Annotated in this window: 68 protein-coding genes, 2 tRNA genes and 3 pseudogenes (2 of these 73 only partly in view); 42 read left to right on the forward strand and 31 right to left on the reverse strand. The window is 60.4% G+C overall.

All coding sequences use genetic code 11. The annotated features are described in order from the left end of the window. The 4 genes from WMC41_RS11660 to WMC41_RS11675 form a co-directional block, all read right to left on the reverse strand. A protein-coding gene (locus tag WMC41_RS11660; RefSeq protein WP_244766665.1) for a cytochrome b crosses the window boundary here: on the reverse strand, positions 1-400 show its 5' portion. It extends 101 nt beyond the left edge of the window; the window shows 400 of its 501 coding nt (coding positions 1-400); the start codon lies at positions 398-400; the stop codon falls past the left edge of the window. Between the two features lie 46 nt (positions 401-446). Further along, entirely contained in the window at positions 447-872 is a 426-nt protein-coding gene (locus WMC41_RS11665; protein WP_432343302.1) for a sulfocyanin-like copper-binding protein, read from the reverse strand. A 126-nt stretch (positions 873-998) separates the two neighbouring features. Next, complete coding sequence (locus WMC41_RS11670; RefSeq protein ID WP_432343305.1) at positions 999-1,586, reverse strand: universal stress protein; 588 nt, start codon at positions 1,584-1,586, stop codon at positions 999-1,001. A gap of 74 nt (positions 1,587-1,660) precedes the next feature. Beyond that, the gene (locus WMC41_RS11675) at positions 1,661-1,828 is read right to left on the reverse strand and encodes a hypothetical protein (protein ID WP_432343307.1); all 168 of its coding nucleotides are present in this window, start codon (positions 1,826-1,828) and stop codon (positions 1,661-1,663) included. A 151-nt stretch (positions 1,829-1,979) separates the two neighbouring features. On the opposite strand from WMC41_RS11675, the gene WMC41_RS11680 reads away from it, so the two are divergent. Further along, entirely contained in the window at positions 1,980-2,342 is a 363-nt protein-coding gene (locus WMC41_RS11680; protein WP_432343309.1) for a transposase, read from the forward strand. After that, positions 2,339-3,136, forward strand: coding sequence for an IS3 family transposase (locus WMC41_RS11685; RefSeq protein WP_432343311.1), 798 nt, complete (start codon positions 2,339-2,341; stop codon positions 3,134-3,136). Before WMC41_RS11680 ends, WMC41_RS11685 begins: the two co-directional genes overlap by 4 nt. Positions 3,137-3,206: 70 nt before the next feature. Here the strand turns inward: WMC41_RS11685 and groL are convergent, their stop codons facing one another. Continuing rightward, positions 3,207-4,847, reverse strand: a complete 1,641-nt coding sequence (gene groL, locus WMC41_RS11690) for a chaperonin GroEL (protein ID WP_432343313.1) — start codon at positions 4,845-4,847, stop codon at positions 3,207-3,209. A gap of 350 nt (positions 4,848-5,197) precedes the next feature. On the opposite strand from groL, the gene WMC41_RS11695 reads away from it, so the two are divergent. Then, complete coding sequence (locus WMC41_RS11695; protein ID WP_432343316.1) at positions 5,198-6,760, forward strand: AAA family ATPase; 1,563 nt, start codon at positions 5,198-5,200, stop codon at positions 6,758-6,760. 34 nt (positions 6,761-6,794) lie between these two features. Here WMC41_RS11695 and WMC41_RS11700 read toward each other — a convergent pair whose 3' ends face one another. The 3 genes from WMC41_RS11700 to WMC41_RS11710 all read right to left on the reverse strand — a co-directional run bounded on the left by WMC41_RS11700 (position 6,795) and on the right by WMC41_RS11710 (position 8,821). Further along, on the reverse strand, positions 6,795-6,938 hold the full coding sequence (locus WMC41_RS11700) for a host attachment protein (protein WP_432343318.1): 144 nt from the start codon (positions 6,936-6,938) through the stop codon (positions 6,795-6,797). A 438-nt stretch (positions 6,939-7,376) separates the two neighbouring features. Further along, positions 7,377-8,288, reverse strand: a complete 912-nt coding sequence (locus WMC41_RS11705; protein ID WP_432343320.1) for a zinc metalloprotease HtpX — start codon at positions 8,286-8,288, stop codon at positions 7,377-7,379. Between the two features lie 308 nt (positions 8,289-8,596). Continuing rightward, complete coding sequence (locus tag WMC41_RS11710; RefSeq protein ID WP_432343322.1) at positions 8,597-8,821, reverse strand: helix-turn-helix domain-containing protein; 225 nt, start codon at positions 8,819-8,821, stop codon at positions 8,597-8,599. A 450-nt stretch (positions 8,822-9,271) separates the two neighbouring features. Here WMC41_RS11710 and WMC41_RS11715 point away from each other — a divergent pair. After that, positions 9,272-11,926 (forward strand): annotated as a pseudogene (locus WMC41_RS11715) (erythromycin esterase family protein). A 97-nt stretch (positions 11,927-12,023) separates the two neighbouring features. On the opposite strand, the gene WMC41_RS11720 reads toward WMC41_RS11715, so the two are convergent. From WMC41_RS11720 to tnpA (WMC41_RS11735), 4 genes are read right to left on the reverse strand one after another with little or no spacing between them, the layout of a single operon-like run. Next, positions 12,024-12,587 (reverse strand): YecA family protein, encoded by a 564-nt coding sequence (locus tag WMC41_RS11720; protein WP_432343324.1) that lies wholly within the window; start codon positions 12,585-12,587, stop codon positions 12,024-12,026. Next, the gene (tnpC, locus tag WMC41_RS11725; RefSeq protein ID WP_432343327.1) at positions 12,584-14,158 is read right to left on the reverse strand and encodes an IS66 family transposase; all 1,575 of its coding nucleotides are present in this window, start codon (positions 14,156-14,158) and stop codon (positions 12,584-12,586) included. The genes WMC41_RS11720 and tnpC (WMC41_RS11725) overlap by 4 nt, the downstream gene beginning before the upstream one ends. A 48-nt stretch (positions 14,159-14,206) precedes the next feature. Continuing rightward, on the reverse strand, positions 14,207-14,563 hold the full coding sequence (gene tnpB, locus WMC41_RS11730) for an IS66 family insertion sequence element accessory protein TnpB (RefSeq protein ID WP_160788235.1): 357 nt from the start codon (positions 14,561-14,563) through the stop codon (positions 14,207-14,209). Further along, on the reverse strand, positions 14,560-15,030 hold the full coding sequence (gene tnpA, locus WMC41_RS11735; protein ID WP_432343330.1) for an IS66-like element accessory protein TnpA: 471 nt from the start codon (positions 15,028-15,030) through the stop codon (positions 14,560-14,562). Before tnpA (WMC41_RS11735) ends, tnpB (WMC41_RS11730) begins: the two co-directional genes overlap by 4 nt. A 492-nt stretch (positions 15,031-15,522) precedes the next feature. On the opposite strand from tnpA (WMC41_RS11735), the gene WMC41_RS11740 reads away from it, so the two are divergent. The 7 genes from WMC41_RS11740 (at position 15,523) to arsC (ending at position 19,997) form a co-directional block, all read left to right on the forward strand. Continuing rightward, positions 15,523-16,053: a flavin reductase family protein gene (locus WMC41_RS11740; RefSeq protein WP_244766672.1), complete on the forward strand. Its 531-nt coding sequence runs from the start codon at positions 15,523-15,525 to the stop codon at positions 16,051-16,053. After that, the gene (locus WMC41_RS11745) at positions 16,050-16,931 is read left to right on the forward strand and encodes a DNA-binding protein (RefSeq protein ID WP_432343333.1); all 882 of its coding nucleotides are present in this window, start codon (positions 16,050-16,052) and stop codon (positions 16,929-16,931) included. The genes WMC41_RS11740 and WMC41_RS11745 overlap by 4 nt, the downstream gene beginning before the upstream one ends. 252 nt (positions 16,932-17,183) lie before the next feature. Continuing rightward, entirely contained in the window at positions 17,184-17,537 is a 354-nt protein-coding gene (locus WMC41_RS11750) for an ArsR/SmtB family transcription factor (protein WP_432343336.1), read from the forward strand. Continuing rightward, entirely contained in the window at positions 17,534-17,971 is a 438-nt protein-coding gene (gene arsN2, locus WMC41_RS11755; RefSeq protein WP_244766675.1) for an arsenic resistance N-acetyltransferase ArsN2, read from the forward strand. Before WMC41_RS11750 ends, arsN2 begins: the two co-directional genes overlap by 4 nt. A gap of 15 nt (positions 17,972-17,986) precedes the next feature. Next, on the forward strand, positions 17,987-18,514 hold the full coding sequence (locus WMC41_RS11760) for an arsenate reductase ArsC (protein WP_432343339.1): 528 nt from the start codon (positions 17,987-17,989) through the stop codon (positions 18,512-18,514). Beyond that, positions 18,514-19,572 (forward strand): ACR3 family arsenite efflux transporter, encoded by a 1,059-nt coding sequence (gene arsB, locus WMC41_RS11765; protein WP_432343341.1) that lies wholly within the window; start codon positions 18,514-18,516, stop codon positions 19,570-19,572. The genes WMC41_RS11760 and arsB overlap by 1 nt, the downstream gene beginning before the upstream one ends. Positions 19,573-19,574: 2 nt before the next feature. Beyond that, on the forward strand, positions 19,575-19,997 hold the full coding sequence (gene arsC / locus WMC41_RS11770) for an arsenate reductase (glutaredoxin) (protein ID WP_432343343.1): 423 nt from the start codon (positions 19,575-19,577) through the stop codon (positions 19,995-19,997). 57 nt (positions 19,998-20,054) lie between these two features. Here arsC and arsK read toward each other — a convergent pair whose 3' ends face one another. Beyond that, the gene (gene arsK / locus WMC41_RS11775; RefSeq protein ID WP_432343345.1) at positions 20,055-21,299 is read right to left on the reverse strand and encodes an arsenite efflux MFS transporter ArsK; all 1,245 of its coding nucleotides are present in this window, start codon (positions 21,297-21,299) and stop codon (positions 20,055-20,057) included. Continuing rightward, complete coding sequence (locus WMC41_RS11780) at positions 21,265-21,633, reverse strand: ArsR/SmtB family transcription factor (protein ID WP_432343348.1); 369 nt, start codon at positions 21,631-21,633, stop codon at positions 21,265-21,267. Before WMC41_RS11780 ends, arsK begins: the two co-directional genes overlap by 35 nt. Positions 21,634-21,676: 43 nt before the next feature. Between WMC41_RS11780 and WMC41_RS11785 the strand changes: the two genes are divergently transcribed. Beyond that, the gene (locus tag WMC41_RS11785; protein ID WP_432343351.1) at positions 21,677-22,195 is read left to right on the forward strand and encodes a DUF6428 family protein; all 519 of its coding nucleotides are present in this window, start codon (positions 21,677-21,679) and stop codon (positions 22,193-22,195) included. Positions 22,196-22,416: 221 nt separating this feature from the next. Here WMC41_RS11785 and WMC41_RS11790 read toward each other — a convergent pair. From WMC41_RS11790 to WMC41_RS11805, 4 genes and pseudogenes are all read right to left on the reverse strand, one after another. Further along, a pseudogene (locus WMC41_RS11790) lies at positions 22,417-22,848 on the reverse strand (Gfo/Idh/MocA family oxidoreductase); the annotation flags it as partial. Between the two features lie 179 nt (positions 22,849-23,027). Continuing rightward, a complete protein-coding gene (locus tag WMC41_RS11795; protein WP_244766682.1) occupies positions 23,028-23,897 on the reverse strand; it encodes a hypothetical protein in 870 nt (289 codons plus the stop codon). 9 nt (positions 23,898-23,906) lie between these two features. Then, complete coding sequence (locus WMC41_RS11800) at positions 23,907-24,095, reverse strand: hypothetical protein (protein ID WP_244766683.1); 189 nt, start codon at positions 24,093-24,095, stop codon at positions 23,907-23,909. Between the two features lie 400 nt (positions 24,096-24,495). Next, positions 24,496-24,627: pseudogene (locus tag WMC41_RS11805) on the reverse strand (transposase); the annotation flags it as partial. Positions 24,628-24,749: 122 nt separating this feature from the next. Here WMC41_RS11805 and WMC41_RS11810 point away from each other — a divergent pair. The 16 genes from WMC41_RS11810 to WMC41_RS11885 all read left to right on the forward strand — a co-directional run bounded on the left by WMC41_RS11810 (position 24,750) and on the right by WMC41_RS11885 (position 38,008). Further along, a complete protein-coding gene (locus WMC41_RS11810; protein ID WP_432343354.1) occupies positions 24,750-25,103 on the forward strand; it encodes a transposase in 354 nt (117 codons plus the stop codon). A 511-nt stretch (positions 25,104-25,614) separates the two neighbouring features. Next, on the forward strand, positions 25,615-26,865 hold the full coding sequence (locus WMC41_RS11815) for a tyrosine-type recombinase/integrase (protein ID WP_432343356.1): 1,251 nt from the start codon (positions 25,615-25,617) through the stop codon (positions 26,863-26,865). Further along, entirely contained in the window at positions 26,865-27,239 is a 375-nt protein-coding gene (locus WMC41_RS11820; protein ID WP_367831124.1) for a hypothetical protein, read from the forward strand. The genes WMC41_RS11815 and WMC41_RS11820 overlap by 1 nt, the downstream gene beginning before the upstream one ends. 78 nt (positions 27,240-27,317) lie before the next feature. Continuing rightward, complete coding sequence (locus WMC41_RS11825; RefSeq protein ID WP_432343359.1) at positions 27,318-27,536, forward strand: helix-turn-helix transcriptional regulator; 219 nt, start codon at positions 27,318-27,320, stop codon at positions 27,534-27,536. Then, positions 27,533-28,309 carry a hypothetical protein gene (locus WMC41_RS11830; RefSeq protein WP_432343361.1) on the forward strand — a complete coding sequence of 259 codons (777 nt, stop codon included), beginning with the start codon at positions 27,533-27,535 and terminating at the stop codon, positions 28,307-28,309. Before WMC41_RS11825 ends, WMC41_RS11830 begins: the two co-directional genes overlap by 4 nt. A gap of 55 nt (positions 28,310-28,364) precedes the next feature. Further along, on the forward strand, positions 28,365-28,742 hold the full coding sequence (locus tag WMC41_RS11835) for a hypothetical protein (RefSeq protein ID WP_432343363.1): 378 nt from the start codon (positions 28,365-28,367) through the stop codon (positions 28,740-28,742). Between the two features lie 93 nt (positions 28,743-28,835). Further along, positions 28,836-29,078: a hypothetical protein gene (locus WMC41_RS11840; RefSeq protein ID WP_432343366.1), complete on the forward strand. Its 243-nt coding sequence runs from the start codon at positions 28,836-28,838 to the stop codon at positions 29,076-29,078. After that, a complete protein-coding gene (locus WMC41_RS11845; protein WP_432343368.1) occupies positions 29,056-31,059 on the forward strand; it encodes an AAA family ATPase in 2,004 nt (667 codons plus the stop codon). Before WMC41_RS11840 ends, WMC41_RS11845 begins: the two co-directional genes overlap by 23 nt. Before the next feature lie 273 nt (positions 31,060-31,332). Then, the gene (locus WMC41_RS11850; RefSeq protein WP_432343370.1) at positions 31,333-31,569 is read left to right on the forward strand and encodes a hypothetical protein; all 237 of its coding nucleotides are present in this window, start codon (positions 31,333-31,335) and stop codon (positions 31,567-31,569) included. Beyond that, the gene (locus WMC41_RS11855) at positions 31,566-32,678 is read left to right on the forward strand and encodes a hypothetical protein (RefSeq protein ID WP_432343373.1); all 1,113 of its coding nucleotides are present in this window, start codon (positions 31,566-31,568) and stop codon (positions 32,676-32,678) included. Before WMC41_RS11850 ends, WMC41_RS11855 begins: the two co-directional genes overlap by 4 nt. A 176-nt stretch (positions 32,679-32,854) precedes the next feature. Then, on the forward strand, positions 32,855-33,208 hold the full coding sequence (locus WMC41_RS11860) for a hypothetical protein (protein ID WP_432343375.1): 354 nt from the start codon (positions 32,855-32,857) through the stop codon (positions 33,206-33,208). A gap of 10 nt (positions 33,209-33,218) precedes the next feature. Further along, entirely contained in the window at positions 33,219-34,148 is a 930-nt protein-coding gene (locus WMC41_RS11865) for a hypothetical protein (protein WP_432343377.1), read from the forward strand. Further along, a complete protein-coding gene (locus tag WMC41_RS11870) occupies positions 34,135-34,557 on the forward strand; it encodes a hypothetical protein (RefSeq protein WP_432343379.1) in 423 nt (140 codons plus the stop codon). Before WMC41_RS11865 ends, WMC41_RS11870 begins: the two co-directional genes overlap by 14 nt. A 99-nt stretch (positions 34,558-34,656) precedes the next feature. Next, positions 34,657-35,181 carry a hypothetical protein gene (locus tag WMC41_RS11875; protein WP_432343381.1) on the forward strand — a complete coding sequence of 175 codons (525 nt, stop codon included), beginning with the start codon at positions 34,657-34,659 and terminating at the stop codon, positions 35,179-35,181. Positions 35,182-35,352: 171 nt separating this feature from the next. Continuing rightward, the gene (locus WMC41_RS11880; RefSeq protein WP_432343383.1) at positions 35,353-37,563 is read left to right on the forward strand and encodes a hypothetical protein; all 2,211 of its coding nucleotides are present in this window, start codon (positions 35,353-35,355) and stop codon (positions 37,561-37,563) included. A 16-nt stretch (positions 37,564-37,579) separates the two neighbouring features. Next, positions 37,580-38,008, forward strand: coding sequence for a hypothetical protein (locus WMC41_RS11885; protein WP_432343385.1), 429 nt, complete (start codon positions 37,580-37,582; stop codon positions 38,006-38,008). A gap of 15 nt (positions 38,009-38,023) precedes the next feature. Here WMC41_RS11885 and WMC41_RS11890 read toward each other — a convergent pair whose 3' ends face one another. After that, on the reverse strand, positions 38,024-38,962 hold the full coding sequence (locus WMC41_RS11890; protein ID WP_432343387.1) for a hypothetical protein: 939 nt from the start codon (positions 38,960-38,962) through the stop codon (positions 38,024-38,026). Between the two features lie 374 nt (positions 38,963-39,336). Beyond that, positions 39,337-39,495 carry a hypothetical protein gene (locus WMC41_RS11895; RefSeq protein WP_432343389.1) on the reverse strand — a complete coding sequence of 53 codons (159 nt, stop codon included), beginning with the start codon at positions 39,493-39,495 and terminating at the stop codon, positions 39,337-39,339. Between the two features lie 212 nt (positions 39,496-39,707). Here WMC41_RS11895 and WMC41_RS11900 point away from each other — a divergent pair, with 212 nt between their 5' ends. Next, positions 39,708-39,899, forward strand: a complete 192-nt coding sequence (locus WMC41_RS11900) for a hypothetical protein (RefSeq protein ID WP_432343391.1) — start codon at positions 39,708-39,710, stop codon at positions 39,897-39,899. Positions 39,900-40,016: 117 nt separating this feature from the next. Here WMC41_RS11900 and WMC41_RS11905 read toward each other — a convergent pair whose 3' ends face one another. After that, positions 40,017-40,232, reverse strand: a complete 216-nt coding sequence (locus WMC41_RS11905; RefSeq protein WP_432343393.1) for a hypothetical protein — start codon at positions 40,230-40,232, stop codon at positions 40,017-40,019. A gap of 470 nt (positions 40,233-40,702) precedes the next feature. Between WMC41_RS11905 and WMC41_RS11910 the strand changes: the two genes are divergently transcribed. From WMC41_RS11910 to WMC41_RS11935, 6 genes are all read left to right on the forward strand, one after another. Beyond that, a complete protein-coding gene (locus tag WMC41_RS11910) occupies positions 40,703-41,185 on the forward strand; it encodes a Panacea domain-containing protein (RefSeq protein WP_432343395.1) in 483 nt (160 codons plus the stop codon). A gap of 86 nt (positions 41,186-41,271) precedes the next feature. Beyond that, positions 41,272-41,571: a hypothetical protein gene (locus WMC41_RS11915; RefSeq protein WP_432343397.1), complete on the forward strand. Its 300-nt coding sequence runs from the start codon at positions 41,272-41,274 to the stop codon at positions 41,569-41,571. Positions 41,572-41,606: 35 nt separating this feature from the next. Beyond that, positions 41,607-42,047 (forward strand): IS66-like element accessory protein TnpA, encoded by a 441-nt coding sequence (gene tnpA, locus WMC41_RS11920; RefSeq protein ID WP_332909300.1) that lies wholly within the window; start codon positions 41,607-41,609, stop codon positions 42,045-42,047. Beyond that, positions 42,031-42,384: an IS66 family insertion sequence element accessory protein TnpB gene (gene tnpB, locus WMC41_RS11925; RefSeq protein ID WP_269832258.1), complete on the forward strand. Its 354-nt coding sequence runs from the start codon at positions 42,031-42,033 to the stop codon at positions 42,382-42,384. Before tnpA (WMC41_RS11920) ends, tnpB (WMC41_RS11925) begins: the two co-directional genes overlap by 17 nt. A gap of 41 nt (positions 42,385-42,425) precedes the next feature. Then, complete coding sequence (tnpC, locus tag WMC41_RS11930; RefSeq protein WP_432343401.1) at positions 42,426-44,033, forward strand: IS66 family transposase; 1,608 nt, start codon at positions 42,426-42,428, stop codon at positions 44,031-44,033. A 938-nt stretch (positions 44,034-44,971) separates the two neighbouring features. After that, positions 44,972-45,148 carry a hypothetical protein gene (locus WMC41_RS11935; RefSeq protein WP_272805571.1) on the forward strand — a complete coding sequence of 59 codons (177 nt, stop codon included), beginning with the start codon at positions 44,972-44,974 and terminating at the stop codon, positions 45,146-45,148. A 108-nt stretch (positions 45,149-45,256) separates the two neighbouring features. Here the strand turns inward: WMC41_RS11935 and WMC41_RS11940 are convergent, their stop codons facing one another. The 7 genes from WMC41_RS11940 to WMC41_RS11970 all read right to left on the reverse strand — a co-directional run bounded on the left by WMC41_RS11940 (position 45,257) and on the right by WMC41_RS11970 (position 49,853). Next, positions 45,257-45,841 carry a plasmid pRiA4b ORF-3 family protein gene (locus tag WMC41_RS11940; RefSeq protein WP_432343405.1) on the reverse strand — a complete coding sequence of 195 codons (585 nt, stop codon included), beginning with the start codon at positions 45,839-45,841 and terminating at the stop codon, positions 45,257-45,259. A gap of 2 nt (positions 45,842-45,843) precedes the next feature. Further along, entirely contained in the window at positions 45,844-47,496 is a 1,653-nt protein-coding gene (gene tnpC / locus WMC41_RS11945; RefSeq protein ID WP_432348327.1) for an IS66 family transposase, read from the reverse strand. Positions 47,497-47,543: 47 nt separating this feature from the next. Beyond that, positions 47,544-47,888, reverse strand: coding sequence for an IS66 family insertion sequence element accessory protein TnpB (gene tnpB, locus WMC41_RS11950; RefSeq protein WP_050746938.1), 345 nt, complete (start codon positions 47,886-47,888; stop codon positions 47,544-47,546). Then, the gene (gene tnpA / locus WMC41_RS11955) at positions 47,885-48,307 is read right to left on the reverse strand and encodes an IS66-like element accessory protein TnpA (protein ID WP_432343407.1); all 423 of its coding nucleotides are present in this window, start codon (positions 48,305-48,307) and stop codon (positions 47,885-47,887) included. Before tnpA (WMC41_RS11955) ends, tnpB (WMC41_RS11950) begins: the two co-directional genes overlap by 4 nt. Before the next feature lie 339 nt (positions 48,308-48,646). After that, entirely contained in the window at positions 48,647-49,096 is a 450-nt protein-coding gene (locus tag WMC41_RS11960; RefSeq protein ID WP_272805570.1) for a hypothetical protein, read from the reverse strand. A 67-nt stretch (positions 49,097-49,163) separates the two neighbouring features. After that, complete coding sequence (locus WMC41_RS11965) at positions 49,164-49,559, reverse strand: hypothetical protein (protein WP_272805569.1); 396 nt, start codon at positions 49,557-49,559, stop codon at positions 49,164-49,166. 39 nt (positions 49,560-49,598) lie between these two features. Next, the gene (locus WMC41_RS11970; RefSeq protein ID WP_272805568.1) at positions 49,599-49,853 is read right to left on the reverse strand and encodes a helix-turn-helix domain-containing protein; all 255 of its coding nucleotides are present in this window, start codon (positions 49,851-49,853) and stop codon (positions 49,599-49,601) included. An 89-nt stretch (positions 49,854-49,942) separates the two neighbouring features. On the opposite strand from WMC41_RS11970, the gene WMC41_RS11975 reads away from it, so the two are divergent. The 6 genes from WMC41_RS11975 to WMC41_RS12000 all read left to right on the forward strand — a co-directional run bounded on the left by WMC41_RS11975 (position 49,943) and on the right by WMC41_RS12000 (position 51,324). After that, positions 49,943-50,284 carry a hypothetical protein gene (locus WMC41_RS11975; protein WP_272805567.1) on the forward strand — a complete coding sequence of 114 codons (342 nt, stop codon included), beginning with the start codon at positions 49,943-49,945 and terminating at the stop codon, positions 50,282-50,284. Next, positions 50,281-50,604 carry a hypothetical protein gene (locus tag WMC41_RS11980; RefSeq protein WP_432343410.1) on the forward strand — a complete coding sequence of 108 codons (324 nt, stop codon included), beginning with the start codon at positions 50,281-50,283 and terminating at the stop codon, positions 50,602-50,604. The genes WMC41_RS11975 and WMC41_RS11980 overlap by 4 nt, the downstream gene beginning before the upstream one ends. Further along, positions 50,601-50,879, forward strand: a complete 279-nt coding sequence (locus WMC41_RS11985) for an HNH endonuclease (protein WP_432343412.1) — start codon at positions 50,601-50,603, stop codon at positions 50,877-50,879. Before WMC41_RS11980 ends, WMC41_RS11985 begins: the two co-directional genes overlap by 4 nt. Beyond that, positions 50,876-51,064 (forward strand): hypothetical protein, encoded by a 189-nt coding sequence (locus tag WMC41_RS11990; RefSeq protein ID WP_432343414.1) that lies wholly within the window; start codon positions 50,876-50,878, stop codon positions 51,062-51,064. Before WMC41_RS11985 ends, WMC41_RS11990 begins: the two co-directional genes overlap by 4 nt. Next, positions 51,061-51,240 carry a hypothetical protein gene (locus WMC41_RS11995; RefSeq protein ID WP_432343416.1) on the forward strand — a complete coding sequence of 60 codons (180 nt, stop codon included), beginning with the start codon at positions 51,061-51,063 and terminating at the stop codon, positions 51,238-51,240. Before WMC41_RS11990 ends, WMC41_RS11995 begins: the two co-directional genes overlap by 4 nt. Positions 51,241-51,247: 7 nt before the next feature. Next, a tRNA-OTHER gene (locus WMC41_RS12000) sits at positions 51,248-51,324 on the forward strand. Positions 51,325-51,987: 663 nt separating this feature from the next. Here WMC41_RS12000 and WMC41_RS12005 read toward each other — a convergent pair. Continuing rightward, a complete protein-coding gene (locus WMC41_RS12005) occupies positions 51,988-52,173 on the reverse strand; it encodes a hypothetical protein (protein ID WP_432343417.1) in 186 nt (61 codons plus the stop codon). Positions 52,174-52,364: 191 nt separating this feature from the next. Between WMC41_RS12005 and WMC41_RS12010 the strand changes: the two genes are divergently transcribed. Further along, positions 52,365-52,553: a DUF2934 domain-containing protein gene (locus WMC41_RS12010; protein ID WP_432343419.1), complete on the forward strand. Its 189-nt coding sequence runs from the start codon at positions 52,365-52,367 to the stop codon at positions 52,551-52,553. Between the two features lie 137 nt (positions 52,554-52,690). Here WMC41_RS12010 and WMC41_RS12015 read toward each other — a convergent pair. Together WMC41_RS12015 and WMC41_RS12020 are read right to left on the reverse strand one after the other, a co-directional pair. Then, a tRNA-Lys gene (locus tag WMC41_RS12015) sits at positions 52,691-52,766 on the reverse strand. A gap of 116 nt (positions 52,767-52,882) precedes the next feature. Beyond that, positions 52,883-53,036 carry the final stretch of a PhzF family phenazine biosynthesis protein gene (locus WMC41_RS12020; protein ID WP_432343421.1) on the reverse strand. The gene runs 764 nt beyond the window's last position, so only the last 154 of its 918 coding nucleotides appear in the window; its start codon lies off the right edge, out of view; it ends in the stop codon at positions 52,883-52,885.

Genomic DNA, 53,036 nt, shown 5'->3' on the forward strand with positions numbered 1-53,036 from the left:
TGAGAACATCGGCATGGAGGTCGCCTGCACCCTCCATGCCGAAGTAGTAGGCAGCGGCGCCAGTAACCGGCATTGCGATAAGAAGAAGGTAAAGGGTCCATTCGGAAACCTTCGCAACCAACTTGAACATCGGCGGTTCCCCTGATGGCGCAGCCGGCACGCCCTGGACCTGCCGAAGCAAAAGGCGAACCGCCACGAGAACGAGGATCGCGATGCCGGCATAGGCGTGGATGTTGGCACTTGCCACCTGTTCGGCGCTCGCCGCACCGGTTTGCTTCATGCTTCTATTCCACGCATTCATGCCGTCCGGGAACAACAGGTTGAAGAAGACGAGCCCTGCGGTGAGCCAGTGCAAGACGCGCTGCGGGAGGGAAAACGAGAGCGATGGGGTCGTAGCCATGGACGTGGTTCGCCTTCTTTCGTGTGGCGGCTCTAGGAGGGTGCGGTCACTTCGTCACCGTCAGCACGGCGTGCATCCCCGCTTCGTAGTGGCCCTTGATGTTGCAGAGCAGGAGGTAGGAGCCCGGAGCTAGTTTCGCCTTCAGCTTGCCATCCGTGCCCGGTTTCAGATCCGATACTTCGCCGAGACTTTTCAAATGTTTCTCGTCCACCCGATGTTTGGAGGCGACGACACCGATCTTCTGATCGACCGACTTCAGCTTGACCAGGACCATTTCGTGCTCTTCCGTGAGCGCATCGTTGTGCACCACAAAGGTCGTCTCCCCGGCCTTTATCGTGGGATGGTCGAGCGTGAGAGTCATCGGGCCGCCGCCTTCCCCACTTTCGATGACCTTGACGGTGTTCGCTGCCCATGCCGGCGAGGTGATTGCGACGATAGCAAGCGCGGCGAAGATATTGCGACGGATGTTCATGTCGGCTTCCTCTTTGCTGGAACTGCGCTTGGGAATAAGTCGCCATGCTGACAGATGCCTGAACGATACCGAAAAGCACCGAGAACTCAGGCTGAGTACCCCGACGCAGGATATCCATCGGGGCATTTACCGCACCATGAAGACAGGCACGTCGCATTTCTCCAGGATCGAGGCGGTGACGCCGCCAAAAATACATTCTCGCAGGCGCGAATGACCGTAGGCCCCCATGACGATCATATCGCAGCCGAGTTCGAGCGCATGTTGGCGGATCACGTCTTCCGTCGGTCCTTGGCCGCTCGCGATCTGCTCAACCAGGACATTTGCATCATGACGGGACAGGAAGGTCGCCATGTCGGCGCCCGGCTCTCCACCATTCTCGAAGTAAGAAGCATCTGGATCGACGACGATGAGGCGGACAGTATCGGCGTCTTTCAGCATACCAATAGCCGCCTTTACGGCGCTGGCCGCTTGCGGGCGCGAGTTCCAGGCTAGAAGAACGCTTTTTGGCCTCAGGGTGACGCGGCCTGCCTTCGGCATCAAGAGTAGAGGTGTACCGACATTGAACGCTGCCGCCGCGATTGCAGCCTTGCGAAGCTCGACATCTGAACGAATCCCCTCCCCGGCAACGACCAAATCGGCGTACATCGCCCGCGTGCCGATATTGCTTTCGATGATGAAGCGATCATCGTAGATATGGTTGACTTCGAACGACACACCACCTTTCCTTCAGCTCTCGTCAGCGATGCGTCGAACGTCGACTACCTCGTCGATTTCCCTTTGGCGCTCATTCAGCCGGCGGCCGCGGCCGGGTAGTCGGCGCCGAACGGCGATATTGCGGCTCGCAACGCCATGACGGAGAGATGCCCCTCGACTTCTGCTGTCAGCGTTACGGCTTTGTCGATATCCGCCTCGGTGTTTGTCGTGCCGATGAGCGAGAGTATGGTCTTGAAAGACATTTCTGAGCTCCTTCACCAGAATGGTCAGGCAATGTAGGAAAGCCTAGCCCTCAACACCTTGGTGACGCGATGATTGGAGTGAACCCCTCGGACTGGACCACGGGACACGGAAAAACTGATACACTCTGCGGGCCTTAATCGGAGAAGGCTCATGAAGTCCCGAGGTCCATATCGCCGACATTCGACACCGTTCAAATTGCAGCTTTGCCAGGATATCCGAAACGGCGTCATCGGACGGCGCGATGCACAGCGCACCTATAGCGTTTCGGCCAACCTCATCCAGTTGTGGCTAACGCAGTTCGATCGTGGTGAGCTGAACGATGAAGAGGCGGAGGCGAGCGTCATTGCCGAGTACGAGGCCCACATTGCGGCGCTCGAACGTAAAGTCGGCCAACTCACGATGGAGCTGGACCTGGTGAAAAAAACTCCGCGCCAGCCGATCGCCGAAGGCAACGAGAAGTCCTCCATCATCAGCGGTCCCCGGCCTGCTCCGTCAGACGGGGGTGCAAAGTGATCGACCTCCCGAGAAGCACGTTTTACTACCGATCCACGGCAAGGGCTTTGAATCTCGGCGATGCCGAGCTCGTTGCGATCATCGAGGACATCCAGGATGAATTGCCCTGCTATGGGTATCGGCGCGTGACGCACGAGCTTCAGCGAAGAGGCCACTTGGTCAACCACAAGCGTGTCGCTCGCGTCATGCGGGCCAATGGCCTCGGGATCAAGCCTCGCAAGCGGTATGTTCGCACGACGGATAGCAACCACGATTCATCGATCTACCCGAACCTCTATCGCAATGTGATCCCGGCGCGGCCTGACATGGTCTGGGTGGCCGACTTCACGTACATCCGCATCGCCGTCGGCTTTTGCTATCTCGCCGTCATTCTCGACGCTTGCAGCCGGAAAGTCGTCGGCTATGGCCTGTCAAAACGCCTGGATACGCCGCTGGCATTGGCAGCGTTGCGTTCGGCGCTCGAGAACAGAAAGCCTCCACCCGGCTGCATCCACCACACGGACCGCGGATGCCAATACGCAAGTGAGACCTATCGACGAGCGCTCGATGCCGCCGATCTGCAGGGATCCATGAGCGCTGTCGGCAACCCTTATCACAATGCTCAGGCAGAGAGCTTCATGAAGACCCTGAAAGTCGAGGACATCTACATCGCCGGCTACGAGACATTCGCGGATGTGGCCGAACGCTTGCCCAGGTTCATTGAGGATATCTACAATGCCAAGCGGCTGCACTCGGCCCTTGGCTACAGATCGCCAGCAGAATTTGAAGCCCAACTCGCCCAGCAGGCGGCTTAGTTCGAAGCGCCTCGCTGGTCCAGTCCGAGGGGTTCACTCCAGATCTGCGTCAAAAATTCTGCCGAGCCGCTCAGGCTTGACGGCACTCCTCAGAGCCCATGTCCGGCACTCCGGATTGCGCCGGTTTCTCCTCGGGAATTTCCGTCATCGTCGCCTCGGTCAATAACAAGGTGCTCGCGACGGAAACCGCGTTCTCCAGGGCCACGCGCACGACTTTGGTCGGGTCGATGATGCCGGCCTCGACAAGATCGACATATTGCTTGCGCCCGGCGTCGAACCCGAAGTTCTTCTCGCCCTCGAGCATTTTCGCGACCACGACGCCGCCATCGGCGGCGGAATTTTCCGCGATCTGGCGAACGGGGGCCTCAAGCGCCCGCTTCAGGATTTGAGCGCCGGTGCGCTCGTCGCCGTCGACGCGCTTCTCCTCCTCCTCGATAGCCGCGATGCAGCGCAACAGCGCCAGGCCGCCGCCGGGCACGATGCCTTCCGCAACGGCCGCCTTGGTGGCGCTGATCGCATCGTCCAGCGCGTCCTTGCGCGATTTCATCTCCGACTCGGTCGGTGCGCCGACCTTGATGACCGCCACGCCTCCGGCCAGCTTCGCCAGCCGCTCCTGCAGCTTCTCGCGGTCGTAGTCGCTGGTCGTGTTGTCGATCTCCCGTCTTATCTGCTCGATCCGTGCCTTGATCGCCTTGCTGTCTCCGCTGCCGCCAACGATCGTCGTGGTCTCCTTGTCGCAGACGACACGGCGAGCGCGCCCGACCTGCCCGATGGTCACGTTCTCCAGCTTGAGCCCCAGGTCCTCGGAAATGACCTGCGCGCCCGTCAGGATGGCGATGTTCTGGAGCATGGCATTGCGCCGGTCGCCAAAGCCGGGGGCCTTGACCGCGCAGCTCTTCAAGGTGCCCCGGATGTGGTTGAGGATGAGGGTGGCAAGCGCGTCCCCCTCCACCTCCTCCGCCACCACGAGCAGCGGGGAACCCGATTTGGCAACCTCCTCGAGAAGCTTGACCAGGTCGTTGAGCGAACCGATCCTGCGGTCGACGACCAGCACGAGCGCATCCTCCAGCACCGCCTCCATCTTGTCCGGATCGCTGGCGAAATAGGGCGACAGGAAGCCTCGGTCGAATTGCATGCCTTCGACGACATCGAGCACCGTCTCGGTGGTCTTGGCCTCCTCGACGGTGATGACGCCCTCATCGCCGACTTTCTCCAGCGCCGCCCCGATCAACTCGCCGATCGCCGTATCGTTGTGGGCCGAGATCGCCGCGACCTGCTCCTTTTCCCGCCGGGTCTGAACCGGCTTGGAAATCTCCTTCAATGCGTCGATCGCGCGCCGCGTCGCCCGGTCGAGACCGCGCTTTATGTCGATCGCGCTGGCGCCCGCCACGACGTTGCGGATACCGTCCGCAAGGATGGCGTGGGCGAGGATGGTCGATGTGCTGGTGCCGTCGCCAACCATTTCCCCGGTCTTCTCCGCGGCCTGCCGCAACATGCGCGCGCCGAGATTTTCCTCGGCGTCCTTCAGGTCGAACTCCTTCGCGATGGTAACGCCGTCATTGCAGACAAGGGGCGCGCCCCACTTCTTCTCGATGAGGACGGATTTGGAGCGCGGCCCGAGCGTAACCCGCACGGCATCGGCAAGCTGTGTGGCGCCTCGCAGGATCTTCTCGCGGGCCTCCGAGCGGAACAGCACCTGTTTGTGAGCCATCACTTTGCCCTCTTCGGATATCGCCGGTCGCCGTTTGCGACGACCAACCGCTCGACGACGCATCCTGCCATCGAGCGGGATACTTCATATTGACGCGGATCAATCGCCGTCCGTTCGGCGACCACCGCCGCGTCCGGTCGACATCGTCGATGGCCGGTTTGACATGCGTCAAAGCTTTGGATCGCAAATTGCCCAATTCTTTCCGGGTGACGGCTCGCACTTCCTTCCTCTTGGCAAGTGCAGCTGTTGAGATGGCAATAAGTCCGTAGAGCCGCCGCTGCCCGTCCTGATGACACATCGACCCACCGACGCGGCGGCGCCCAACAAACGTGAATTCAGGAGACGTGTCGATGCTCCCTTGCAGCCAGGCGGACGCCATCGCATTTCTGGCGCGCGGCGGCGATCCTGCCGCCAAGACGGAGATCCTCGAAACGCATATTTCCCGGATATTCCTCACCGGCGATCGTGCATTCAAGATGAAACGCGCGGTGAAGCTGCCCTATCTCGATTTCTCGACACCCGAACTGCGGCTCGCCGCCTGCCGGAAGGAGGTCGAATTCAACGCGCCGACCGCTCCGGGGCTCTACATCGGCGTGCGGCGCATCACGCGCGATACTGACGGTCGGGTCGTCTTCGACGGGAGCGGGATGCTGGTCGACGCGGTCGTGGAGATGACGCGTTTCAACCAGTCGCTTCTGCTCGATCGCATGGCGGACGCATGCACGCTGACGCCCGGACTGATGGCGCAGACCGCATGCATGATCGCCCATTTCCACAATCAGGCGCCCGTCGTACATGCCGGCGAGGGTGCGGCAAACCTTGCCGCCGTCCTCGACATCAACAAGGCAGGTTTCGCGACGAGCCATGTTTTCAGCCGGGAGGAAGTGAATTCACTCGACGCCTCCTTCCGCCGGGCGCTGGTACGCCATGCCAACACGTTGAACGAGCGCGAGACCGTCGGCAAGATACGCCGCTGTCATGGCGATCTGCATTTGCGCAACATCTGCCTCTTCGACGGCCAGCCGCGCCTGTTCGACTGCATCGAGTTCAACGATCAGATCGCGACCGTGGACGTGCTGTACGATCTGTCCTTCCTGCTCATGGACTTATGGCATCGCGGCCTCCCGCACCTCGCCAATCTGACGGCGAACCGGTATCTGGACGAAACGGAAAATGAGGATGGCTTCGTTCTCCTGTCTTTCTTGATGGCCGTCAGGGCGGCTGTCCGGGCGCATGTGACCGCGACCCAAATCGAAGAGGACGGGGACCCTTCGGGCGACCTGTCGGCACAAGCCCGTTCCTATTTCGACCTCGCCAGGCACTTGCTTCGCGAGCATCCTGCGCAGTTGATCGCCATCGGCGGACTAAGCGGGTCGGGCAAGACCACGGTAGCAGAGGCGCTGGCCACCGGCGTCGGCGGCGCACCGGGCGCCCGCATCGTCGAAAGCGACCGCATTCGCAAGGCCATGCATGGCGTATCGGCAGAGACGCGCCTGCCTGAGAAAGCCTATCGACCGGAAATTTCCGAGCTTGTCTACCGGGAGATCGCCTGGCGGAGCGGTCTCATCCTGGCCGAAGGCGGAGCGGTCATCGCCGATGCCGTGTTCGACCGCCCGGCGGATCGCCAACGCATCGAACAAGTTGCACACGAGCGCAACCGTCCCTTCCTCGGCATCTGGCTTGACGTCTCTCCCGATGTGCTGTGGCGACGGGTCGAACAACGCCGCGGCGGTCCATCCGACGCCACCGTCGACATCCTGTCACGACAGTTGCAGAAGGATTTGGGCAAGGTCGGCTGGCGCCGGATCGATGCCGCGCGCAAGCCGACGACAATCGTCTCCGACATTCTCTCGATGGCGGTCGATCGCATCCACACCGAGACGGGAGACGGAGTATCGCCCACTCCAAGCTGAAGCGCCGGATGGATCGGGAAACGGCGGGGAATGCTCAGCCGGCACCATGCCGAACGACGTCAACCCCGAGCGCTCGATACAAGTCCTGAGGCGGCAGTTTCGTCAGATCCTTGGCGATCTCCTTGACGACAGCCCGACGGAGCATCGGCGGAAGCCTGAGACGGATGGCGCCGAGCATGCGTGGCTCGGCCACGACGACGACACGATCGAATTCCTACGCGCCATACGCCCGCATCAGCGTATCCAGCATCATGCCGGCAAATCGTGCCTCCTGCTCCTGAACGGGCTGGGAGTGATACTCCGTGGCGGAGCGCCGCGTACCCTTCGCGGTGATGCTTCGACCCGGCCGATCCGCCATGATTTCACCCAGCTTCTTGTGATCGATCTCGAAAATCAGATCGTCCAGCCGGTCGCCCGTTTCCGCATCGGGCCGCAGCTGGCGGATGATCCGGCCGCGCGATCCATCGGCTATCAGTATCTAGGTCCTGTTCGTTCTCATCGGCTTTGCCCTAGCGTGTAAACGGTCACGGCGCATGAAACCGCCGCCAGACACCGTCTCCATTTTGACAATACGGCGGCAAACCGCGTTGATTCCCGTCAATCCAGGCCAATGCCTTCACGGCCTGTTCGACAAGCCCGACAAAGGGCCGTGAACCGAACCGCGATCTCCCCGGCCGCGCAACCGCCGTACACGCTCGCGCGTCAGAGGATGCGTGCGCAGGAGGCGGAGATCGGGCATGCGCCGGCCGGGGAACATCGACTCCCAGAGATTTCTTTCCGCGCCTTCCAGCTTCCAGAGGGCGGCAACAAGCGCCTCCGGATCGCCCGTCAGCTCGGCCGCGGTCGCGTCGGCCTGAAATTCCCGCGTGCGCGACAGCGCGAGCTGCAACAAGCTTGCGATCGTCGGCGAAACGATCAGCAGAACGATGGTCATCCAGGAAACCGGATCGTGCTCGAGAGCGGTCAGCGGAATGTTGAGGAGCAGCAGGAGAATGCCGGCATTGGCGAAGATGCCAGCCACCCGCGAGAACGCATCCGCCAGCGCCATGATGCGCAGGTCGTTGTTGCAAATATGCGCGATCTCATGCGCCATGACGGCGGCCTGCTCGCGCGGCGTGAGTAGCGCCAGCAATCCTCTGGAAACCATAATGGCCGCATCGGAGGGTATGCCGACAGTCAGTGCCTGTGGCGCGAGGTTCGGCAGATACCAGATACGCGGGGTCGCGAGCAGACCGGCGCGTTCAGCAAGGGCTCTCGTCGCTGCCTGAAGATCGCATAGTTCGCGAGGGGAGAGCGCGCGAGCGCCATAGGCGTAAAGAACCAATCGAGGCGGCAAGAACGATGCGATCGTCGCCCCCAGCGCAACGGTGAGGAAGGCAGCGAGCATCCCGCTCCAGCCCATCAGTCCGTAGGCGGACAAGGCCACGACGAGCGCAAGGCCAAGCACGATCGCCGCCGATTGCACGGCGTTGATCAGTCGTTTTTGCCAACAAGGTCTGCCAAATCGAGCCTGTCTCGTCGTTTCCATTCCAAGTTTCCTTAGAAAGAAGCCTCCGTCTATTGTGTGGCCGGTTGCGCATTTGTGGGCTGGGCCGAGTCAACCGGCGCAGACGCCGGCGACGTGAAAAACGAATAGCCGACCAAAGCCAGGATGATCACGATAGCGATATATACGGCGATCTTCGCATTCCTGTTCATGACAGCCTCCATGATAGAATAAAACAACCTTCTAAGATTCAGCACGCGAAGACGCTTTGCCGTGGATCAATCCGCCCCTGAAATCGTAGAAGCGAACACCTCCTCGCGGGCTCCATCCTATGGAGAACCCCCTGCCGCCTATCCCAGCAATTTCGCCTGTTCGAGGATTTCGACGTGGCGAGGCGCCAACAAACGGATGACGCCGTCGCCCTCAAGCGCCCGCAACATGCGTGCGAGCTTCGTGGTCGACGTGCCGAGATAGGCGGCCAACGCGATCCGATTGATCGTCACCGTCGTAATGGGATGGTGCCGGATGGAGACGACCTTCCGGTCCGTGTCGAACGGCCGATATATCAGGCGCAAAAGGTAGTATCTGAGCTTGTCGAAGGGGGTTCACCACGCCCATGGTAAAGCCATGATCGCCGCATAGAGACACGCTCGCGCCGCGCGCAAATCGCCTGGTACATCCAAGCCCGCGTGAAAGCCATTCCACACCATCGAGCGCTGACGCCATTGCGCAATGAGAATGGAACGACGGATCGAGGAGGAATTTACCGCTCTTTCTCTTGGCCATTGCCGAACACCAATGAAGGCGATTTCACGCCTCAATAGTTTCCGCGTGAAGGAAGGCAGTCATTGCTCCAGATCAATATGGACGGCACCGACGCCACGAAGCAGCGGCACGGAGAGCAGGTCTCCACCACGAGGACAAGGCGCAAGGCGTTCCGGCGTTCGACACGTCCACTGGACACCGCCTCGTCACGGTTTGACCGGCGTCAATGAGGCAAATCGTAAGTCGTCTATTTTGTTTCCATGATCAGGTCACCCATCCCATTCCTGGATAGAGCAGATGCGGGCCGTCAGTTGGCGGCCAAGTTGGCCGCACTCGCCCCCGATCGTCCGCTCGTTTATGCCTTGCCCCGCGGCGGCGTGCCGGTGGCTGTGGAAATCGCACGTGCGCTGCGCGCGCCGCTCGACCTCATTCTTGTGCGCAAGATCGGTGCGCCCGGTGCAGCCGAGGTGGCGCTTGGCGCTGTGGTGGAAGGCAAAAGCCCGGAGACGGTCATCAATGAAGATGTTCGCAAAGCCACAGGCGTTGACGATGCCTATCTCGAACGCGCGCGCCAGCACGAACTCATCGAACTGGAGCGGCGCCGCGCACAATATCTTGGAAGCCGCACGCGCCTGGAGCCGACCGGACACACCGCCATTGTCGTCGATGACGGCCTTGCCACAGGGGCGACGGCGAAAGCCGCGCTCATCGCGATCAAGCGCCAGGGCGCAGAGAAGATCATCCTCGCCATCCCCGTCGCACCGGAAGAAACGCTGGCGGAACTGCGCCGGCATGCCGATATCGTCGTGTGCCTGCATCCGGCGACGAATTTTACGAGGGTCGGTGCATTTTATAGCGATTTCCACCAGCTTACCGATGAAGAAACCATCGGGCTGCTGCGGCAAGAATGGGCGGAGGCCGGCAGCACGGCGTCCGATCCCGACCGGCGCCGGATTGCGGTTCCCCCGCTCGGGCTGGTCGGCGATCTGTGCGTGCCGCCGGACCCGCGCGGCATCATCCTGTTTGCCCACGGCAGCGGGTCGAGCCGGCTGAGCCCTCGCAATATCGCCGTTGCCGACCGGCTGAATTCCGAGGGATTTGCAACGCTTCTTCTAGATTTGCTGACAGCGGATGAGGCGAACGACCGCCGCAATATCTTCGATATTCCCCTGCTTGACGAGCGCCGGCTCGAGGCCGCAATCTGGATCGGAGCGGAGCCGGATATCGCAGATCTGCCGCTGGGCCTGTTCGGCGCGAGCACCGGTGCCGGGGCCGCAATGCTGGCGGCAGCGGAACTTCAAGGCCGCGTGGCAGCGGTGGTCTCGCGCGGCGGTCGCCCCGATCTGGCCGATCCGCGCCTGGCCGAAGTCAAAGCGCCGACCCTGTTCATCGTCGGTGGCGACGACCAGGAGGTTCGCGCGCTGAATCGCAAGGCGTTGGCTTCCCTCCAATGCGACAAGCTGCTGAGGGTCGTCCCCAACGCCACTCACCTGTTCGAGGAGCCCGGTGCGCTGGAGGCGGTGACCGAGTTGGCGAGCGCCTGGTTCCAGCATCATTTGCCGCCGCCGGCGCAAGTCCGTACGCCGGCACCCGTAGAGCGGCAAGCGGCGGCGTCCATATCCACGGCCGCCGCCCTGCGGGCAGCCGCCGAACCGCTGCCTTCGCTGGAGAACCCCGAATTCTCCGCCACCTTCGATCGGTTTGCTGAAGCACGCGTCGTACTGCTCGGCGAAGCCTCTCACGGCACGTCGGAATTCTACCGCGCCCGCGCTGCCATCACGCGACGGCTGATCGAGCGGCATGGCTTCACGATCGTTGCCGTCGAGGCAGATTGGCCCGATGCCGCATCGATTGACCGCTATGTGCGGCAACGCCCGCACCGAGCCGTGACGTCGGCGCCCTTCTCCCGGTTTCCGACGTGGATGTGGCGCAACAAGGACGTCGACGCCTTCGTCCGCTTTCTGCGCGATCACAACGCCGCCCGGCTGCCTGACCAAAGGGTCGGCTTCTATGGACTCGACCTTTACAACATGACGGCATCGATTGCCGCAGTGCTTGCCTATCTCGACCGCATAGATCCCCAAGCCGCGACTGTGGCGCGCGAGCGCTATGCCTGCCTTTTCGCCTTGGTCGCGCGAGCCGGCCGCTTATGGACGCGCTTCGCTGACCCGAGGCTATGCACTATGCGAGCGGCCGGTAACGCGCATCCTCGTCGACCTCCTGCAAAAGGAACTTCAGTATGCACGCCAGAATGGCGCCGACTTCTTCGACGCAACGCAAAACGCCCGTCTGGTGGCCGATGCCGAACGCTACTATCGGACCATGTATTTTGGCGCGCACGAATCGTAGAACCAACGTGACCGGCACATGTTCGACACCTTGCAGAATATCCTCGAGCAGGCGGGCCCTAGCTCGAAGGCCGTCGTCTGGGCACACAATTCCCATATTGGCGATGCGCGATTCACAGAGATGGGCTTGGAACGAAGTGAACTGAACATTGGCCAGTTGTGCAGACAGGCTTATGGACACAACGCTGTCCTTATCGGCTTTGGCACGCATTCGGGCACCGTTGCGGCGGCCTCGGAATGGGATGCACCGATGGAGGTCAAGGCTATACGGCCGTCTCGGCCGGACAGTTACGAGGCTTTGTGCCACGACGTCGGTGTTGACCGTTTCCTGCTGGACTTTCGCGCCGGACACGATGACCTCCGCCGCGCCATGGCCGAGCCGCGGCTCGAGCGCTACATCGGCGTCATCTATCGGCCTGAAACGGAGCGATGGAGCCATTATAGCCATGTGTCGCTAGCCGCCCAGTACGATGCTTTCGTCTGGTTCGACGAGACGAATGCGGTCATCCCTCTGCCGACGAAAGTAGTCACCGGAGAGGACGCGAGACCTATCCCTTTGGGCTCTGAGCCAAAAGGGAGCCGGCTGGGAAATTAGCAATGGATGGTGAGCGCAACGAAGGGCCCACGGCTTCCGTGATTGACTGAATAGGTTTCCGGCTGTCGGTCAGAACGTCTGCTTCGCTCGCTTCGGCATAAAATAGGCTCGAATATTGATGAGCGCTTCCGCGACCTTTGTAGCATCCTGACGGGTCGCGTTCCGTTTTGCCTCACCGAGCTTGCGGATGGGCGCGACGATATCCCCGGTGACGGCATGACCTCGAAGGACGGGCTGCCAAAGCTTGGGTGCGTACCTTGTTCCCAATAGAAAGCAGAGGTCCCAATCGAAGGGATCAAAGGTCTGATCATCGATCTTGGTGAACCTGGGCCGATGGTCTTTCGGCGTTTCGGCGAGGCTTGCCGATATCCGGTTGTATTCCGCAACGATGGTCTGGACGGCTCGATGCTCGGTTGTTTCCATCGGCAGGTTCAGGGCATCCGGGCCAGTCAGCTCCGGGATCCACTGACGCGGGTCGATAAACCTCGGGCCGATGATGAGAGCCGTGAGATAACCGTCGAGGCCGCTCATCGACCAGATCGGCGAGACTGGACGGCGTGCCCTGATGAAGGCCTCGAACGCCTCGTCATCGAGCTTCGGCCGTGCCGTAACCCCTTGGCTGTTCTGTGTCATGCCGCCCGTCGCTCCTGATCTGCAATGCTCTCGCGGTCGGCCTTCCAGGTCCATGGGAAGAGCGTATCCATCTGGTTCGCGGTCACCTTGCCGGAGATGATGCGCTCGAGCACGTCGGCAAGCCAAGCTTCGGGGTCTACACTATTGAGCTTTGCCGTGTTGACGAGCGATGCGAGGACGGCGAAGGTCTTGCCACCGCGTTCGCTGCCCACGAACAACGAGTTCTTCCTCGTCAGAGCCACCGATTTCATCGAACGCTCGACCACATTGGAGTCCACTTCGATCCGGCCATCCTCCAGGAAGGCTGCCAGTCCGTTCCAGTGGTTGAGCGTGTAGGTGACGGCCTTGCCAAGCGCCGATTTCGACGACACCTCGTCGCTAAGTTCGGTGAGCTGGGCCTTCAGTTCGCCCATGACGGGCGCTGCCTCGCGACGCCGCACCGTGAGCCGGGTATCGGCATTTTCGCCGCGCAGTTTCGCTTCGATACGGTAGATTTCGGCAATCCTGGCCAGGATCGACAGGGCCTCAGCAGACCCGGTCATCTTGACGATTTCGACGAACTTGCGCCGGGCATGGGCAAGGCAGAAGGCCAGCCGCATGGGGGCGACATTGCTCTTCCCCCGGCGCTTGGCCAAGGTTTTATAGGCTTGGTACCCATCGACCTGGAGCACGCCGGCAAACGACGACAATTGCCCCTCGACCTCGCGGGCGCTGCGGCTTTCGGCAAAAGTATAGGCCACCGCCGGCGGCGCCGGACCATTCCATGGGCGATCGTCGATCGCTTGCGCCCACAACTGGCAGACCTTGGTTCGTTTGCGCCCCGGATCGAGCCGCGGAAGCGGCGTCTCGTCACAGAACACCCTTGGCTGGGAGCGGATGAAGGCTAGCAGCGCATTGTAGAGAAGCTCGAGCCACCAGGCGACCCGCGTCACCCAGGCCCCAAGCGTGCCGCGATCGATGATGACGCCGCAGGAGGCAAGCATCTGCGCCTGGCGATGAAGCGGCAAATGCCAGGCGAACTTCGAAACGGCCACATGGGCGGCAAACGCCGTGGTCACCATGCCGCCGTCCATCACGCGCGCCGGTGCGGGCGCTTGCACAATGACGCTTTCGCAGGCCCGGCATGCATAACGCGGCCGGATCGTCCGCTTCACCCGGACAACCGCCGGCACGATGTCGAGCGCCTCACTGGCGTCCGTGCCGATGCAATGCAGCTCGAACGAGCAGCACGGGCAAATCTTGCTCTCCGGCTCGATGAGCTCTTCATACCGTGGGAGATGCCTGGGTAACCGGCCGATGTTGCGCGCCGGCGATCGCCGCTCCTGCTTTCGGCTGTCAGCCACGGGTGCAACATCGTCATTGGCCGCCACGGGAATGTCGCTGAGATCGCCAAGCTCAAGCGTCGCCTGCTTCGGGTCGATCGCCGTCATCTTCTCCGATTTCGGCCCAAAGAGCTGCCGCTCCAGGAAGGCAACACGCGCCTTGAGGTCGGCATTCTCTGCATCGAGCGAGAGAATGATCCGGCTCAATTGCGCGGCATCCTGAGGTAAAGGGTCGGGTCGAAGCGGCATGGCAGACCCTAGCACATGACCCTGAATCTTCAAGCAAATCCAATAGGATCAGCCTGCTTTCGTTGGCCGCTTTACGGTGTTTCGCCTGACCCGCGTCCAGTCGATACCGGCCAGCAAAAGGGAGAACTCCTGGCTACTCATCTGCATCGCGCCATCGCGGATCGGTGGCCAAACGAACGTGCCAGCCTCCAGCCATTTCGTCGCCAGGATCATGCCTGATCCGTCCCAATAAATGCAGCGCAGGCGATCGAGACGCTTGGCGCGGAACACGAACACGTCACCACAGTAGGGATCAGCCGCAAGCGCTGACGCCACCAGCGCAACAAGCCCATTCATGCCGCGCCGGAAGTCGACCGGCTGCGTCGCCACCATGATCTTCACTCCACCAGGCGAAAGTCCAATCACCGGCGTGCTCGCAACGCTGCCACGATCGCCTGCGCTAATTCGGGCGCCACCGAACCGATCACGGTCATGCGCGCGCCAGCAATCTCGATCTCAATACGCCCCGCGGCGTCGTGGGCGATATCCGACGGCGAGTTCTCGCAAGACGTTCTATCGCCAACCACCGTCACCGGCACGAACATGGCCTGCTGTGCGCCGGCTTGCGCGGATCGTCGAGAGGTCAGTCCGGCTTCGCGCCGCCAGACGTTCAGCAGACCGCGATTGACGCCCCAGCGCCGGGCGATCGCCGAGATGTTCACGTCAGGTTCTGCACTTTCGGCAAGGATCCGCGCCTTCTCCTCGTCGGTCCAATTCCGCCGCTGGCGTCGACCCGTGATCACCTCGATCCGACGATACTTTCCCTCATGCCTGGCTTCATGCATGCCTTCATCCATGGCTTCAAGCATGGCATCAGCGCGATCTCCAACCATCCCGTTCCGCTCCTGTCGATGAAGGAGTTGTTCTCGCGGCATCAATCACAAAAGGAAAGGTGGGGTGTTCGTCGCGCTCACAATGGATGAAGGGCAGTAGAAATGTTGAATACCATCCACACCAGCGCAAATTCCGAAACAACCTGCCAGGAAGAACCTGAATCTGCTCAGTCCACCCACCTCGTCGATTTTCGGTTAGTCCGCCTGCAGGAAGGTGGGTGGAGGCTTCATGTCATGAGTGCACGCGCGCCTTATTGGCTTCATGCAAATCACTTGCACTTGTGCGAGGCCGGCATCACATTCGATCTCACACGAGAAAATGATTTTCTTCGAAACGCTCGTAAAGATGGCTTCAAGACGGAGTATATTTGCCCTGTTTCCCGTACCGTCCTTTGATTGGCTTGCCCTGGACTCGATTTTATTCAGATAAACCCCGATAATGGATAAGTTCTCTTTAAGTACAATCGCTCGCCAGTGAGGAGTATATTTCTCATGCAAGAAATCGCTCTTGAAGACGTCTACCAGCTCATGGAGCCGGGTCCGGTCGTGCTGCTCATCACTTGCAACGAAGGCCAACCCAATGTCATGACCATGTCATGGCATATGATGGTCGACTTCGTCCCACCATTGGCTGCGTGTGTCGTGTCGCGCAGAAACCTTTCCTTCACCGCACTGCGACAGTCCGGCCAATGCGTCATCGGTATTCCTGGCGTCGAACTGGCGCAAAAGGTGGTGGACATCGGCAACTGTTCCGGTCGCGACGTCGACAAATTCGCTCGGTACGGTTTGACGCCTTCAGCGCCGAAAAAAGTGGCAGTTCCCTTGATCAAGGAATGTTTTGTGAACCTTGAGTGCAAAATCAAGGATCCGCGGCTCATCGAAGATTACGATCTGCTTGTTCTAGAGGTCGTAGCGGCATGGCGCGACCCCGAACGGAAGACTTGCAAGACCTTTCACCATCAAGGTTATGGCTCCTTCGTCGTAGACGGCCAAGCGATCAGCCTGGCATCGAGGATGCCATGACGACAGCGAGCCGCGACTTCCGATCGAAGAGTGCGGAAAAACCGCGACATCAACTGTCGACTCCCGACATGGCAGGTATCAACCGGACCGTGGCCGGAAAACTCCGGGAGTATGCCGATCTTCTCGTCCAACAGGGCGAAGGTGGTTTTCGCTCGCGGGCCTTCCAAAAGGCCGGAAACGCCGTTGAGGCCCTACCACGTGGCGTAGACGAAATCCTTGCGGCTGAAGGCCGAGCAGGTCTGGTCGCCCTGCCGACCATTGGATACGGGATTGCAGCGGCGATCGCGGAGATGCTGGCAACCGGGCGCTGGAGTCAGTTGGATCGGCTCCAAGGCGAATTCGCACCCGAGACACTTTTTCAGACGATCCCCGGTATCGGACCCCGGCTGGCCCGGCGATTGGCGGAAGACGGTCATTTGGAGAATCTTGCGGATCTCGAATATGCTCTGCACCTCAATGACCTCAGCATCAAGGGAATCGGGAAACGCCGCAAACGGATGATCGCCGATGCGCTCTCCGAACGGCTCGGACAGCCGTCGCAAATCCTCATCGCAAGGAAATCGGTGCCATCGGTGACCCTGCTTCTCGATGTCGATCGAACATATCGCGAGCGCGCGGCTGCTGATAAACTGCGAAAGATTGCGCCGCGGCGGTTCAACCCGAACGGCGAAGCGTGGCTGCCGATTATGCATATGCGGCGGGCGGGCTGGCATTTTACGGTGCATTTCTCAAACAGCCGACTGGCGCATGAACTGCGGAAAACCCGTGACTGGGTGACTGTTCATTTCCAACGCGATGGCGAGACGGAAGGACGCTGTACCGCGATAACCGAAACGAGCGGCCCTATGATGCGCAAACGTGTCATTCGAGGTCGCTGAGGGATAGTTGTGATAAGCCTGCTTGATCGAAACCGACCGATATGTCGGGCGAGCAGCCTGGAAATGAAACTCGGCCTTGACTCGGATGACTGGCTTGGGACCGCCGACGACAGGTCTGCTTCTGAGATTGCTTCACAAAAAGCAACGAGTTTGAAGACTCCAGGTTCTCGGGGAACTTCCTGCCATTGCCGCTGCGAGGTTATGAGTGTCAACTTTGGTTGACAGGTCTATAATATCCATTATTCTGGATATATGGATGACAACACAGCGATAGCGGCGCTCGGCGCCTTGGCCCAGGCCACGCGGCTGGAGACCTTTCGGCTGCTCGTGCGGCACGAACCCAACGGCATTCCGGCTGGAGAGCTGGCCCGCCTCATCGACGTGCCGCAGAACACCATGTCGGCGCATCTTGCGACGCTGTCGCGGGCGGGCCTCGTCACGAGCGAGCGGCAGAGCCGGTCGATCATCTATCGCGCCGATCTTAATGGCCTGCGCGAGCTGACCCTGTTCCTGCTCAAGGATTGCTGTGGCGGATCGACGGAGCTTTGTGCTCCGCTGATTGCCGAGTTGGCGCCTTGCTGTGTACCGGAGGCGACGCTGTCATGAGCACGGTCCGGCTGGAGCAGGTTGCCGGCACCGACGCCAGCCTCAAGGCGGCCTTGGCGAACGCACATTTACCGACCGACGACATCGAGGATGACGGCCGGACCTTCTTCAAGGCCATAGTCGCAGATGGTCGGATCGTCGGCTTCTCCGGTGTCGAGCTATGCGGTGTCGATTATCTCCTCCGATCCGTCGTCGTGCTTTCCGAGCATCGAGGGCAAAGTCTGGGCCGTGCCGTCGTCGAACAGACATTGGCGCGTCTCGACCGCGGCGACGTCTTCCTCGCGACGACGAACGCAGCGCCGTTCTTCGCGCGCATCGGATTTTCCGAAGTGCCGCGGGACAGCGTGCCCGCATCGGTGCTGGCGACGCGCCAGCTTTCCTCCATCTGTCCATCATCGGCGACCATCATGAAGCGCACCAGGCCGCCAACCTAACCACGGACCACGACCATGACCGACAAGACCTACACCGTGCTGTTCCTCTGCACGGGCAATTCCGCGCGCTCTATTCTCGCCGAATCCATCCTCAACAAGGAGGGCGGCGGACGGTTCAAAGCCTTTTCCGCCGGCAGCCAGCCGAAGGGCGAGGTCAATCCGCACGCGCTGAAGGATCTGGAAGCGCTCGGCTATCCGTCGACGGGCTTCTCGTCGAAGAGCTGGGACGTGTTCGCAAAGCCCGGCGCCTCGCGAATGGATTTCATCTTCACCGTCTGCGACAGCGCCGCCGGTGAAGCCTGCCCGGTCTGGATCGGCCATCCGATGACCGCCCATTGGGGCGTCGAGGACCCGGCCGCCGTCGTCGGAACCGAGATGGAGATCCAGCGCGCCTTCGCCCAGGCGGCCCGTTTCCTCAAGAACCGGATCGCGGCCTTCGTCAGCCTGCCGTTGGAATCCATCGACCGCATGGCGCGCGGGACGAAGCTTCGCCAGATCGGCGCGATGGAAGGTTCGACTTCACCGCAGCGAAAGTCCGCCTGATGTCCACGTTCGAACGCTACCTGACCATCTGGGTGTTCCTCTGCATCATCGTCGGCGTGGCGCTCGGCCATCTCATGCCCGGCCTCTTCCAGATCATCGGCGCGGTTGAGGTCGCCAAGGTGAACATTCCCGTCGCGATCCTGATCTGGCTGATGATCATCCCGATGCTGCTGAAGATCGATTTCCGGTCCCTCGCGCAGGTCGGCACCTTCTGGCGCGGCATCGGTGTGACCCTGATCATCAACTGGGCCGTCAAGCCGTTCTCGATGGCTCTCCTTGGCTGGCTCTTCATCGGCTGGCTGTTCCGCCCCTATCTGCCTGCCGATCAGATCGATTCCTACATCGCCGGGCTGATCATCCTCGCCGCCGCCCCCTGCACGGCCATGGTCTTCGTCTGGAGCAATCTCACGCGCGGCGAACCTTTGTTCACCCTCTCGCAGGTCGCGCTGAACGACGCGATCATGGTCGTCGCCTTCGCGCCGATCGTCGGCCTGCTGCTCGGTCTCTCCGCCATCACCGTGCCATGGGATACCCTCGTCCTGTCGGTCGCCCTCTACATCGTCGTACCCGTCGTCATCGCGCAGATCGTCCGACGCCGGCTCACGGTTGACGGAACGACGCGGGCACTGGATGGCGTGCTTGCCAAGCTGCAACCGATCTCGCTGGTGGCGCTGCTCGCAACGCTGGTTCTTCTCTTCGCCTTTCAGGGCGAGCAGATCATCGCCCAGCCGGCCGTCATCGGCTTGCTTGCCGTCCCGATCCTGATTCAGGTCTATCTCAACTCCGGACTTGCTTATCTACTCAACCGGGTCGCTGGCGAACGGCACTGCGTTGCCGGCCCGTCTGCGCTCATCGGCGCGAGCAACTTCTTCGAACTCGCGGTCGCAGCCGCCATCAGCCTGTTCGGCTTCCAGTCCGGCGCAGCACTTGCCACCGTCGTCGGCGTGCTGATCGAAGTACCGGTCATGCTCTCGGTTGTCTGGATCGTGAACCGCTCGAAGGACTGGTACGAAGCCGCCCCCGCTGTCTCCAGAACCACCGCCACCGAAAGGCACTGACCATGGACGCGACCATCTATCACAACCCATCTTGCGGAACGTCCCGCAACACGCTGGCGCTGATCCGCGCGGCCGGGATCGAACCTGTTGTCATCGAATATGTGCGGGATCCGCCGACACGCGAGCAGCTTGCGACGATGATTTCGGATGCCGGGTTGACGGTTCGGGAAGCCATCCGCGAGAAGGGCACACCCTATACCGAACTCGGCCTCGACAACCCGAACCTCACCGACGACCAGTTGCTCGACGCGATGATCGAAACGCCGATCCTCATCAACCGTCCCTTCGTCGTGACACCGCTCGGCACCAGGCTCGCCCGCCCGTCCGAGGCGGTGCTCGACATCCTGCCCGATACCTTCAACGGGCCGTTCTTCAAGGAGGATGGCGAACAGGTTCTCGACGAGGAGGGAAAACGCATTGCCTGACACGTTCCGCGCTCGACGCCCAGGCAGGCGATCAGCTTGAGAAGCGTGTCGCTGTGCTCAGCTTGACGGGCTTGGGGTGGTGATGAGGCTCCGCTTCGCCGCCATCGCGACCGCGACGAAGGCGGCGATGCCGATAGAGCCGAGTACTGCGCTCAACACGAGCGAGGCGCCTATACCAAACTGCCCCATCGTCGCCGCAAAGGTGAACGGGGCCGCAGCGCCCGCAGCCAGCCTGGCGGCGGCCATCTTTCCGGTCAGCGCACCATAGCCATCCGAGCCGAACAGATAGAGCGGCAAGCTGCCCTGGGCGATGCTGTTGATGCCCGATCCGAGGCCGAGGCAAATCGAGAAGGCGACCGCGCCGGGAAGCCAATTGCCGGACAACGCCAGGATGGCGACGCTGAGGACCATCAAGCTCGCGGAGACGACGGCAAGGCCCGGCGGCGCAAGGCGCGTGCCGAAGACCATGTTGACCAGGCGGCTGAGAACCTGCGCCGGGCCGAACAGCGAGCCGATGACGACCGCGGCGCTTCCGAAGCCGAGCGTTCCGAGCATCGGCACCATATGGGCGAGCATGGCGCCGAGGGTGAAGCTCAGCAGCGCGAATCCCGCCGACACGATGAGCACCGCACCGCGCCGGCGCTCCGTCGGAACAGCCCCGACGACAGGTTCGCGCATCGGCCTCTGCCCGCCGGCCGCCGCAACCTTTCCCTTCCGCATGATCCAGACGTGGAACGGCATGCAGACGGCGAGGTTGAGCCCGGCATAAACGAGATAGATCTCGCGCCAGGAGAGATGGCCGAGCAGCACCGTGGTGATCGGCCAGAAGATCGTGGAGGCGAAGCCGGCGATCAGCGTGAGATAGGTGATGCTTCGCGATGCGGACCGGGGATCGGCCTCCACCAGCGCCGCGAAAGCGGCCTGGTACTGGACCATGCCGGACGCTATTTCCAGAAGGACGATGGCGAGGGCAAAAATCGCCACGGACGGCGACCAGGCGCACAGCATCAGGGTTAAGGCAGACAGCAACGAGCCGATCGCCATCACCGTCGCCGCGCCGATGCGGTCCATCTGCCGGCCGACATAGGGTGCCGACAAGCCGCCGACGAAGAGCGACGCGGAAAACACGGCAAAGACCTGCGCGACGGTGACGCCGAGATCGGCCGCCATGCCGGGCGCCAGGATGCTGAAGCTGTAATAGAGGGTGCCGTAGCCGATGATCTGGGTCAGGCCGAGCGCGGCGACGATGCCGACGGGTGCTTTCGGGTCATGCAACGATGTCGCCCTCGCTGCGGGCAGCATCCGTCCTGCAGCAGCCGACGGATCGCTCGACGCTCTCGCGGATGGTGGGATGCCCGGCACAGCAATCCTCCATCAGGAATTTCACGAGATCGGCAAGAGCATCGTAGCTGGCGCTGTAGACGATCGAGCGGGATTCCCGCCGCATCGCAATCAGGCCCGATCGCTCCAACTCCTTCAGGTGGAAGGAGACGTTCGACGGCGAGACGCCCATGCGCTCGGCGATCAGCCCGGCGGCCAGCCCGTCCGGTCCAGCGACGACCAGCGTGCGCACAATAGCAAGGCGAGTCTCCTGCGATAGGGCTGCAAATGATGCGAGGGCTTGACGCTCGTCCATATTTCAATAATCCTTTAACCATTGAAAAACAGGAGTAGCGCACATGACCGCGATCGACAAGACCGTTTCATCCGACATTACGCTGGGCCAGCTTCTCGATGGGCTGGCGGCGGCGCCGAAGGCGCCGCTGGTGTTCGTCTATGACGGACGTCCGGTGAAGGCTGGCTATCATGTCACCGAGGTCAAGGCGGGCGCGTTCTCGGCACTCGACTGCGGGGCCAACCCGGAAACCTGGTCGGAGATGTTCGTCCAGCTCTGGGATATCGACGAGGGCGGCAGGGGTCACATGCCGGCGGGGAAGTTCTCCGCGATCATCCGCAAGGTTTCCGATCACGTCCGGCTCGATCCTGCGGCCAAGCTCACCTTCGAGGTCAGCGACGGAAGCCGGCCGATGGCCCTCTACTATGCGTCGTCGCCGCGCTTGGCCGAAGGCAGAATCGAGGTGATACTGGCCGCAAGGCCGGCAAGCTGCAAACCCCGTGATCGCTGGCTGACAGAGAAGAGCGCAGCCGCAAATTCCTGCTGTGGTCCGGCAATGATTAGCTCGAAGTGTTGCGCCTGAAGAGCGAATGCTCTTGAAGAGAATCGAACCGCCGGCCGGCCAGCCAGTCTCTAAGCTGTTGATTTACCCTCGCAATGTTACAGGAACCAGCTTTGGAACCGTTTAGCCTAACCCGAGGCGGCCCCGCGCCGAACTACGGCTGGACAGAGTCGACCCCGTCAAGCGCATAAGTCGATCGCCTAATTCTAGGCGGTAAAAAAGTCGATAGTCTGAATTTGGCTTTACACGCGGATCCAGGCGCCATTTTTCTTAGAAGAAGCCACGCAGGCCTCGACGAACACGACGCCCTTCACACCATCGTTAACGGTCGGATAGAGAACGGCCGGTTCCACCGCAACGCCCAGCTTAGCGGCGTTTATTGCGTTGGCGGCCTCCGTGTAAATTGTCGCAAATGCTTCTAGATAACCTTCCGGATGGCCGGACGGAACACGAGAGACGCGGGCGCTGGCGGCGCCCGAGCCAGCCCCGTTACGGGTGATCAAGCGCTTTGCTTCACCAAAGGGCGTGAACCAAAGATAGCTTGGATCTGCCTGGGCTCATTCGAGCCCCCCCTTGGAACCGTAGACACGGATCCGCAGGCCATTCTCGTGGCCAGGCGCCACCTGACTGCACCAGAGCATACCCTTGGCGCCGCGATCAAACCGCAGCATAACAGCGTTGCCTTATCAGCTATACAACGGACAAGCCCAAACGCTGCTCGTCCCTCTGGCACAATAGCCATTATCACAAAACGCCAAAAGAAAGACTGAAGGCAGCAAGCCGCGTTAAGGTTCACGACCACCATCAGATTTCAGCCTGATGGCGATCGAACCAGATATACGTGCGAGCGATTTTAAATGGGTCGCTCGTCCACTTCAGGACGCGGGCCAATCACGAGGTGACGGATGTGTAAATCAGAAGAGCACCTGATACCCTCCCAGTCACTTGCGTACATGTTCCCGAAGGCGTGATCGCGATCGGCATTTTCATCGAGCCGCTTCAGGATGCTCTCACCTCTTTCCAGATTCTCGTACGCAAACACAAAAGAGGAATACGGCTTATCCTCACCGTTCCTTGTCTGGAACCAAAATCCGATGGCATCAGTGGACGCGAGAGCTTCGCTCAAGATCATCTCCTGAGGTCGGTTCGTCTTGCGGTCGACGGCGGCTCCATGGAACTTCCCGGATGGCTCGGCAAGAGTTTCGGCTTGCTTCTTTCGAATGGCCGCCAAAAGCGGGCTCAGCACATCCGGTGAACTCCCCTCACCCGGCGCGGAGTTAAGTCCGCCTTCCCCTGCAGCGGTTTTCTCGCTGACTGAAGAAACGACAATAGGTAGACTCTGACCGTCGGCAGGATACCAAAGAATAGCATCGACAGCGGCGAGCCCACTTGAGCTGTCGTACCATTCCTTACTTCTAACGAGCTTTTGTTGGACACACCATTTAAGGCTTTCGACGTCATCTTCAGCCGATCCAGTTAAGGTGAAGCCAAATCCACCGCCATTATTCAGCTCTGGATCGTCCCAGTCGAAGATCTCAATTTCATAGCGTAGCGTGGTGATGTCGCCCAAGCGGTTGATGAGGTGGACCAGATATGGCTCGAAACGCGGCCTCATGTCGAATTCAACATGACGCCGTCGTCCCAAGATGATCACGCGCTCGGTATCCTCCCGTTTCAAAGACCGTGCCCCGTCGAGGATCGAGCAACGGTAGTTCTCAATCATATCCAAGAGCTAGCCGTTCGGATGCGACATACGGCCATTCACATAGCCTTGAATCTGATCGTCGATCACTTCGATAGCGACGTCAGGACCGGAGAAGACCAACTGCCCCTCATAATCACGTTCGTTCGTGGCGGGCGCTTCATTGGTCCTGTCCTGATGAAAGTTCGTCATGCAGTACAGGTTCTTGTGATCGTTCATCCTGGCTCCTTATGGGCGCGCGTATTTGTCCTGGCCATGCGGAGCATGACCAAGGGCAAAAGCCGCAGCCTGGCTTATGAAAGAGGCTCGCGTTCGCGTACCCTATAGAAAGGCTTGTCCGAAAAACGATGCCTGACAAGGCCTTTTCAGATTATTTTCATTTTCTCTTCTATTTCTTCCAGCCGGCACAGACAGTTATAAACAACTCCGCCTCATCTCTCAGACGATCGATCTTAATGTCTCCGCAACGTTACTTTCAGGTTGGAATCCAGCCGACGCGACTTCATACCGCTGACAGCGGCATCACAATTTCAGGACGAAGCGGAGGGACGAGCTGATCGTTATTCGAGAGCATGCAGTCTCGATGTTACCGAAAGCGGGCAGCTTCATCTCGATCGCGGCGACGCGCGACGATGCTCACCGTCGCGTCCGACTCGTAGGTTTCCTGGATGATGGCCAGCTTCTCTGCCGCGCTCCAGCGCCGCCGTTCAGGCCCAGAAAGGACCTGCATCTTATGGGTGGTGACAGTCATAGTGCCAACATTACTCCTACCCAGTTAGGCAGTGTAGACGGATTGCCGCATGAAGAGAGGCCAGGACTCCTCTGAAAGGATTTGCCTGTTTCATGGAGAGCCGACTGATTTGGAGGTCGGCGATGTCCACGAAGATGACGGACAAGGATTGGGCGGTGGTGCTGGACGTGTTCCGGGCCTCGCTGCCGCGTCGAGGCGACAAGGGTCGTGACGACCGGCTGTTTCTGGAAGCGATGCACTCGCTCCACAACATCTCTTGGCGGGCGCAGCCGGAGCGGTTCGGCAAATGGAACAGCGTCTGGAAACGCTTCGACAGATTGAGCAAGGTAGGCGTGTTCGAAACCTTCTTCGATCATCTCGCGGCGCTGTTATCCTCGGCGCATCTGATCCAGATGTTCGATAGCACCGTCGTGCGCGCCCATGTCTCTGCAGCGGGCGCAAACCTGCGCAGCCTCTCGACGGCGTGCAGGTGTTGAGATCGGGAAGGCCCTCTTCGGAAGGCGTCATGATTTTTCCGACATGCTTCGCGACGAATCCTTCCTGCATAGGCGTTCGTGCTGCACATGTGATCTGACGGTGATTTGGCTGTGATCTGGAAGTTATCCACAGGAACGTTCATAGACGATTTTGAGGCCGTCAGACGCGCTCTGTGATTGAGCTTTGTGACTTAATCGTGATCTGGGAAAGCTTTTGTGATCTATAGATTGATTAAGGTAATCAGCGTAAACCATTATTCTTGTAGGAATAATGGTGGGTGATCACGGGCTCGAACCGTGGACCCGCTGATTAAGAGTTATCAAAGTCGAATTTCCCTGAACTTCCTCATCTTTGATACTATATTGTTTTTCATAGCATATTCTCTATATTGATTTCCATATGTTTCCGCCAATTTCCGCCTGTTTTACCTCATGGTGGCGACTCGGTGGCGACTCTAACGGGAAATCAGAGGGTCTGCGGTTGCCTACCTTAAAGCTAACCAGGAAAGCGGTGTCGTCGATCGAGACTGGGGACAAGGCGACAATCTACTACGACGCGGAGGTCAAGGGATTTGGCCTGAAGGTTATGCCGAGTGGAGCCCGCTCCTGGATCTTGGAATACCGCCCGGGCGTCGGCGGCCGGTCCGTCTCCAAGAAGCGCATTAAAATCGGCACGCCCACGACGCACTCGCCTGAGGAGGCCCGCGACGAGGCGGCAAAAACCTTGGCGAGGGTCACGCTCGGAGCCGATCCTGCAGCCGCGCGGGCCGAGGAGCGGGCGGCGATGACGGTGAAAGAGGTGGCAGAGAGTTATCTCGACAAGCACGTGGCCGAGAAACGCAAAGGAAACACCGAACGGCTGTATCGATGGGTGCTGAATGATCACATCCTGCCCTCCATCGGCTCGATGCGGGCTTCACAGGTGACGCGTGCCGACGTTACGCGAATGCAGGCGGCTATCACCCGCGGCCGCAAAGACTTACCCAATGGTGGCCGGACAACGGCGAACAGGGCGCTCGCCGTCCTCGGCGCAATGTTCAACTGGGCGGCTGGTGAGGGCTTAGTGCCGGAAGGTTTCAATCCCGTGCCCAAGGTTGAGCGATACAAGGAAAACCAGAAAGAGCGCTTCCTATCCTCGGAAGAGCTTGCGGCGCTCGGCGCGGCCCTGACCGAGGCCGAAACGGTTGGGTTGCCCTACGATGTGGATGAGGCGAAACCAACCGCCAAGCACGCCCCGAAACAGGAAAACCGAGTTACCGTTTTCTCACCCCATGTGACGGGAGCGATCCGGCTGCTTGTCTTGACCGGCTGCCGGCTACGCGAGATCCTAGATCTGCGGTGGACGGACATAGATTTCGAGCGGGGCCTGCTGCTGTTGCCGGACAGCAAGACCGGCAAAAAGGTTATCGTTCTCTCGACGGCCGCAATCGACGTGCTGACCACCCTCCCCCGTGTCGGTAGATACGTCGTAGCCAGTTCCAGTGCCGGAGCCGAGAACGAGCGCCCGAGGCACGATTTGAAAAAGCCATGGGATGCAGTCCGCGCCCGCGCAGGATTAGAGGGGGTTCGGCTTCATGATCTACGCCATTCCTTTGCGAGCGTTGGCGCCGGCAGTGGCTTGGGGCTCCCCATCCTTGGTAAATTGCTGGGGCATAGCCAGGCCGCGACCACCGCTCGGTATGCGCACTTGGACGCCGATCCTGTTCGCCGTGCCGCGGATGTCATCGCAGATCGGATCGCTACCGCCATGGGAGGGAAGTGATGGCGCGCCTCCCCGACGGTTTCAGTCTTCAGGCGCTGCCCATTGAGGCGGCACTGTCCGAAGGGCGCACGGAAGATGCGAAGACCGCTATTGTTGCGTTGCTCAAGGCAGGAACGGCCGACAAGGTAGTCCAGAGGCTCGCGGCCGAAATGATCAAGCCCCCAAAGCGGAAAAGGGGCAGGCAGAAGGCGCATACTAGGTACTGGTTCGATATCGGGGAAGAGTTTCATTCTCTACGGGGGCGCGGGGAAAAATATGAGGACGTGCTCCTGCTGCTTTCAAAGAAATTCTGCCATTCGGAATCGCACATCCGAAAGGCCGTCGCGGAGTACAATGAGGCAAAGGCGGCGGCCGACGAAGCTTCCCGCGAATAAATCCCATTTGTTCGGCCTAAAAAGGCACCGGCAGTTCAATCATATTCACGGCATCACTAACCTTGAAGAGGAGATGCCATGACAAATATCCGAACGAAACAGGCCGCAGCCCATCTCGGGCTTTCGAAATCCACGCTCGATAAGCTTCGCTGCTTCGGCGGTGGTCCACGGTTCTACAAGTTGGGGCGCGCCGTCATATATGATGTCGCCGATCTCGACGCCTGGAAGGCTGAACGTGCGCGCACGAGTACGTGGCAGCCGGCCAATGATAACGGCAAGCTGCGAGGTGCAGCATGAGCCGGCTGCATTCCATCTTTTCTTGGCGCATAGCCAGCCCGCAGCAGCGATCGGACTGGTTCTGGAAGTTCGCCGTTGCCGAGATCATAGCGCACCGCCGCTACCTTATCGAAGAAGGCTTGCATCATGGTGACGATCAACCCCACGACTTCGAGCTGAAGGCGATCGACAGTTTCTGCGACACTGTCATCCAGGGCGAAAAGGACGATGACGAAGCGGTCGAGGCCGCGGTTCATCTCATATACTCGCTGGCGAATGCCACGCGGGGGCGCGTTCCCGCTGCACTGCTTTATAACCATGGACCCGGCTCACGGGTTCGGGCAGCCCTTCTTAAGGGGGCGTGGCTAGACGGGAAATCTGGGTCCATTCTGGCCCTAAACGGAGGGAGCCTGACCTCCATCATCTCCTACTTCCAGGAGGTGGAGCGCGCCGACCTTATGGAGCCGGAGGAGATCGAAACGCTGTCGAGCTTGAGCGAGACGGTCCGCATCTTCCGCGGCGCCAAGATGAAGGACTCCGTCAAGAGCACATCATTCGCCCTATCGTGGAGCCGCGACTATCCAACCGCTCGACGCTTCGCCCTCCATGGCCACGGAAGCGGTGAAGGTGTCGTGCTTACTGCCGAGATACCGCGTGATGCGATCCTCGCGTTGTGGGAAGCGTCCGGTGCCGAGCCGGAGGTCGTCGTGAACCCGCGCAGGCTGCGCAGGGTGCAGATCGCCGAGCGCATCGACAAGGCGGAAGAAATGGCCGCTTGGGGCATAGCCGCCTAGCACACCCACATTCCCAACATCATTTCGACCGCCTCGCCGGCGGCAAGGGGGATTTATGACCAACGAAAACAATCTTACCGATCTCACCGAATGGTATCCGCGCGCACTTGCTGATCGCTCCGTCTGCGAGTGGCCTCCGATTCCGACCGTCGAGAGCCTGTCATACTGGCTCTGTGAAGCGATCAAAACCGGCGACAAATACCGAGACGATACTAAATACCGGAAGATAATCGATACGGCCGCATATTGCCTAGACGAGGTCCCCACGGACATTGCCGAGAACGCCCTCTATCGACTTTCGGTCATCCATAGGACCGACCCGAGCGCGTGGCAAGGCACCTTCAATCAATTGGCAAGTATCCTCTGGCGTCCGCCAGTAAGGGAACACGAGGTCCGGTTGGCGCTGATGGCCATGCTTCAAAAAGCCGCCTAATCCCACGACCCGCACCACCATCACCCCACCGACCCCAGTCGGCGGGCCGCGCCTTCGTGCGCCTATAAGGAGGAAACATTGGAAGTCTTGTCCATGAAACGGCTCGACGGGCCGGGTAACACGCTGGCGGTCGCCTGTGTCCAGGTGACCCCAGAGATCCGCGTCAACGGTCTGCGCCTCGTGCGCGCTGGCAACGGCGATCTACGTGTCTACTCGCCAAATGCAGGTGGTCTGTCCGTGCTGAGCTTTGCCCCAGCGGCCGTCGCCGAACTTAAGTCCATCATTATCGATGCCTACTGGAGCGAGACCGCCCGTGACCGCAGCCACGCAGCCTGATCCCGTATACCTCGATCCGCATGCCGTCGCGAAAGCGATCGGCGGCAAGGTTATTGCTGGAACCAGCAGGGTCGTCGCCCATGCTCCTGGTCACAAGAAGGGCTCGCCCGAGATTTCCATCACGGTCGATCCTTCCGCGCCTCGCGGATTGCTAGTGAATTGCTTCAGCGGCGAGGATCCCGTCGCGATGAAAGACTGGGTGCTCGCTCGGTGCGGCGAGCCAGCCTTTACGCCCGGTCAGAAAGCAGAGGCGCCTGCCGCCCATACTGGTCTCCCGAAATCCAAGGATACCCCAAAGGCATTCTACGACGGACACCTGACGCGGCAGGGGTATTCCGCCGTGGCAGAATACGACTATGCGACTCCAGATGGCGAGGTTCTGTTTCAGGTCATTCGATATCAGGGAGACGGTCTAGACAAGACCTTCCTACAGCGCCAGCCCGATGGCAAGGGAGGTTGGCTCTCAGGGCGCCCCGATCCCATCATCTATAGGTGGCCGGAAATCGCCTCTCGACCTGGCGAGCCGGTGTATGTCGTTGAGGGTGAAAAGGACGCCGACATCCTCACGGGCGTCGGGCTGCTCGCCACGACGGCGCCCAATGGCTCGTGGCCGACAGACCTATCCCCCCTGAAAGGTCGAACGGTCTTCGTCATTCCCGACAACGATGCCCCCGGTGCGGAGAAGGCCGACAAGGTGATCGCGCTCCTGCAGGGCGTCGCACCGGTCAAGCGTGTGGTGCTTCCCGGCGCTCCAGAGAAGGGCGACGTCACGGATTGGCTTGCGGCAGGCAACACGGTCGAACAGCTACAGGCTCTGGCCAAGGCGGCGATGCCAGCCCCGGCTAACGACAACCGTCCTGCCGGTCCAGAGTTGATCCACAGCGGCGATTTCGTTCGCGGATTCGTGCCACCGGATTACGCTGTCGACGGCATAATGCAGTCCGGGTTCCTGTACTCGCTCACCGGCCAGACCGGGTCCGGCAAGACGGCGGTGGCGCTGCTGCTCGCCCTCTGCACCGCGCTCGGATCGCCGTTTGCGGGGCGTGAGACCAAGGGTGGGCGGGTGTTTTATTTCGCCGGCGAGAACCCCGACGACGTCACCATGAGGTGGATTGGCCTCCTTCACGAACATGCTCTGGATGCGGACGATCTCGATGTGCACTTCATCCGTGGCGTGTTCTCCGTGGCCGAGTTCCTGGGCCATATCGCCGAGCGAGCCCGCGACCTCGGCGGCGTTGACCTGATCATCGTTGATACCACCGCCGCCTATTTCACCGGCTCGGACGAGAACTCGAACGTGGAGATGGGCAACTATGCCCGCCAGCTCCGGGAACTTGCCAAGATGGAATGGCGCCCGGCCGTGTTGGCGGCCAGCCATCCCGTCAAGAATGCTGGCGCCGATAACCTGCTCCCACGAGGCGGTGGTGCCTTCCTGAATGAGGTCGATGGCAACCTCACCCTGGCGAAGAGAGGAGAGATGTCGGTGCTGCATTGGCAAGGAAAACATCGTGGCCCCGACTTCCTGCCGCTGACCTTCGACCTCAAGACGATCAACGCGCCGGCCCTGGTGGACAGCAAGGGGCGGCCGATCCCGACCGTCATGGCGGCACCAGTCGGCGACGATGAAGTGGCGCAGCGTGCCGATTCCGACAACGGCGACGACAAGGTGATGCTCCTCGCCATCCGGCAGAACGGCAATCGGTCTCTGCGGGACCTTGCTGAATTCCATGGCTGGACGAACACAAAGGGGGAGCCCGACAAGAAGCGGGCGCAGAACTCCACGGATCGGCTGAAGCGAGCACAGTACGTCCTGTACGAACTTCAGCAGTGGAAGCTGACGAAGAAGGGCGAGGAAGCAGCCTCGTCTGCGGCTGCCGATATCCATGAGCAGCGAAAGTGGGCCACCGTCGTCCAGGGTATGGCCGAGAAGGCTGGTCGAAAACAACGCCGTACTGGCGAAGATCGTACCGTGAGGGAGTAAGGGTGGTACGGTGCTCAAAAATACATCGCAGTATCAATGGCTTAACGTCGTACCAAGCCGAATTCGTAGCAAAGCCAAACCAAACTACTTGGACAGAGGGGGGACTTCGTCCCCTCCTGTCCAATGGTCGAAAGAATACCGTACCGTACTAGTCTCCTCTCTAGGGGGGCGGTTTTCATGGTACGGCAGTGATTACGAAGAAATATCAAATAGATACGCCGTACCGCATCTGATTTTTGTCGGTACGGGGTACGGATATAAAGGAGGAACAGAATGTCGATTTCGTACCTGCCCGCTCAGCCCGGCTTCATGGCCATCTGGAAATCGGAAGGGAAGAAGTTCTGGGCGCCGGTCATCGGATGGCAGATCGTCGAAGGACAGGAAGTGTTTCCCCTCGTGGCTGGAGAGCAGCCGGACGATATCGTTGGATACGAAACCGAGCGCGGCGCGATTTTCGGCCTGAACGTCGGTCGCCCGTACCCTGATTTCGTGCCTGGGGAAGCAGCATGATCACCATCGGCAACATCAAGTTCGCATCCAGCGCCACCCACAGCGGTGAACCGTGGCACGGCTGGCCGATCTCGAAGACCCTTCAGCCCTACCGTCCCAAGCCGGCCAACGACAACAAACCTGAGCGCTTCCGCGGCGGATATCCGGCCCTCTCATGGCTTGCCGAGGAGAACCCCGAAGCCGTGGTGGCCATCGCCACGATCATGGGCGACTTCCGTCCCGTCTATCGGGACAAGGACGATAGAGGTGACGACCTGGACAGCAGCGACGATCGCATGCGCGTCCATCCCGATATCGACGACCTTGTGGATGCCGCCAACGACGGACGGGCCATCGTCCCCAAGGGCAGGATGGCTGCTCGCACCGGCGCGTTACGGGCGGGCTTCCCGGCAGCGGAGAAGCAGTACCGCGTCGGTGACACCCGCTACCGTCTGGGCCGCGCCGTGTTCAACGTGGACTCCTCAGAGGCGCAGCAGGGCCTGCTAACGTACTGGCTCGACAAGAAGGGCGTCGTACAGCTTCCGCGTGAACAGAGTTCCCAGCGGAAGGGCAGCGGAATTCCCATCGTCTGGGCCGTCGAGCGCTACATGCGCCAGTGGAGCGACCGCCCCCGCAATGATCGTGATACGGTCATGGAGAAGCTGTACGAGGCCGAATGCCTGGCGTTCCACCTTCGCCGCCGCGGCACGCCGATGCCAGCACAGGTGTACCCTCCAGTCGGCCATTCTCGCGTGGAGATCCCGGAAGAGAAGGCGAAGCTCCGCGCCTGGTTGGCGGAGCAGACGGCCGGCCACCCTATCACCCGTTGCCCAGATGACGTTGCCCGCTCTACCACTTGGTTCGGGCGCGTCGGCGGAAACAAGCAGGGGCTTTCCGTTCCCGAAATCTGGCGTGAAGCGGAGGCCGCCCCAGACCTGCGGGATGACGTCTTGCTGACCATCGAAACCATGCTCGCTCGCGGCGACCTGTCCGACGTCGCGGAAGCGCACAAGGTCGACACGACGCGGCCGGATCGTGCGGGCAAGCGGCTCGTGCGAGCAGCCGGAAAGGCCGCCTTGGCCCTGATGCCGGCGAACGACAACAAAAAATCGAGAAAAGTTGCGGCGTAGAGTCCATTTCGCGGCGTCCCGTCCGCTCTCTATTTGAAGAGATAATTCCCCCTTCGCGGTTCTGGACGTCCCGCGAACTCCTGGCCGTCCGCCTGCACTTGGCCGCAGGCGGACGGTCATTTTTTTATCACCTCAATCGTGACGCCAATCGTCCGTCACCACGAAAGGAGGCCATCTTGACCTTCGCCACCAGCGACCTTGCAGGCCTCCTCGGCCTGTCGGAGGCCGCCATCCGCCAATGGCTGTGCCGTGCGCCAACGTTTCATATCGGGGCGGTTCGCGGTCACGCGCGCATCTACAACCGCGTAGAGGCCCTCTGCATCGCCGTCGCCGCCGAACTCTTCCGCCATCGTCTCGGTCGGCCGCACGAGGTTCTACCCATCGCCCGCCAGATCGCTGCGTCAGGCGCCGACGCAATCTGGGTACATCGGCCCACCGGCGGCCCGATCACCACCACCACCGACCAACCCGCCGGTACAGCCGTCCACCTTCCGCTCGCGGAACTGCGACGCCGGCTCGTGAAACATTGAAAGGAACACCATGGGAAAATTGATCAACAAGATACTCGGCAAGCAGTCGTCCAGCGACCTGGCCGCCGCAATCACCAAAGCGCAGGCCGAGCTAGAGGCCGCGGAAGCCGCGGTCGCTGATGCCGAAGCGCAATACGACGCCAACCTGCTGACCGCCGACAAGAAGTCCTTGCGCGCTTTCCTGGATGCGAAGACCGAGGCCAACATCGATGTGGATCAGGCACGCGCTCGCATCCAGCGTCTCGAGCGGGACCACGAAGCGGCACTCGAATCCGAAGCCGAGTCCGAACGCCAGGTCGCCTACGATCGCGCGAAGGAACTGACCGCCACGGCCCGCAAGAAACTCGGAGACTACGAAAAGGCCGCCCTACAGATCCGCGACGTTCTGCGCTCGATCGCCGAAGCAGACATGGCTGTCGAGCTGGCCAACGAGAGCCTGCCGGCCGGTGCCTCCCGCCTGGATAAGGCAGAAGACGTTCGCAGCACGCGACAACTGTATCGCGAAGACGTGAAGCAGGAATTCGTTGAACTCTGGGCAGGCATAGGCGACCAGCGCACGCCGATTCCGGATCACATGCAGCGTCAGGTCACCCCGGACGCAAGGCCACGCGCCGGCGTTGCCTCGAATGGGGAAGTTGCCTTCACCGGCCGGGTGCGCGCCGATGGCGGTGGCGTGCTGGAGGTCGTCAAGCGGCGGTTCATTCGAACCAAATATCTGCCCGACCGCAGCGGCTGGCATGCGCCAAGTCTCGCTGCTTCCGTTGAACTCCCCCCATTGGACGCCGGGTCGTCGCCGTTCTGGTCGGCAGTTTCGTATCCGCCGCATTCCGTTCTGGCGGCTCTCGATAAGCCGCTGCTGCCACGGCCGGCCGCGGGTGAGCGCACTCCGGAATACTCATACTCGCTCGCCCCCAAGGAGACCGCCGATGTCGCAGGATGATCGCCGTAAGGAAATGATCGCCGCGGCAGCCGTGGCTATGGCTCAGCGAAACGTGGCAATCGCCAAGGCGCGCTACGGATATCAGCCGCCCGAACGGCACGCCGCTCCGGTCGCATCGGCGCCTGCGCCAGTCACGGCGCGGAATGATGTGCTTGTAAAAGAAGCAGCGCGTCGCCGTGCCGAACGAGAGGCCGCGGAGGCGGCCGAGGTCAAGGCGACAATGGCGCGGGTGGTTGCCCGCCTGAACGGCAAAGAGGTCAAGGACCCCAGCCGCTTGTCCCACGGCTGGGGCAAAGTCGTTGCCGATTTCAACAAGCGCGGCGGCGCCGTCGCCACCGAGGAGAAGCCGGCGGAACTGAGCGGGTGGTCGAAGGTCATTGCTCAGATGAATGCCAGGCGCGGCCGGTAGGCCCCCCCAGGTCAAGGATCGTGTCCTTATCCAGACCAGATGCGGACACGCAGCCGCCCCGATTCCGCGAAAATGTAGTTTGAAAAGGTGTCCGCGGACATGGCCATTGGCATATCGATACGCGAGTTCGCGCGCCGGGCCGGATGCGACGACAAGGTCGTACGCCGGAAGGTGAAAACCAAGCATATTCATCTACTTAAGGACGGAACAATTGACCCGGCATACCTTGACGTAAACTGGAGGTCTGGTGACCTGTTACCACTGTCCGCACAGGGTCACATTGCGGTCCGTGATGCGGACACCAATGGACCACTTGTGGCTGCTTTGGGCCTGATGTCCGCAGACGGAGAGGAGCTCTGGTCGAAAGCCGACGCTGAGAAGGTCAAGGAGAATTTCAATGCCCGTCTGAAGCAGATCGAATTCGAACGAGAAAGCACTCAAGTCGTAACTATCGACGACGCTATCGCGCACCTGCGAAGCGAGTGCGGCATCGTCCGTGAGCGGTGCCGTTCTATTGGAGACGATGTGGCGCCGCGCCTCTTCGGCATGATGTCGGCCGCCGAAGTCAAGGCGGCGATCGACGCCGCCGTTGTCGCGGCGTTGGCCGACCTGGCGACGGCCTGAGCCCACACCCACCAAAATCCCCACCATCGCCCGGCCGTTGCGCCGGGCTTTTCTTTTCCGGAGAATTTATGAATCAACACCTCCCCACCCGCGCCGACCAGCTGCCTGTTGCCGACAGCGTCGAAGACCTCGAGGTCTTTGGCCTTAAGGGAGGCATGGTACACCGCCTGCGTGAAGGTGGTTTTCAGTCTTACGTCAATGACGAGACGGGTTGCGCCTTTTCTGGATCTTCTGGCGCAGAAACCGAATGCCGATGCGCTGGCAGACGTAGCGACGTCGGGGAGCTATGGCGATCTGCAGGACAAGCCTGAGCTTGGTTCGGCGGCTGCCGCAGAAACGACGGACTTTGCGACGGCGGCAGAAGGTGCGCTTGCAGATACCGCTTTGCAGCCGACGACGGGTGTCGTGCGCCTGCCGACGTTTGCCTATGCGTCCATCGCGAGCGGCCTCACCGACGTTCAGCGCGTGTTCGTCGAAGACCGGCGTGCGCATTTCGCCCGCGTCGATAGCGAGCCCGCGCACGACGTGGCATTCGAAAACGAGGGCTGGTGGGCGCTCGACGAGTTGACTGTGACGCCGTTCATGGCCGGAGCGGCCGGCGACGGCGTCACCGACGACACCAACGCGGTCAAGGCCATCGTCGGCTTTGCCTATCTCCTTGGCGCTACGATATATTGGCCAGATGCCAACTTCTTGACGACGGAGAGCATCCCGAATTTCCACGACGTCAAGAATACCGGCCCCGGCCGCATCCTGCGCGGGGACGACGTGTGGTACATCACGCCGTCCGTGACGGCGCAGATCAACCGGCTCTATGTCGATGGTGCGACCGGCAACGACGCCAGCGACGGGCTGAGCGCCGACTGCGCACTGGCAACCGGTCAGGCCGCGGCCGATCACCTCGCCCGCAAGGTCCCGCTCAGCAACGGCACCTATGAGATCAAGATCGCCGCTGGGCAATATGCCCGCATCCGCCTGCCGGATGAGGGCTTGGCCTCCCGCAATCCTATCCGGATCATCGGCGCGCCTGTCGCGGTTGCGGCGGGCTTCGATATCGGCTTCCTCGCCAGCGATCTGGTCGGGACCTTTGCGCCATCGGAAACCGTGACGTGCAGTGGCGGCGCCGTGTTGACCGTCCTGTCCGTGATGGGACGTCTCGTCATCGCGCGCATCGAGAGCGGGGTGCCGGCTATCGGCGAGACGGTGGCCGGCGGCACATCGGGCGCGACAGCGCTCCTCGACTACGTCTCGCCCCGGCCGCGCACCCTTATCAAGGAGGGCGCGACGCAAACGGCATTCGGGCTGCGCCTCGCCGAGGGCACGAAGGTCTGGCTGGAAGACATCCAGTTCGAGGACTTCAACGGCTCGATCTCCTCCTCGGGCATCTATGCGGCGGACAGGTGCTATGTCGGCGGGCGGAACGTGTGGATCGAGGATTGCTATATCGGCGTGGCGGGCCTCGGGACATCCGTGCTCGACTTCGACGGCGGCATCTTCAACGACTTCGGTTATCTCAATAGCGTGACCCTCGGCGGTTATGGGGTACGGGCGCATTTCCACACCCCGTACGTCTTCGGCTCGCAGAATGCCGGCACTCGGGCCGGCGGGCCGCTGCTCATCAACGGCTATATCGCCGCCTTTGGTCAGGAACACACCAACGGCCATCTCGACTGGTGCCTGATCGAGGATTGCGCGACGGCCATTCGCCTGAACATCAATTCGCGCCTTAACACGGATGGCTCCCGCGTCCGACGCTGCGGCACGGTGTTCTGGGCCACCAACGGCACCTCGATCACACCCGGCGCGAATTTCGAGCTGGGAACCGGAGCAGACGAAAACTACCGAGCCTACTGGTCTGGAGGCGGCAGCGCGTCCGGGGACCTCTTCTCCGAGTTTTCTGTGGCCTACGCGGCGAGTGACCGATGCATCATGCGGCGCGGCGGCAACCCGCTGCAGACAATCGCCACCACCGCACCCAATACGATCTACTCGCTCACGGCGCTCGCAAACATCTTCCGCGATCTCTATGTCAGCAACATGCCGGCCAAGGCGGTGCGGTTTGAGGTCTATGCCCGGCTCAACGGCGCCAATTCGAACAAGCGCTTCCATTTGCGCCTGGGCGGCACGCCGCTCGCCAGCCTGACGTTCAGCGCGTCGGATACGGGCGACTGCCGTGTCACGGCCGGGATCACGTTTGCCGGGCCGGGCCAGCAGATGGCTTACATCGAGGGAATTCGCCATCAGGGCGGTATCCGCAACGGCATCGGCCCTGGCTCCAATGCCATGACGTCGAACACTGCCGTGTCCATCACCGCCAGCGTGGACAACACATCGGACAGTATCGAGATCCTGGGGTACGCGTTTCATGCGTCCGGAGCCTGAGAGGGAGGGCAGAAACATGCGGGCAGCGATCGCAATCAACAACACCATCATCGACATATTCGAGGCGCCTGACCTCGCCACCGCCGAGGCGCTCTATCCGGACGCCGAGGTGGTGGACGCGGACGCGACCGGCGTCGATTTCGGCTGGGTCCTTAATGGCGACACGTGGGGCCCGCCCGCCGTTCCCGCGTCGGTGCCTGCTGTCCTGACCCACTACCAATTCATCGATCTGGTTCAGACAGCAGGGGATATGAGCCGCGAAACGACCGCTGCCGCAAAGCGCGATCCAAGGCTGGCGACGTTCTGGGACGAGTTCGAGATCGCGATCTCGATCGAGCGGGATCTACCGATCACGGTACAGGGCCTCGCCGCTCTGGTGGAGACGGGATATCTCACAGAGGCCGGGCGAGAGGTGATCGTCGAGCAGTGGCCGATGGTGGGCTGACGGGCGATGAGAGTTTCACTCTTCCTCGCGACAGTAATTGTAACCCTCTACATTTTTGTCGGGCCACGCATAGGCGAACTCGCTTTCCCCGTTGGGATTTATGAAGTAGCAGAACCCCGCTATGTATCTCCTCTTCATGGCATCTCGATACCGGACAAAACCCAGGAAGAAGATGAGGCGTGGAGCTACTCCTTCAAAGGCGGGGAGTTGCCTGTCATCCGCCCAGATCGGTTCCGTCTCACTTTGTGGTGCAACCCAGCGGGACAGCGGCTTGATCTTGCCCGATGCAATGTTCTCCTCAGTGACAGGGGGCGGGAAACTACCGTCCGTACCGACCCATATCCGAGCAACGTCAACGATCTCTGCGGGCGATCTTCCCATGTTCACTATGCGGAACTTGACTGGCCGCTTCTTGAAACCATTGCTGTCAAACTCAACCAATCCTTCCGGCATGCGAATCCCGAGCAGTGGGGTCTCAAGGGCCCTGGTGAGGTCGTTCATGCCGACAGCGGCTCTGGTGGTTTCCTTGGCTTCATCGATCATGTCGGCCGCGTAGTCGGCGGCACGGCGGGTATGCTTGAGGGTGCACGCCACCAAGATAACGCCGACACCGGTGACCATAAGACTAAGGAACGTGACAACCAACGTTCCCATGGCCCAAGAGGCTACATCCTCCTGAGCCTTCAAATTTCGCTCGGAGCGCTCGGGCTCACGGGCGGTGTCTATGGCGTTTTTGTAGCATGCGACCAGTTCCTGTCTGGTAAGGCCGTCGACGCAGTGCTGCTGAAAGGTCTGATGGGCTTCGCTGCGCTGAGCTTTGGCAGCTTCCTGCTGATATACGGCGTGGTATTTTTCGGTCGACACTAACCAGAACAGGGTTGGAATAATCAGTCCGAAGCCGACACAGACGACTATCCACGGCGCAGCGATGTCGTAGCGGTTTCTAAAAGACATTGGAAAAGAAGTGCCGTCGTGAAGTTGTCCCTTTACAGCAATTCCGCACGTTTGACGGCATCTCGTCAACGCTTAATCGCGCTTGTCGTTCGGTCGCCACCTTCCGATGATGGCGTTATTCCAGTCCTATTTGTTTAGCGGACTGCGCGGCAGGCGCTCCGCCCTCATCCAGTCAGGCCAATAGCCGAGATATTCGATGGTCACGATGAGGGCGGCGATGGCAACAGCGATCGCCATAACGTAGACATGCTGGCGCGAGGGCGGGTGGCGAAGCCAGTATGCCATCCTCAATGCAAGCCGCGCGAACAGGTCCATGTTTGAGGTCTAGCCCGAACGGGCCGGAAAGCAAACATGCAGCGCTGCCACGGCGATGCTCAGAACTCGAATTTGTGCGTTTGAGGCTTTTGCTCAGCTTCGAAATGCCTGTCCCATGGATTGAAGAAATAGACATCGCCATCCTCGCCGACAGCCGACGGCTTTGAAGTGCGTTCGTTCTTGTCCGCGTCACGAGCCTTGTTTGTGCGATCTTCCATGGGCCTCTCCTTTCGTTAGCAGCTTATGAAGCATGCCGAAGAAGAGAATGCAACTCAGGATACCTAAAACAAAAAGACCCGGCCAAGCGCCCTATCGCCCAACCGGGTCCCGCCGGAAGGACTTTGGGGGAACACCCGGCAACGCCTTTGTACCGCGCCGTGGTCTGAAATTCCATCGCCCCGCTCACCACCCCACATCAAAGGACCTGACCATGAGCCAAAGCGCATTCTATGCGCTCGGGACGGACATCATATGGCTGCTTGACGGCAACGGCACGCCGATCGACTTCGGCGCGCCATATGCGCCGGACGCTGGCGTCGACGACAACTCATCCGACGAGCAAGAGCCCGCCGGCCCTACGGCTGACGCCGGCAACACCACGGCAACCCCTACAACGCCCTGAAAACGGGCTTTTGCAGGGCAACTGTTGCCGAGCTTTTTATGTCTATACCTAGACGAGCGCCGGGATGTCCGACCCGCATCGGCTGTTTTTCCGCTGGAAAGGGACCCATGGTGGGGGCTACCACTCGTGATCCGGATCGATCATGAAGACAGGGACGGCTGCCCGATCCCCGGACGCTGCGACGAACAGCTCGATGCACCGTTGCCGCTCTTCTACTATGGCATCCATGATCATTTTCACGGGGTCCTTCTGGCCTGCGGCCAGATGCCGGGCGGCGATCGACCAGGCGATGCGCTCTGTACTGGAATTGAAGACACTCGTCCGCGCTCCCATGGTGCGCCTCCTGCATTAACAATAAGCGCGCACATTCCACACGTACCCTTGCGCGAGCGTTACTCAGCAACAGGAAGCAATGATTAAAATCACACACATGAATCCGTCCCGCGGTCGGATTTCCTGCACCTTCACCGCAGAGATCGGCAACCTGACCTTGCCCGGCTGCGCGCTCATTCGGCGTGGCGATGGCTACACCCTGTCCGTGCCGCGGATGGGCGCTCCAGGCGAGACACGGCCGGCGCCCCTGTCTGCGGTGATGGAGGCGGAACTGCTGAGGGTGGCGGTGGAAATGCTCCGCGGCTATCAGGAACAAACTGACGCTAAAAGGACTTAACTACCGACACGGCAGGGCAAAATTGCGCGTTACGAGCACGAAGCAGCGAGTGCTCGTAACGCGTTGATGGCGAATCGTCAATATGATAATGTGCGTTGTGTTCACAACAACTGTGGACAGAGAGTGAAAACCCATGGCCAACATACACCACGTAGCAGACTACATCATCTTCAAACTTCGCACGGGCGGAGTGTTTGTGAACGTTCTAAAGCTTCACAAGTTGATGTACTATGCGCAGGCTTGGCATCTCGCCTTCGGTCGAGGCCAACTTTTTGCAGGTCGCTTTCAAGCTTGGGTGCACGGACCTGTAAGCCGGGAGCTGTATGATCGCTTTAAGGACTATAAGTCCATGTACTCGACGGTAGAGTTGAGCGATTTGTTAGCCGATTTCAATCCTGCAAACCCGGCAGCGCACGAAAGAGCGCATATCGATGCCGTGCTTGAGGTATATGGGGACTATACTGGCGATCAACTGGAAGAGATGACCCATCGCGAAGCGCCCTGGCTCGAGGCCAGATCTGGTCTTTCTCCCACAGAGAGATCGGAAGCTCTCCTATCAGAAGAAACGATGGGCAGATTCTACGCGGCACGTCTTCAGCCCGCACCGGCACAATGAAGCCAGTCCTTGAAGGTGTCGTTCATGAGCGAGCTACGCGGCCCAATGCTGGGTATGTACCTCCTAAGCAGCGCTGGACGTTTTCGATGCGTTTCTGGCGGCAAGCTGAATTATTTGGAATAGGCGATCAGGATTCTCGCTGGTTTGTACCTGTCTGCGAGAGGCTGGCAGCGCTTTGTGCCTATGACCTTGATAGCTTCTTCAAAGACCTCGGCACGAGGTCTAGTTTCCGATTTCATGAGATTGATTGGAAAGGGAAAAAGGTACCTGTTGACCGGAAGTTCTTCGACTGGGTCGCAAAGGAATACCTAGATAACGAACAGGATTTTCCGTTCTTCCAATGTAAGCGCACAATTCGGGGCACCTGTTCATTGAAAATCGAATGAAGGATTCTGTGTCCACAACGGAGACTGTGGACATAATGGCATTGGATATCTTGACTGGATCGGGGCCCCTTCGGGCTGTGAAGGTTCTTTCCAACGGGAAGCGACGGTTCGATCCCATCGAGAAAGACCGGCTGATCGACGCTGCAATGAAGCCCGGGGTATCAGTCGCCCGCCTGGCACTGGCGCACGGCGTCAACGCCAATCAGTTACGCAATTGGGTGAAGCTTCGCCGAGATCGGCAGGCAGAGGGTGCTTTGACGGTTGTTGCGGGGGAGGAAACATCGGCTTTTGTTCCGGTGGTTTCAGCGTCGCCGATTGCGCGGCAGCCCGACATGCCGGCTCGTCCATCATCGGCAGGAATGCGACTGACGGCGTCTCTGCCGAACGGTGTGCGGCTTGAGCTTGAAGATGCGGATGAGAAGGCCTTGTCCGCGATGATCGAAGTTCTGGGGCGTTGCAATGTTCCGGCTGGCTGACGATCTTCGCGTCTATCTTCACCGGGACCCGATCGACTTTCGTGCGGGGATCAACAGCTTGGCGATCGTAGTCGAGCAGTCGATGGGCTTGAGCCCGTTCGAGCGTGCTGTGTTCGTCTTTTGCAACCGTCGGCGCACCCGGATGAAGCTCCTGTTCTTCGAGCGGTCAGGGTTTGTGCTCGTTTTGAAAGCCTTGTCCGAAGACCGGTTTCGCTGGCCCCGCCGCGAGGCGCCGGTCGTGACGCTCGATACCGAACAGTTGCGCTGGTTGCTTGACGGCATCGATCTTGACGCGATGGTGCGCCATCCTGTCCGGCAGTATGAGTTTGTCGGCTGAAGGCTGTTGACGGAGCGGGGCGGCTCAGATTCAAAGCTACGATGACACGAGCCGGCACTCCTGATGTTGCGGAACTGATGGCGCTTCTGGCGGCGAATGCTGCGGAGAACGCCGCGCTGCGGGCTGAAAGGGATGCTCTTGCACAGCGTGTCTTCAAGCTCGAGGAAGAACTGGCGCTTGCACAACTTCATCGTTTTGCGCCGCGCAGCGAAAAGCATATGGATCGCGTCTTCAATGAAGCCGAGAACGCCGCTCTGGAGGCCGATGCGGATGAGGGCTTGGCCGATTGTGACGAGACAGACGCCACTGAGCTTCCCGACACGGGATTGCCAGAGGTGGAAAAGCCCGAAGGCGTCAAGCGCGGGCGTAAACCTCTTCCGGCAAACTTGCCCCGCCAACGCGTTGAATATGACCTTGCCGACGATCAGAAGACCTGTCCGTGCTGCCGCCATCCGTTGCATCGCATGGGCGAACTCGTCACCGAGCAGCTGCATATCGAGGTGAAGGCGACCGTGTTGCAGAATGCCCGGGCGAAGTATGCTTGCCGCAACTGCGAGCGCACCGGGATCAGCACGCCTGTCATCATCGCGCCGATGCCTGCACAGCCCTTGCCGGGCAGTATTGCCACGGCCTCGACGCTGGCCTTCGCGCTGGTTCACAAATATGTCGACGGGACACCTCTCTATCGCCTGGCGCAGGCCTTCGAGCGTGCTGGCGTTCCTGTCAGCCGTGGCGCCCTCGGCCATTGGGTGATCGGTTCGAGCGAAAAGCACCTCGTTCGCATCTACGATGCACTGAAACAGCGGCTCTTGTCGCAGAGCGTCATCCATGGTGACGAGACCACGGTGCAGGTGCTGAAGGAAAAGGGCAGGAAAGCAACGGACGAGTCCTACATCTGGGCCTATCGCAGCGGGCAGGACAGCCTCGAGCCGGTTGTGCTGCTCGAATATCAGCCCGGTCGTGGGCAGGTGCATCCGCAGACTTTCCTTGGTGACTATCGCGGCATCCTGATGAGCGACGGCTATCAGGCCTGGCGCACCCTGAAGGGCGCAACGCATGTCGGATGCATGGCGCACGCCAGGCGACGCTTCGTCAACGCCTTTAAGGCCGGGAAGAAACAAAGCGGGCGGCCCGCGCAGGCATTGAAGTTCTTCGACCAGCTCTACCGGATTGAAAGGCAGGTGCGGGACGAAAAGCCCGATGATGGCGAAACGCGGGCCGATTGCATCCGACGCTTGCGCCAGAAACACAGCGTTCCGGTCCTGGATGCCCTGAAGGAGTGGCTCGACAGGATGGTTCCCAAGGTCGTGCCCGACACCAAGCTCGGCGATGCGATCTCCTATACGCGAAACCAGTGGGAATATCTGACCCGCTACACCGAAGACGGCAGGATGCCGATCGACAACAATTTATTGGAACGCGACATAAGAGTTTTTGCAACCGGAAGAAAATCCTGGCTCTTCTGTGACACCGTCGATGGGGCCAAGGCAAGCGCCGTCATCTACAGCCTTATGCTGACCTGTCGCGCCTGTGGCGTCGAGCCATTCGCCTGGTTGCGACACGTCTTCACCGAAATGCCGCAGCGTCCAGACGGCGCCGACATCAACGACCTCCTGCCATTCAACTTCGCAAAAACCGCACCTGACTGATCAAGGCCCATCGGCAAAAGCCGATCACCCTCATAGCGGCCAAGTCAACGCGCAGGGAAATGCGCGCTTACCTTCCAATTTCATGTCTCGAAGGCGCTTGGACGGGTTGTGGGTTTTTTCGATGAGGGAAAAGTATTTAACGTGGTAGCGTTTGACCCGCAGCACAATCTTCAGCCATCAAAGTACAATGACTACAAGATACGCCCAACAACATTGGGGTGCTGTCATTATACTTACTTGGCCACTGCTGCCCACCAATATGTTTCTACATGCTCATCACCTAGCTGCACCATGGCGCATGGAATAAAGGCTGCGATTGACGACGCCGTTAAAGTTCAAAGCGGCGGAGCGGTCGTTTGTCGATTGTCCGACGATCACTACGGCAGATTTGTATCTCTGCGAGAGGCCGGGTACGCATCCGATCTCGCCGAGATACTGGAGATGGGAATTACGGTCTACGAAGAAAGTAAGTGAAGCCTAATGCAGCTTCAGCGTCAAACACTCAAGGTAAATGAAAGCAGACATCACGGCTTGAGGCTATCGCCGGCTCAGTCTCCATCGCACGGCCGTTCATAGCGGGGCCTCCACCCACGGGCGTACCCCTTAGAGACCAGCACTGAGGCCGTGTAGAGTTGATCCCGAAGGAAATCCGCATCGGCCAGCAATTCGCGCACAGCGGCCCTCGCGTCGCCGCCGTAGGCTTCGATGACTGCGTCTATTTCCTGCTGTGGAGCGACTTTGATCGACATGGGGCACCTATAGGAATTGGGTCCGCTCGGTGGAATATGTTCCTATTTTGTTCTCATTTTGGGAGGAGTCAAGATGGAACCGGTGGTGCCGACGACCGCTTCCTGATTAACCTCAATTCTTTGGGTTAACGAGCTGATTGATTTGATCCGATCACGCTGCCGGCCGTATGGAGGGCAGGAGGTGATTTGATGAAGTATGAAATTGGAATGCACATCGTCTATGACGTTTTAAACAAGGGCGTCTTAGTCGAATTCCGCGGCAGGTCGCACTACCTGTCAGGCCCCTTCAAGACCCAGAAGGAAGCGATCATCGCGGGTGAAGAGCTGTGCCGTAAGCTTGGCTGGGGAAAATCGGACGGCGCCTGAGGCGTAAGCATCCGAGCAGCCACGCGGTCTCTGCGCGTGCGGATGAGAATCAATCGGTCTATGGTGGTGAGGTTCGGTTCGGAGTTGGGGGCGTGGCGTAGCGGACCGTCAGGTTTTCCGGCGTGATCGACGCGCCCATTTTGCGACCAGGTCTTCAACGGCTCTGTTGAGATCGGCGAACGCAGCATTGTTCGGGTCGAAGTCTTTGGCGCCCCACCATTCGGCCAGCTCGGCGTGCCGCTCATGAGCGGGATCGGCAAGCGCCTCTCGGAACTCCTGGTATCCCCAAGGCCCGCCGACGTCTTCAGGCGGGCAGCGCCCCGTCGCCTCGATCAGCATGGCGTCGCCCAGCGCAATGATGGGGAACGTGCGCTCGATCTTGATGCTGTGCGTCCAACCGTCACCGAAGTCGTAGTGGTATTTGAAGGATTTCGCGCCGGTGTCCTGGATTGCCGACAGGAGCGAGACCTTGCGCGCATCGATCGGGCCATCCCCCCATTCCTGGTCGGGCAAACCAAAACCGACGTCGAGAATCTGGAACTCGTAGAGATGGCTATTCGTCCAGCCCATCGCGGCCTGCAAGACCTCATGCAATCGGCTGAGCCGGATGCGCCACGGCACGACAACGCGCCGCATCACCAGCGGTTCGACATGATCAAGAGTGACCTTCAGACGGACCAGGGAAGCTGCCATCGTCAGGCCGCCAGCATCAGGGCTGGACTTTCGCCCTGGCGTAGCCGCTTCCACTCCCACGGAAGCAATTCCGGCAGACGCGAGACCGGCAGGTCAGCGATACGAGCAAGGATATCGGCGAGCCAAGCCTTGGGATCCACGTCATTCAGCCGTGCGGTCATGATGAGCGTGAGCATGATGGCCGCCCGATCGGCGCCGCGGTCGGAACCGGCGAAGAGCCACGATTTTCTGCCGCAGGCGACACCGCGCAACGCTCTTTCCGCAGCATTGTTCGTCATGCAGATCCTTCCGTCGTCGGCATAGCGGGCAAAGTCGGCCCAGCGCGACAGCATATAGTCGATCGGCCCGGCCACCGGCGATGAACGCGAGAGGCCGTGCCGCTCGGCGCACAACCATTCCTCCATATCGTTCAGCAAGGGTTTGCTCTTCTCCTGCCGGACGGCAAGCCGCTCTGCTGCGCTCAGGCCGTTGATATCGCGCTCGATGGCGAACAGGGCATCGATGCGCTTGACGGCCTCGAGGGCAATCGGCGAGATCGGCTTGGCTCCTTTGCCGCGTCGGGCATTGCGCGCGACATCGGCCAGTTCGAAGAACTTCCGGCGCGCATGAGCAAAGCAGAACGCGGGCGTTGCCGGCATCTGCTTTCGCGTCCGGTCGAACAGCGGATTGAAGCCGTTGTAGCAATCAGCCTGAAGAATGCCGCTGAAGTCGGCCAGATGCCTTTGCGGGTGTTCTCCGCGCCGGTCGCTGGAGGCGTAGAAGACCGCCGCCGGCGGTGCAGGCCCAGCGAATGGCTGATCGTCGCGCACGTAAACCCATATTCGGCCGGTCGTGCATTGGCCCTTGGCCAGGATGGGGATCGTCGTGTCGTCGCCGTGAATCCGCTCGGCTTCGAACACATGCGTCTCGATCAGGTCGAAGACCGGCTTTAGGGCAAAGGCGACGTGTCCGACCTGATCGGCGAGCGTCTGGGTCGACAGATCGATGCCCTCACATTTGAAGCGCGTGCTCTGGCGGTTCAGCGGGATGTGCTGCCCGAACTTGTCGAAGACGATCGTGGCCAGCAACTGAGGGCCGATAAAGCCGCGTGGAGTGGCATGGAACGGTGCGGGAGCCTGACTGATCGCCTCGCAATCGCGGCAGGTAAACTTCTCGCGCACCGTCTCGATCACCTTGAAGCGGCGCGGGATCTCCTCCAGCGTTCTGGTGACGTCCTCGCCCAGCTTCGATAGCCGCGAGCCACCACAGCAAGCGCAGGTTGTCGGCGCGTCGAGGACGATGCGCTCGCACTCGATATCCTCCGGCCAGGGCTGGCGCACTGGCCGTTTACGCGTGAAGGCACGCACCGTCTGCGTTTTGGCCGTGGCCTCTTCGGCCGCCAGTTCGTCCTCAGCCGCTGACGCCACCAGCTCTTCGAGCTGCAATTCCAACTGGTCGATCAGCCGCTGCGTGCGCTCACGGCTCGGCCCGTGCCTGTTGCGCTCCAACTTTCCGATCAGGAGTTGCAGCTCCAGGATCAGCGCTTCGGTGCTTGACAGCCGTGCCTTTGCATTGGCGGCTTCCGCCTCGGCCTGCACCCGCGCCGTGCGTTCGGCCAGCAGCGCCGCATGGGCGCTGGCGAGGTCCGAAGGTAGAGAAAGCGGCGGCAATGTCATGACGACATTCAACCAGATTTCCCAATAATCTCAATGCTTAAATGCAATCATACTCGCGTTGGTCGCCAAGTTTCCTGAGGCGCGCGCCAATCAATTCCGGAGAGCAGGTAGGAAAGCTGTGCCGACGAGATTGCCACCGCGCCACCTTCGGCCGAAGGCCAAATGAACCTTCCTCGTTCCAGCTTTTTCGTAAACAGGCAGGCACCCTGACCATCGTGCCAAACGATCTTGACCAGATCGCCGCGCTTGCCTCTGAAGCAGAACAGGTGGCCACCCAACGGGTCATGCTTCAGCACCTCCTGCACCCGCAGCGCCAGCGACGGGAACCCACACCGCATATCCGTGTAGCCCGTCGCTAGCCAAACCCGAACACCCGTCGGGATCGCGATCATTCCAGCCCCTCAAGGCCACGGACGATCCGCAGCAACGCATCCACATCGACATCACGGTCGACAACAACGCGCCGGCCGTTCGCGATCACGATCTCCATGCGACCAGAACCAGACGCCGAAGGCTCCAGATCAGCAACCGGAACAGGATACTCGGCCGCCGCGTCATAATCCGCAACAACGGGAACGAAGCCAGCCAACGAACCACCCCCAAGCCGTCCTTCCCGCACCGCCTTGCGCCAGCTATTCAACTGAAAGCGCGTAATCTCATGGCGACGAGCCGTCGCCGATACCTGCTGGGGTCCACTATAGCTCTCCGCGACAATCGCCAGCTTGGCTTCGTCACTAAAGTGCCGGCGACGACCTTTCTCTACAATCTCCAGCCGCCTGATCTGCGGGCGACCGCTGCGAATGATATCCATGGGTAAAACACTGGCTATATTGACGTCGATATAGCCGGAGCCTCACCAAAATTCTCAAAACAGCAAGGCGTCCTTCCCCGGATGCGTACCCTGAGGCGACGCCAGGTGCTGGTTCTTTGCTACCCTACCGACGACCCACTGGGCGTTCGAGGTTGACACAAAAAAAGCCCCGCCGAAGCGGGGCAATTCGAGTGGCACATTGGCTCATGCCACTGGGAGGGCCTTCAGAGCCCGCCGCTATAGAATATAGAAATTGGGTGTATGTGAAGGCCGGGATCAGCGAAATCGGTACGGTTCGTGAATAAATTCAGTGCGGTACCGGTGCGCGGCCCAGCGACCCTAGTCCAGCAGATCCACAATCTCCCATCCCTCCGTCGTCAGCGCGGTCCAGAACCGCCCCTCGGCATCCTCCCCCACGGTTGCCCAGCCGCGCAACCGCAGTCGGCGCACCGTGTCTTTCATGGTGGCGGGGATTTCGTTGTAAGATCGCGGCCTTTCAGCAAGGAGGCGCATTGCGAGGAATTGCGGTCCAGTAAGGCGAACGACCGGCTTGCTGGAGATGTACCTGGCGGCCCGCACCTGACGCCCTTGGTCGGTGATCGCAATCTTGATTTTCTTCCGGGGCTCGATGCACATTTCGGCGAAACCGAGCTTCTCCAATTCCTGATACGCCACCAAATCCGGGTAGGCGAGTTCGTCCATGACGATTCCGTCGCTCGTCGCCAAGCGATCGATGAGGTCGATCTGAGCAGGCGTCAGGCGGTATATGAGGATGGGTTTGGCGGGCATGGCTACATCGTCGTGGTGGGCAAACTCTGCCATTGCGCGGCGGGGTTGTCGAGGGCTCGACCAGACTCTAGTACCACTGTCCGACCGCCCAGAAGCAGGCGGCAGACAGAATGACAATAGCGATGCAGTACCCGGTCTTCTGAAGCATGACTTCTCCTCTCTCGGAAAAATGCGTCAATACAACTCGACTGTCGATCCTCGAAAGTTGCCTATTGCGCTTGTTGATGACCCGCTTGTCGCGGAAGGATTCGACGGTATGCGCAAATCTGCGCATACCGCTGAATGCAATTTTGCATCGAGTGAAATCAACGCGTTGGCACGGATCGGTGCCGAATAATTTCAAGGGGTTGGCGGCGGTCTTTGTGAAGCGGTCTGCCTTGTCCTCAGTCAGTTCGCCATTGTGGCGAACTGATTTTCTATCACCGCCATTCTTCGTCTCAGGAAACTCCAATTCGTAGAGCACCTTACGGCGTGCCGTCTCACCTCGCGCGTGCGCGCGAGGCTATTCCTGCCGATCCCTCAGACGCACGCCTGGGCCGTTGCCGTTGGACGGGATGAAGACGATTCCAAGGTCTAGCAGGGCGGCAACAACAGCCGCGACGTTGTTCGTCATGCCTGACACACTTCCTTCACTCGCCTCCATTCGCTTCAAAGTGGGCACACTGATTTTCGCCGCCGAGGCAATCTCAGCCTGCGTCTTTCCGAGGAGCGTTCTTGCCGCCGCAAGTTGTCGGCCAGATAGGTTATTCTGATCCATTGGTATCACTATGACCTTTTGGTATTGACATCGGGATCGTCGTGATCTAAAGGTATCACCTAGATACGAAAGACGCAACGAGGTGTCCCATGCCGAAACGAAACGTACCTAATGGTCCGTTAAGGAACGCCAACAACCCGAAGACGATCGCTGCCTTCCGGCGTCATCTGCGATGCCAGAACCCGCCGAAGTTTCAGGCCGGCGACGTGATCGACTTCGAGAAAGAAGGCGGACGCAAATGGCCCCTGATGATCCTTGGTGTACGCGGCAGTGACGCCGACGTCATGTGCTACGACGGCAACCCGCACCTTCTCCGCCTCAAGGTCGCCACCCTGGAGGCGTTGCGGATCACGAAGGTCGAAGCCAGCACCGAGGAGACGGTTGCGATGTATCGCAGGCTGGTCGGACTCGATGCGGAGGCTGCGAAATGAACATCCAGCGCCACAAGATCGAGCGCGCCATCGACGTGCTCATAGCCCTTCTCGATACTGCTGACGGCGACCCCGATCTTGAACCCTACCTCTCCGGCATTGACATGTGGGGCGATGACCGTGAGGCCGAACATGACGGCCGCGAGCCGGATGAAGACGGTGAGCCTGACCTTGGATGGACCGAGTCCATTATGCAGGGCGGGCCGTCATGGCGCGGCAGCGGATGGGGCGCCGACTTCGGTTGTGAGCATGACCCTGCCGAATCCGGCATAGCCGACTGGGGCGGGCTGGATGAGCAGATGCGGAGGGGCGTGGCATGACCAAGTTCATGAGGGTACGCCGCCGCCTCCGCGAAGCGCAGGGCGGGATGTGCTGCTACTGCGCTCGCCAGATGGGGCCGCCACACAAGGACAAAAAGCCACATCCTTCGAGCGAAACGATCGAGCACCTTCGCCGCAAGGCGGACGGCGGGACAAACGCTCCCGACAACCTCGCGCTGGCTTGCAGCGAATGCAACACCGGGCGCGGTGCGATGGACTGGCTGACCTACAAGACGGTTCGTAAGGGCGAAATCTATGGGGAGTGTGCGAGATGACTTGGCGCGATTGGTATCCAGAAGGCAGTACGGTCTTTATCGGCGGCGAGCAGTACATGCTGCGTCACAACGAGCATGACCTCGGCGTCGCCCTCTACAGAGGCGACCAGCGTGTCATGACGATCACACCGGAATACGTACCGGTGATTGCCAGCGGGATCAAGTATCCGGAGGTGGCGGCATGACCCAGCCGAGATTCGTGATGATGACGTGCCGCAACGGTCAGGTCGGTTGCCTTGGTGTCGCGCTCAGTTTCGAGCACGCGAAGGAAGCCGTCGACGAGTGGGTCGAGGAGAATCGTGCGGGCGACCGCGCATATGCCTGGGTCGAGCGCGCCGAATACGCGGTTTATCCCTCCTAACCATTTCGCCCCTGTACCCGCGCGGGACTTCTAGCCCGACAGCGGTAACGGATGATGCGAGTTCGAATCTCGCCAGGGGCTCCATTTCTTCCTTCCCGACCGTAGTCATGTCCGATCAGGAAGGTGCCGCGCGCTGCAGCTCCTCAGCGTGGTGACGCGCGGCATTTTTTACACCACAGGCCAGCGCGATCACCACGTCCCCCACACTCGACGCGCGCTGGCCGTCCCCTATACGATGTGGTATCGTTGCTTTATGCGCGGCCACCCACCGGTTGCAGCCCATTGCCGCAGCGCCGTGCACGGAGCCGCTCGTCTGAAAGGGCGAGCGGTTTTGTTTTTCTCTAGTTGCTTCACCGGGCACGGTCAGCCGAAATGGGAGCGACAACGGTTCCAGAGGTGCTCCGAGTCGCCGGGCTCCTCCCGGAAAACGCGGATTACGGTAAGGGCAACCGCATCGAGATCCCGGTTCGCGTGCCTTTTCAGGCGGGCGACGACATCCCGCATCACTGCGATATCGTCGGGTTCGAATATTCCTGCTTGCGGTAATAAATGTGGGAGATCCATGGCGAGCTCCCTTCCTCGTTCGGGGCGAAAGGAGTCACCTCACGGCCGACAGCGCCCTGGTAATCGGCTGTCAGTGATGCAATTGTGCGCCTATAGCGTGACAATTGCAAGGCGAGCAGTATACTTGCTTTCTATCTATATTAGATGTTGGATATACGGCGTGTTGCTGGTCAGACGATTTACTTATCGCTGCTTTTCGCCCGCGCTCTTTCCGTCAGAGCTCCTGGAGCGCTCCTCGAAGCGATCCGCGCCCTTGGCGAGATCCGAACCCTTCTCAGCCTCAATTGCACGCTCTTCGGCCCGTGCGGCCTTGTGGAGGCCTCGGGCGCCTTCTTTGCCCTTCTCGGTGGGTGCATTCTCAATTGCCATTTGACGTCCTCCTGTGGGGCAGAGGGAACGGGCTGCGGCCCGGTGAGGTTCCGGCCGACAGGAACAAGATTGTAGGCCGCCACGTTTGGCCTGGAACTGAAGAGGAGACGCGCAATGAACAACATCATCTATCTCGTCGGCCTGGTCGTGGTCGTTATCGCTGTCCTGTCGTTCTTTGGGCTGGGCTGACAATGCAGGACGAGGGCGAAAGACGGATCAAGGCGAGGGCCTTTGAGCTATGGCAGCGTGAAGGTTCGCTCGACGGCCGGTCGCTAGGCCATTGGCTTCAGGCGGAGCGTGAGATCCAAGAAGAGGACGAGGCTGAAGCGGCGAGTCGGGATGTGGTTAGCTTGGCCGCTGCGGTGAACCCGACGCATTGAGCGCCCCGCCCGGCTCTGAACGTCGGGCGGCTTTTTAATGACATCACGTTGGACCAGATTGCCCCGCCGCGTGGCGACTCGGTGGCGACTGGCTTTACGGGGAAAACAGGGAAATCAGCGTAACCTGTTGAAATGTTTGGTGGGTGATCACGGGCTCGAACCGTGGACCCGCTGATTAAGAGTCAGCTGCTCTACCAACTGAGCTAATCACCCACTTGACCGCTCCAGCGGTCTGACGGGGCGTATAAAGGCCTTCGTGGAGCTTGTCCATAGCCATCCGGAAAAAAGATGCGTCCGCGGATAAATTTCTTCCGCAGCGCAAAAAACCGTCACAAATCCAACGTTCCCGACGCGATGCGGACCGCCTCGCCGCCGATGCGCGCACCGGCGATCGTCCCGCCCGCGATATCGAGATGGAGGTGGATGAGCGACGGGCGCCCCATTTCGACGCCCTGCTCGATCAGCAACGGATGGTGGCCGTCC

Origin of the sequence: Shinella yambaruensis (assembly GCF_050859155.1) — a bacterium.
Taxonomy (GTDB): domain Bacteria; phylum Pseudomonadota; class Alphaproteobacteria; order Rhizobiales; family Rhizobiaceae; genus Shinella; species Shinella yambaruensis.

Bases quoted from the DNA above. Each gene is read 5' to 3' on its own strand.
- WMC41_RS11875 (WP_432343381.1), top strand. From the start codon at position 34,657: ATGGCCATTGGCATATCGATACGCGAGTTCGCGCGCCGGGCCGGATGC.
- WMC41_RS11820 (WP_367831124.1), top strand. From the start codon at position 26,865: ATGGCGCGCCTCCCCGACGGTTTCAGTCTTCAGGCGCTGCCCATTGAG.
- WMC41_RS11830 (WP_432343361.1), top strand. From the start codon at position 27,533: ATGAGCCGGCTGCATTCCATCTTTTCTTGGCGCATAGCCAGCCCGCAG.
- tnpB (WP_050746938.1), bottom strand. From the start codon at position 47,888: ATGATCGCGATCCCGACGGGTGTTCGGGTTTGGCTAGCGACGGGCTAC.
- WMC41_RS11840 (WP_432343366.1), top strand. From the start codon at position 28,836: ATGAAACGGCTCGACGGGCCGGGTAACACGCTGGCGGTCGCCTGTGTC.
- WMC41_RS11835 (WP_432343363.1), top strand. From the start codon at position 28,365: ATGACCAACGAAAACAATCTTACCGATCTCACCGAATGGTATCCGCGC.
- WMC41_RS11705 (WP_432343320.1), bottom strand. From the start codon at position 8,288: ATGGAAACGACGAGACAGGCTCGATTTGGCAGACCTTGTTGGCAAAAA.
- WMC41_RS11895 (WP_432343389.1), bottom strand. From the start codon at position 39,495: ATGGAAGATCGCACAAACAAGGCTCGTGACGCGGACAAGAACGAACGC.
- WMC41_RS11985 (WP_432343412.1), top strand. From the start codon at position 50,601: ATGACCAAGTTCATGAGGGTACGCCGCCGCCTCCGCGAAGCGCAGGGC.
- WMC41_RS11960 (WP_272805570.1), bottom strand. From the start codon at position 49,096: ATGCCCGCCAAACCCATCCTCATATACCGCCTGACGCCTGCTCAGATC.
- WMC41_RS11865 (WP_432343377.1), top strand. From the start codon at position 33,219: ATGGGAAAATTGATCAACAAGATACTCGGCAAGCAGTCGTCCAGCGAC.
- tnpB (WP_269832258.1), top strand. From the start codon at position 42,031: ATGTTCCGGCTGGCTGACGATCTTCGCGTCTATCTTCACCGGGACCCG.
- tnpC (WP_432343401.1), top strand. From the start codon at position 42,426: ATGACACGAGCCGGCACTCCTGATGTTGCGGAACTGATGGCGCTTCTG.
- WMC41_RS11745 (WP_432343333.1), top strand. From the start codon at position 16,050: ATGACGACAGCGAGCCGCGACTTCCGATCGAAGAGTGCGGAAAAACCG.
- tnpA (WP_332909300.1), top strand. From the start codon at position 41,607: ATGGCATTGGATATCTTGACTGGATCGGGGCCCCTTCGGGCTGTGAAG.
- WMC41_RS11720 (WP_432343324.1), bottom strand. From the start codon at position 12,587: ATGACACAGAACAGCCAAGGGGTTACGGCACGGCCGAAGCTCGATGAC.
- WMC41_RS11740 (WP_244766672.1), top strand. From the start codon at position 15,523: ATGCAAGAAATCGCTCTTGAAGACGTCTACCAGCTCATGGAGCCGGGT.
- WMC41_RS11885 (WP_432343385.1), top strand. From the start codon at position 37,580: ATGCGGGCAGCGATCGCAATCAACAACACCATCATCGACATATTCGAG.
- WMC41_RS11975 (WP_272805567.1), top strand. From the start codon at position 49,943: ATGCCGAAACGAAACGTACCTAATGGTCCGTTAAGGAACGCCAACAAC.
- WMC41_RS11990 (WP_432343414.1), top strand. From the start codon at position 50,876: ATGACTTGGCGCGATTGGTATCCAGAAGGCAGTACGGTCTTTATCGGC.
- WMC41_RS11675 (WP_432343307.1), bottom strand. From the start codon at position 1,828: ATGTCTTTCAAGACCATACTCTCGCTCATCGGCACGACAAACACCGAG.
- WMC41_RS11780 (WP_432343348.1), bottom strand. From the start codon at position 21,633: ATGGACGAGCGTCAAGCCCTCGCATCATTTGCAGCCCTATCGCAGGAG.
- WMC41_RS11825 (WP_432343359.1), top strand. From the start codon at position 27,318: ATGACAAATATCCGAACGAAACAGGCCGCAGCCCATCTCGGGCTTTCG.
- WMC41_RS11890 (WP_432343387.1), bottom strand. From the start codon at position 38,962: ATGTCTTTTAGAAACCGCTACGACATCGCTGCGCCGTGGATAGTCGTC.
- arsK (WP_432343345.1), bottom strand. From the start codon at position 21,299: ATGCTGCCCGCAGCGAGGGCGACATCGTTGCATGACCCGAAAGCACCC.
- WMC41_RS11695 (WP_432343316.1), top strand. From the start codon at position 5,198: ATGCTCCCTTGCAGCCAGGCGGACGCCATCGCATTTCTGGCGCGCGGC.
- tnpA (WP_432343330.1), bottom strand. From the start codon at position 15,030: ATGGTTGGAGATCGCGCTGATGCCATGCTTGAAGCCATGGATGAAGGC.
- tnpC (WP_432343327.1), bottom strand. From the start codon at position 14,158: ATGCCGCTTCGACCCGACCCTTTACCTCAGGATGCCGCGCAATTGAGC.
- groL (WP_432343313.1), bottom strand. From the start codon at position 4,847: ATGGCTCACAAACAGGTGCTGTTCCGCTCGGAGGCCCGCGAGAAGATC.
- WMC41_RS11665 (WP_432343302.1), bottom strand. From the start codon at position 872: ATGAACATCCGTCGCAATATCTTCGCCGCGCTTGCTATCGTCGCAATC.
- WMC41_RS11970 (WP_272805568.1), bottom strand. From the start codon at position 49,853: ATGGATCAGAATAACCTATCTGGCCGACAACTTGCGGCGGCAAGAACG.
- tnpA (WP_432343407.1), bottom strand. From the start codon at position 48,307: ATGGATATCATTCGCAGCGGTCGCCCGCAGATCAGGCGGCTGGAGATT.
- WMC41_RS12005 (WP_432343417.1), bottom strand. From the start codon at position 52,173: ATGGCAATTGAGAATGCACCCACCGAGAAGGGCAAAGAAGGCGCCCGA.
- arsC (WP_432343343.1), top strand. From the start codon at position 19,575: ATGGACGCGACCATCTATCACAACCCATCTTGCGGAACGTCCCGCAAC.
- WMC41_RS12010 (WP_432343419.1), top strand. From the start codon at position 52,365: ATGCAGGACGAGGGCGAAAGACGGATCAAGGCGAGGGCCTTTGAGCTA.
- WMC41_RS11795 (WP_244766682.1), bottom strand. From the start codon at position 23,897: ATGATTGAGAACTACCGTTGCTCGATCCTCGACGGGGCACGGTCTTTG.
- WMC41_RS11855 (WP_432343373.1), top strand. From the start codon at position 31,566: ATGATCACCATCGGCAACATCAAGTTCGCATCCAGCGCCACCCACAGC.
- WMC41_RS11935 (WP_272805571.1), top strand. From the start codon at position 44,972: ATGAAGTATGAAATTGGAATGCACATCGTCTATGACGTTTTAAACAAG.
- WMC41_RS11995 (WP_432343416.1), top strand. From the start codon at position 51,061: ATGACCCAGCCGAGATTCGTGATGATGACGTGCCGCAACGGTCAGGTC.
- WMC41_RS11915 (WP_432343397.1), top strand. From the start codon at position 41,272: ATGCGTTTCTGGCGGCAAGCTGAATTATTTGGAATAGGCGATCAGGAT.
- WMC41_RS11750 (WP_432343336.1), top strand. From the start codon at position 17,184: ATGGATGACAACACAGCGATAGCGGCGCTCGGCGCCTTGGCCCAGGCC.
- arsN2 (WP_244766675.1), top strand. From the start codon at position 17,534: ATGAGCACGGTCCGGCTGGAGCAGGTTGCCGGCACCGACGCCAGCCTC.
- WMC41_RS11870 (WP_432343379.1), top strand. From the start codon at position 34,135: ATGTCGCAGGATGATCGCCGTAAGGAAATGATCGCCGCGGCAGCCGTG.
- WMC41_RS11900 (WP_432343391.1), top strand. From the start codon at position 39,708: ATGAGCCAAAGCGCATTCTATGCGCTCGGGACGGACATCATATGGCTG.
- WMC41_RS11940 (WP_432343405.1), bottom strand. From the start codon at position 45,841: ATGGCAGCTTCCCTGGTCCGTCTGAAGGTCACTCTTGATCATGTCGAA.
- WMC41_RS11760 (WP_432343339.1), top strand. From the start codon at position 17,987: ATGACCGACAAGACCTACACCGTGCTGTTCCTCTGCACGGGCAATTCC.
- tnpC (WP_432348327.1), bottom strand. From the start codon at position 47,496: ATGACATTGCCGCCGCTTTCTCTACCTTCGGACCTCGCCAGCGCCCAT.
- WMC41_RS11785 (WP_432343351.1), top strand. From the start codon at position 21,677: ATGACCGCGATCGACAAGACCGTTTCATCCGACATTACGCTGGGCCAG.
- WMC41_RS11905 (WP_432343393.1), bottom strand. From the start codon at position 40,232: ATGGGAGCGCGGACGAGTGTCTTCAATTCCAGTACAGAGCGCATCGCC.
- WMC41_RS11850 (WP_432343370.1), top strand. From the start codon at position 31,333: ATGTCGATTTCGTACCTGCCCGCTCAGCCCGGCTTCATGGCCATCTGG.
- arsB (WP_432343341.1), top strand. From the start codon at position 18,514: ATGTCCACGTTCGAACGCTACCTGACCATCTGGGTGTTCCTCTGCATC.
- WMC41_RS11800 (WP_244766683.1), bottom strand. From the start codon at position 24,095: ATGAACGATCACAAGAACCTGTACTGCATGACGAACTTTCATCAGGAC.
- WMC41_RS11980 (WP_432343410.1), top strand. From the start codon at position 50,281: ATGAACATCCAGCGCCACAAGATCGAGCGCGCCATCGACGTGCTCATA.
- WMC41_RS11910 (WP_432343395.1), top strand. From the start codon at position 40,703: ATGGCCAACATACACCACGTAGCAGACTACATCATCTTCAAACTTCGC.
- WMC41_RS11810 (WP_432343354.1), top strand. From the start codon at position 24,750: ATGTCCACGAAGATGACGGACAAGGATTGGGCGGTGGTGCTGGACGTG.
- WMC41_RS11700 (WP_432343318.1), bottom strand. From the start codon at position 6,938: ATGCTCGGCGCCATCCGTCTCAGGCTTCCGCCGATGCTCCGTCGGGCT.
- WMC41_RS11680 (WP_432343309.1), top strand. From the start codon at position 1,980: ATGAAGTCCCGAGGTCCATATCGCCGACATTCGACACCGTTCAAATTG.